The organism is Opacimonas viscosa (genome assembly GCF_024199005.1).
GTDB lineage: Bacteria > Pseudomonadota > Gammaproteobacteria > Enterobacterales > Alteromonadaceae > Opacimonas > Opacimonas viscosa.
In genome coordinates this window covers 1-57,671 of sequence record NZ_JANATA010000002.1, presented here as the reverse complement: position 1 = coordinate 57,671, position 57,671 = coordinate 1, and the positions used below count along the sequence as shown (strand labels likewise).

Sequence of the window (57,671 nt, the reverse complement as noted above, 5' to 3'; positions counted from 1 at the left end):
CATTTCAACCTTGAGTCCTTGCTAGTCTCTAATCCTTTAAACACTATTGCTTTGCAGCTTGTCCTTGATGTCTTCCTGACAGTCGTGTTCCTGAGTGACAAGATAGATAGTATAGGTTTTATACTGAGCTGCATTATAGAATATAAAATAATTGGAAATTTATCAGTGAATAAAAAAAATGTGATCCACTTTAACTGATATAAAACAATGAGTTATATGAATTGTGAGCAATCTGGGGATAAAAAAAACGCATTAGCTTACATCACTGTAGGAGATTTCTTACATAAGAAATCACAATTTACTCTGCCTCCCTCATGCTTTTGTACATAATTCGTCCAGTTATGCCTGAAGTCTGTAATTGTTTGATGTGTTTAAACCCACCATCGTCAAAAAATGACAAACATTTTTCTAAGGTCACATACACAGCAACACCAACGGATGAAGGATCCTGATGAATAATTTCATTGATACCTGCCAACAAAATATGACCGATCCCTTGGTCTTGATGCTGAGGATGCACGCCAATGAAAGAAATCATGTGACAATTTTGTGTCGGTAGATTTTCTCTAACATGCTTTTCTTTGGCGAGTAAATTTTGTGTACCCAAAAAACCAGCCGTCAACAACATACGCAAGCGCCAATGCCAATAACGTCCATGACCAAAATCAGGATTAGGACCAATTAGACAAGTAACGGCAACCAATGATGATGATCGATATACACCTAACATTGGTTGCTTTGCTTCCCAAAACACATGTAATTCTTCGCGGATCGCAGAACGCAACCGCATTTCATAACCTTCTTCGTCTACTTTAAAAATATCTTTAAATAGAGGATCCTGAAAATAAGCATTATAGAGAATAGAAGCCGCAATTTTCAGATCTCCAGAAGAAAGATACTTGACTTCAAAATCAATATCTTCTTGGTCATATTCGATTGCGTTTGAGGGCATACACTTCTCCATATTAAAATACGAAATTAACATTTATTTAACACTATACAACAGTTAATAACAAAAGCATAAATAATGTTGTTTAAGGCCATAGTAATGAACAAGACGCATCAATGCTAAAGAGCACCTAAATAGGAATTCCCCCAACCCACAACTTGTTGATCCAAGAATATAATAGGTGTACATTCATCTTTGGTTGTGATGCCATCTTTTTCTACTCGTTGCGTACGATAGTAAAGCACTTGATAGCTTTTTTCGCCAACTTTAATGACCTCATTAAAATCAGCTGACCCCATTTTCTCACTAACTGTTTGGAGTGTGTCATCCAATTTTAGCATTTGTAAATGTTTGCGATTATTCAGTACACGGTCTTCCCAAGCATCTGAGTACTCTCTAGCACCTTCCCTAAAATCATCGCCATCGACTGCGATTACACATCCACCAAGCATTACACTACTTGCCATTAATGCCACAACAGATGTGAGCTTTAGTCTTGAATTCATATTTTCTCCTTAAATTGTGCGCATTACACATCGTTGTGTATTTAGCGCCCCATTGTAAATAACTGGCTGGTCATAATGCACATCGCCATTGTCAGGTAAAACAATATGTCAGCCGGTGTTCCTCGACATATTGTAATATAGCTTTGCACTCACCATGCCAAATAATAAGTTATTGTTTTTAAATGCTTTATTTAAAAGGTGATTTTTAAATATGGTGTAATAACTTAAAAAGTGTAGAATTTCGCTAAATAATGGGAACAAATTAGTTCAGCGACTATGAAAAGGTATATATGACATCTTCGAATCAAACCAGCATCTTACAAATATGCGCTCAGATTGAAGCGAAAGGCCTCACTATTTCGAGTGGTTTAGTGAAAGCAAAACTCAGTGAAAAACTACCTTTACCACAAATTTTAGCTGGCATAGCGGCTTACAAAAGTGGTGCTCGTGCGACCAAAGGAAGCCTTCCAGTGACAGAATCCACGACGCCAAAAGTAGATAGTATCCCTACATCACCACAAGGATTATTGACTCTGATACAGCAGCAAAATGCTCAAATAGAACGTTTACTCGTCGATGTTGCCGAATTGAAATCTCAGGTGCAGGCCCTACAAAAAGAAAGGTAATGATTAGATCATTGTGCAGGAATGAGTTGGTCAATAAACGTTGGTAAATCTGGTGCTAACTCCACTTCCCATTCTTTGCCGAGTCGTTCAACGACCACCGCTTGGGAAGCAACATCCACAGCAATAATTTCTTCATCATCTTCGGTAAAACCAATAAAAATAGTATCGCGTTGACGCAAGCGTCTTTTCATTAACACATGGCCTATGATGTTTTCTTGTAATTGATGGAAATCTTCCTCATTCCAAATTTGTAATAATGTGAGATTTTTCCCTGCAAAATGCACCTCTAAATGATGCGCAAAACAGCTACAATAGAAGTCTGATAACGCTGGAGGTACTACTAACTCTAACGCTTCATTTAGATTTGCTAAACTAGCCGCCGTTCTTGGTTGCATTATCCATCTTAGTTGAGCTCCATTTTCTAGTGCATCTAATTGCACGCCCTTTTCAATTACTAAGCAAGGAGATACCCAATCTCTATCAAATTCAATAATGGGTGAGACGTTTTTCACGTATGTTTGGACAAATTGTTGCCACTGTTGTTGCATCATAGTGATCTCCTAGGTATTTGTACTGTATAATATTGCATATTGGTTATTTAACGAATCATGTATACAGCATCACATAGCGCGTAGTCACTACTTGCTGTGCTCGATTAAAGATATTTTATTGTACACCAGCGGCACATTCTTTGTTAGCAATGCTGTGCACCAATCCAACCATGAATAGAGTAATACATGCCTGAATATGCAAATAAACAAGCGATACAAGCACTGACTTTGGGTAAAACTGTTGAATACAAATCTACTTACGCCCCTGAGTTGTTGCAACCCGTACCTCGTCAATTAAATCGTGACGATTTAGCGCTTACAGGGAATGATTTACCCTTTCACGGGAATGATCTATGGAATGGCTATGAACTTTCTTGGTTACAACCTAATGGCCTGCCGCAGATTGCCATTTTGCGTTGTAGGATTGACGCATTCTCCAAAAACTTAGTTGAATCAAAGTCCTTCAAACTCTATCTTAACAGCTTTAATAACTCGGTTTTCACCTCAACACAGCAGGTAAAACAGACTTTGCAAAAAGATTTGAGCGAGTGTGCTCAAGGAGAGGTGCAGATTACCATCATTCTGCCAGAGGATTTTCACTTAAGTTCGTTTAGTACTTTACCAGGTCAGTGTATCGACCAACAAGATATAAGCATCTGTGAATATGCTTTAAATCCAAAACTGCTAAAAGTAGAAGAACCTGAGGTGATGGTCACAGAAACCTTGTATTCGAACTTACTCAAATCCAACTGCCTAGTAACCAATCAACCGGATTGGGCTTCAGTTGTCATAAAGTATAAGGGTCCAAAGATTGATCAAGCCGCCCTCCTGCGTTACATAATTTCATTTCGTGAGCATAATGAGTTTCATGAGCAGTGTGTTGAACGGATCTTTATGGATTTAACCCAATACTGCGCGTGTGAAAAACTCACTGTTTACGCCCGCTATACTAGAAGAGGTGGACTTGACATTAATCCGTTCAGGTCGAATTTTGAACAGCCCGTAGAGGATCTGCGAACGTTACGACAATAACGTGATGCGCTTGTAGCAACAAATAAAATAAGACTTATTATCAACTTTACTTTATGCTGTAAGTGTCGATATATAGATGTTGTCAAAAGGAATCATTCAACATGTCTGCTATCATCGATAAACCGACTATCAAAAAAATTGATGCTCAAGAAAGTGAGCTTAAACCAGCGCCACAAAACGATGTTTTTGTCCTCAAAGATAATATTATTACCCAACTTAGTGAGTTGTGTTTGGGTAAGTACCCGACTTTAGATAGTGTTTTTCAAGATCTGATTAGTTTAGTACACAAAGCGCCTAATGAATTGGCTTTACGCACTAAATTAAAAACCTCTATCAAACGAATTACGGCTTATCGAACAGGTAAAACCCCAAAACTACTCGATACCGAACAAGCTTATCTAGCAACCGTTGGGCAGGAATTTGGTGAATTTAAAACCAAATTAGACTCGTTGTCTGCAGTATCAGAGACGTCATCTGCTAACCGTGCTTTTCTCAATGAAGAAATTCAGCAGTCTGTCCAGAGTATTGATGAAACGTTAAGTTCGTCAGAATCACTCGAAACATTAAAGAAAGAGGTGTCAGAGTACATTGAATCGGTACAAACCAGTATGGACCAGCATAATCAAAAGGAACAAGTCGCGTCCAATAAACTGACCTTTTTACTCAAGGGTATGCAACATAAAATTGCGCAACTAGAAGAACAAACCCAAGCTTATTCGGAACAATTACGGATAGCAAACCTCCAAGCACAAACCGATAAATTAACCAATTTACCAAATCGGATGGCTTGTGATAAAGCCGTTGATTCTGAAATACTGACTGTTGGAAATAGGAAAAATGGTACGGCGTTGGCTGTTTTTGATATCGATTATTTTAAAAAAATAAATGATACCTATGGCCATATCGCAGGTGATAAAATCCTACAATCTGTGGCCCAGTTTTTACAACAACATGTTAAATCCCCTAATTTTGTTGGTCGCTGGGGTGGCGAGGAGTTCTTGTTGATGTTTGTGGATACCACACCTGAAGCTGCAGCGACAAAAGCAAATGACATTTTAGATAAATTACGCCAGTTATCTTTCAACTTCAATGATGAGAAGTTCAAAATCACGGGTTCACTAGGGATTGGACATACCTTTGCAACATGTCCAGTGGAAATGATATTTGCAAAAGCTGATATCGCTTTATACAAAGCTAAAATGAATGGTCGTGACCAAGTACAAATGGGCTAACGGCAAAGCCATTTCTGACATGATTAACTGAGGGAATCGTTTAATGCATAAAGTACAACTCAATCCAGTGGGCTGGATGAGTCAATTATCACAATCAGAAATGAAATCTGTGACCGCATCACATCACCCTGAACGTTATCAATTATTTCGCCGTTGCTGTCTAGCTGTGTTAAATAGCGGTGCAGAAACTGACGATATGCATAAATTAATGTCGGATAACGAGAACTTCCAAATCCATCTCATCAGAAAAGAGCGTGGCGTTAAAATCGAACTAGAAAACCCACCGTCACAAGCTTTTGTGGATGGCAAGTTAATTACAGGGGTGCATGAGCATCTATTTTCGGTGATGCGTGATTTATTGTACATGGAAGATAAATACCCCCAAGGCGTTTGTCAGCTCACCACTCCAGAAAAATCAAATAGTGGTACTCAGCTGGCGACTGGGCAATGCACTGATTTAGTCTTTGATATGCTACGCCACGCTAATGCAATTTCTACTAATGAAGACTTAAACACTATCGTCTGTTGGGGGGGGCATTCGATCCGTCCCCATGAATATCAATACACCAAGGAAGTTGGCTATCAACTCGGTTTAAGAGAATTTAATATTTGTACAGGATGTGGGCCAGGAGCAATGAAAGGTCCAATGAAAGGCGCGGCAATTGGACACGCTAAACAACGTGTTAGTAATGGACGTTATATAGGGATCACAGAACCGTCAATTATTGCAGCTGAACCACCTAATGCAATCGTCAATGAATTAATAATCATGCCTGACATTGAAAAACGTTTGGAAGCTTTTGTGCGTTTTGCGCATGGGATCATTGTTTTTCCTGGCGGTGCAGGAACAGCTGAAGAGTTGTTATACATTCTAGGCGTATTATTACAAGCTGAAAACCATCAGCAAAAAATCCCTCTAGTCTTAACCGGGCCTCAAGAAAGTGAAAGCTATTTTATTGAACTCGATAGTTTCATCAAAGCCACCCTAGGTTTTAAAGCAACTCAGCTATATACGATTATTATCGATGACCCCAAAGCTGTGGGACAGTTTTTTGCCAAACAACACCAAGATGTCAAACAAGCCAGACGTAATATTGGTGACTCTTATGGCTACAATTGGTCACTCCAAATTCCTAGTGCAATGCAACACCCTTTTGTTCCCTCTCATGAGAATATGGCTGGACTGGATTTACATTTAGAACAACCTATCGGTGATTTAGCAGCTACCTTGCGTTGTGCATTTTCGGGAATTGTTGCCGGTAATATTAAAGCAGAGGCCGTACAGGATATCGCCCAAAAGGGACCTTATCAACTCAACGGAGAGCCTAAACTCATGAATCTGCTTGATAAGTTATTACAAGCATTCGTTGCACAAGGACGCATGAAACTGCCAGGCACCCAATATGAACCTTGTTATATTATTGCGCAAACGCATAACGAATAACCAGCAAATAAATGGTCAAAACACGCCTTGCCACCTGAACCAATGCTAAACTTGAAGAATGGCGCAGACATATTTTAAATAGTGTAAATACGACCATTTGTGTACTACTTTCATCGTATTTATCCTGTTTATCTCTAGAGAATATCTTTAGCATAAGATAGAATGCGCGCGTTTAGCGGTTTAACATTTAAACCCACTTTATTTTACATTTTATTAAGCAAGGACATTTAATGACTCAGCAAAGAATTACTGTTATCAAAGGTGACGGTATTGGTCCAGATATTATTGATGCTGCCACTCAAATCCTAGATAAAGTCGGTTGTGACTTTGCCTATGATTATGCAGATGCAGGTCTGATGGCTTTAGAAAACCACGGCGAATTATTACCACAAGAAACCTTAGAACTTATCGCGAAAAACAAAGTTGCATTGAAAGGTCCCTTAACTACCCCAGTGGGTGAAGGTTTTACTTCAATCAACGTTAGTCTACGTAAACAGTTTAAATTATACGGTAACGTGCGCCCGGTTTTATCGTTTAAAGGGACTAAAGCGCGATATGAAGATATTGATATCATCACGGTACGTGAGAATACCCAAGGTATGTACTCAGGTTTAGGACAAGTTGTCTCAGAAGATGGTACAGAAGCGGAAGCAAAAAGTATCATCACCCGTGAAGGTGCTGAGAAAATCGTAGAATTTGCTTACGAACTTGCGCGTCGTGAAGGTCGTAAGAAAGTGACTGCCGTGCACAAAGCAAATATCTTAAAGTCAACTTCAGGCTTATTTTTAAAAGTCGCACGTGAAGTAGGTGAACGTTATCCTGATATTGAGTCGGCAGAGATGATTGTTGACAATACTTGTATGCAGTTAGTGATGAACCCTCACCAGTTTGATGTGATTGTGACTACGAATTTATTTGGTGATATTTTATCAGACCTTTGTGCAGGTTTAGTCGGTGGTTTAGGTATGGCTCCTGGCGCAAATATCGGTGAAGATTGTGCTATTTTTGAAGCGGTTCATGGTTCAGCTCCTGATATTGCAGGCATGAATTTAGCGAACCCTACCTCAGTTATTCTCGCATCTATCCAAATGTTAGAGTACTTAGAAATGGGTGACAAAGCAGAACGTATTCGCACGGCATTGAAAGATGTCATCGAATCAGGTGACCGCACTACTCGTGACCTTGGCGGTGAACACGGTACTACTGATTTTACTGCTGCAGTACTAGAGCGTTTGTAAAAATCAATATAAAACCTGATAAGTAAGGATTTATGATCACTGCTTATCAGGTTTTTTTATGCCTAAAAACAATTCTTAAACGCCCTACTTCGGTTTAGTTTTTCCTAAAACTGTCCTAATAAGTACTAATTTTTCCGACATAATCTACATACGTTTTACTTTTGAAACGTATTATTTGAGGAAAATATGATGCAAAAATATATCAAACTATTCAGTCTTTCAGCATTCCTGATGCTCAGTGTCCAAAGCTTCGCATGGGAAGAAATGGATAATGGCCTATCTGGAAAAGTACATGTAGTGACGGAAAACTTTGACCAAATTGATGTCAACAAAGCTGACGCAAAGACATTTGCTACGTTACCTGGTATCGGTCTGAAAAAAGCTCAAGCCATTGTCCATTATCGCGAAGCCCACGGTGAGTTCACCGACATTGAACAGCTAACAAAAGTCAAAGGGATTAGTGATAAATTACTCTTAAAAATTAAACAAAAGGTCGCCGTCTACTAGGCATTAACGAGGACTTAGAGCATTAACGTGTACTAAGCGCTAACGTTTACAAAGCGTTATTTGACCCATAAAAAAGCCCAAGTATAGTGATGGATATGCTAAAATAATTAGAATCGTCTACTATGGACTTGAGCATTTTTAGACGGTTAACTCAATCGGTAAATACGTATGAATTAACTATGCACGACTTAACCGTTCATATCTGCTAAATAACGTTTAAAATCTTCACCTAACTCTGGATGGCGCAAAGCAAACTCAACATTTGCCTTCATATAGCCCAGCTTTGAACCACAATCATGGCTTTTGCCTTTCATGTAATAAGCATCCACTTGTTCCAAATTCATCAACGTCGCAATAGCATCGGTAAGTTGTACTTCACCACCGGCGCCTGCAGGTGTGAACTCTAACAGTTCCCAGATTTTTTCTGATAATACATAACGACCGACCACGGCTAAATTCGAAGGCGCATCTTCTACATCAGGTTTTTCCACCATTCCGTGAATTTTGGCTGACTCACCTTGTGCTAAATTGGCACCATCGAGATCAACGACACCAAATTTATTCACTTCAGCTTCTGGCACTTCTTCTACCAGCACTTGTGATACTCGAGAGGTATTGAACTTAGAAACCATTTCAGCAAGGTTATCTTTGCGTAAATTACTGGCTACGTCATCCATAATCACATCAGGAAGAACAACAGCAAACGGTGCATCACCGACAACTGGATGAGCACACATTATCGCGTGACCTAAACCATTTGCAACACCTTGACGGACTTGCATGATGGTAACGCCTTTGGGCACAATCGCTTGCACTTCTTCCAATAATTGACGCTTAACACGTTTTTCTAAGGTAGCTTCTAACTCAAATGAAGTATCAAAATGGTTTTCAATACTGTTTTTCGATGCATGCGTAACCAGTACGATTTCTTTGATTCCAGCAGCTACACATTCGTTGACTACATATTGAATCAATGGCTTGTCTACTACTGGTAGCATTTCTTTAGGGATGGCTTTAGTAGCCGGTAACATACGTGTGCCTAATCCAGCAACAGGAATAACGGCTTTGGTAACTTGACCCATTAATGACGTCCTTTTATTGATAATCCACGACCAATTCCATAATACGCTAAACCGTAGTCGGCGACAAATTCTGGTTCAAACAAATTACGACCGTCAAAGACGACTTTGTGCGCTAACGTAGCTTCCAAATGGGTAAAATCTGGTGCCCGAAAAGACTGCCATTCGGTACAAATAGCTAACGCATCAGCACCGACAATGGCGGCTTCTTTTGTACCCACTAATTTCAAATCTTCCCTATGACCATAAATACGCTGTGCTTCTTCCATTGCTTCCGGGTCAAATGCCTGCACGATCGCACCCTGTTCCCATAAATTTTCCAACAAAACTCGACTTGAGGCTTCACGCATGTCATCCGTGTTAGGCTTAAAGGATAACCCCCATACTGCAATGGTTTTGCCTTGTAAATCACCAGCAAAGTGCGTCATCATATAAGCGAATAATTTCTCTTTTTGACGAGAATTGACATCTTCAACGGCTTTTAAAATCGATGCTTCGTAGCCAATTCCTGTTGCACTTCTGATTAAAGCTTGCACATCTTTAGGAAAACAAGAGCCACCATAACCACAACCAGGATAGATAAATTGATAACCAATACGTGGATCAGAACCAATACCTTTACGCACATTTTCAATATCTGCGCCAAAATATTCTGCTAGATTAGCCATTTCATTCATAAATGAAATTTTGGTGGCCAGCATACAATTAGCCGCGTATTTAGTTAGCTCAGCACTGCGAATATCCATTTTTATCACTCGGTCATTGTTGCGATTAAATGGATAATATAATTCACGTAATCGCTTTTCTGCGTAATCACAATCCGTACCCAAAATAATCCGGTCAGGGCGCATGCAATCATTAACAGCTGCACCTTCTTTTAAAAATTCAGGGTTGGAAACAACAGAAAAAGCGACGTCTTTTTGCAGGTCACGTAGACAGGTAGAGATTTGTTCTTTGACTTTGTCAGCTGTCCCCACAGGAACAGTAGATTTGTTAATAACGACTGTACGGCGAGTCATATGCGTTGCAATCGTCTCTGCCACTTTTAAAACATACTGTAGATCAGCTGAGCCATCTTCATCCGGCGGTGTACCAACTGCAATAAACACTACATCTCCATGTTCAATACCAGCTTTGGCATCAGTAGTGAAGTCTAAGCGTTTGGCTTCATAATTCGCTGTGACTAGCGGAGTCAGTCCTGGCTCATAAATGGGAATAATTCCCTGTTTAAGAGCATCGACCTTGTTTTGATCGATATCGATACACGCAACATCGTGGCCTACTTCAGCTAAAACGGCAGCTTGTACTAAACCCACATAACCAATCCCAAATACTGTTACTTTCATTTTAATCCCTTAAATGATTTGTGTTTAACTAGTTGTTATTTCTAATTGCAATTTATGCATATACTATCGGCAGCGTATTCATAATTTAAAGATAGTCGGGATTGAAAAAAGTGAGACATTTTTCACTAGATTTTGAGTAAAAAATCAACAATATCTAAAAACTATGTATCATTATTGTTAAATCAACTATGATATGACTCGTTTTCAAGCTGTCGACAGGTATAACAATGACAACAAAATCAATCGATACAGGCTTTTTTGGCCACCCGAAAGGGTTACAAACTTTATTCATGACTGAGATGTGGGAGCGCATGAGCTACTACGGTATGCGTGCATTACTAGTCTTATTCATGACGGCTTCTCTCCAAGAAGGTGGTTTAGGTATAACCGTAGCCACAGCGGGTGCTATTTATGGTTTATATACCGGCGCCGTCTATTTTATGGGCTTACCTGGGGGATGGTTAGCTGACCGTTTAATCGGTGGGCAAAATGCAGTTTGGTATGGTGGTATTATCATCATGCTGGGACATATTATTCTGGCTATCCCGACGGCTAGTTCCTTCTATATTGGGCTTATTTTTGTCGTTTTAGGTACTGGCTTGTTAAAGCCAAATATTGGTGCCATCGTGGGTCAGTTATATTCTGCAGAAGATCGTCGTCGGGACTCTGGGTATACTCTTTACTATATGGGGATTAACATCGGTGCCGTCATTGGTTACACCGTGTGTGGCTACCTCCAAGAAGAATGGGGCTATCACTATGCATTTGGTGCTGCAGCAGTGGGTATGGCGATTGGTTTAGTGCAATTCCGTTTAACCCGTCCTAACTTACAAGGTGTTGCGGATGGTCCTATTCAACCTCTTTCACCTGCCGCCCAAAAACGTACTTGGGGTATCGTTGCCTTATTCTTAGTCATTGTTGCTGTCGTGACTGGCGCCACGATGTCAGGCACATTGATTATTAACCCTGTACCCGTTGCGAAAAGCGTTGCTGTTATTTTTTGTAGTATTTTCTTAATTTACTTTGGTGCTATTTACTTCCGAGGCAACCTCAATACCAACGAAAAGAAAGGTATGGGAGCACTCTTTTTAATCTGTGTTGCATCCGCGTGTTTCTGGTCTGGTTTCGAACAAGCCGGTTCATCTCTCAACTTATTTGGTCGTGATTATACTGATCGTATGATTGGCACATTTGCCATAGCTACAGCCTGGTTCCAATCTGCTAACTCATTCTTTATTATTATCTTATCGCCATTCTTTGCAGCTTTGTGGATCAATCTTGCCAAACGCATGATCACCCCTAGTTATAGTGTTAAATGTGCTTTAGGTCTAATCATAATGGCCAGTGGTTTTATTGTGATGTTTTTCGCCTCACAATACGCAGCATCGGGTCTTAAAGTTGCACCATACTGGTTGGTTGCTACTTACTTCCTACACACTGTCGGAGAGCTTTGCTTAAGTCCAGTGGCCTTGAGTGCGGTAAGTAAGTTATCGCCACGTCGCTTTGCTGGTCAAATGATGGGGGTTTTTGTCTTAACTTATTCAATAGGCAACGTAGTTGCGGGATTATTATCAGGTAACTTTGATCCTAATAACGTTGAGCAAATGCCGAACTTATACTTGCAAATTAGTTTGTTTGGTATCGGTGTAGGGATTGTTTTAGTCTTGCTTTCTTTCAAAACAAAATTTTGGGAAGACGCTGCAGAAAAAAGTGCTATTGCAGAAGCAAAAGCCTAAGTAAGCAAAAAAGGCACATAGCTAATCATGTTGCAGTTAAGGTGTATTCATTCTTAGTTATGTACTAAATATATAGTTCCCCCGTATAATAAAGACCTACTTTATAAAAAAGTGGGTCTTTTTATGTCTGGTTTTACGTTTACGTCACTATTCACAGACACAACTCTTATTTATGATTATAGGTACTTCATGAAATTTTATTTTTCTACTCGCAATATTCCAGGCTTAGAAGACAAATCCTTGCTTGAGCGAATGACCTTATTAAATGAGGCAGCCAAAGCAATGACTATCCCTGAAAAAACTATTTTTAATGTATTAAAACTCATCGTTTTAGTTCCTGTATTTGTGCTTATATTACGAGTGGTTGAAGATTGGACCTCTCTTTTGTGGGCCGCTTTAGTGCTGCTACTCTACCCTCTTATTGTCAAACCAATTCAACATTCCTTATGTGCCAAATACATCAAAAAAGAATCATAAAATATAAGTCTGTTTTAGCATGATAAAATCATCAAAACAGACATACCGAAACCTTCATCCACAATGATGCTAAGTTAAAAATTCAATAACAGCGCCGATAAAACTACATACCCAAAAATCTTTACTATACTAAAAAGTGAGTAAACAATTAAAAGGATGTAGTTGTGACCAAAATACTTGTTACCGGAGGATCGGGTTATATCGGTTCTCATACTGTCTTACAGTTACTAGAAAGCGGCCAAGAAGTCGTTGTCATTGACAATCTATGTAACTCATCTCCAGAATCATTGAAACGGGTAAGCGAACTGACAGGCAAGGACATCACTTTTGTCAAAGGTGACATTCGTAACTATCATGATTTAGCAGAAATTTTCAGGAATCATAATATATCTCACGTTATTCATTTTGCCGGTCTTAAAGCAGTTGGAGAGTCTGTTTCAGCTCCTTTAAACTATTATGAAAATAATGTATTTGGGACCATTAATTTGTGTCACGTAATGCATAATTTTGGCGTAAAAAATATTGTTTTTTCTTCATCGGCGACTGTTTATGGTGATCCCCAAGCGCTGCCCCTAAAAGAAACCATGCCGACTGGGGTACCTACTAATCCCTACGGACATTCAAAGCTAATGGTAGAGCATGTCTTACGAGATTTGTATGCTTCTGATAATTCTTGGAATATCGCGTTATTACGTTATTTCAACCCTGTTGGTGCACATGCCTCTGGTCAAATCGGTGAGGACCCAAATGGGATCCCAAACAACCTTATGCCTTTTATTAGCCAAACAGCAACAGGTAAACGTGCTGAATTAGCTATCTTCGGTAACGACTATGATACCCATGATGGTACGGGTGTTCGAGATTATATCCATGTAGAAGATTTGGCTAACGGGCATTTGTTAGCTCTACAAGCACTTGATAAAAAGCCTGGTGTATTGACAGTAAACTTAGGTACCGGTACTGGCTATAGTGTTCTGGATATGGTCAAAGCCTTTGGTGCAGCCAGTGGCGTCACAATTCCTTATAAAATCGTAGCGAGACGCACTGGAGATGTAGCCGCGTGTTATGCAGATCCGAGTTATGCAAAAGAAACTCTCGACTGGGAAGCTCATAAAAACCTGGCAGATATGTGTCTTGATACATGGCGCTGGCAATCACAAAACCCGCACGGTTATGGGAGCTAAAATGGCAATTAATGGGGAATAAGCGATAAAAGTTGCATTATCGCTAGTTTAAGAGGAAACTTGACTATGCCAATAAGGATGTAGGAATACACAAGTTGCTATACCTAAAAAAGCAGCATTTTTATGACGGATTTTATCAGACTTGAGACATCTGATAATAGGGTATTTATGACCTATTAGGAATACTCTGATATTAAAATGCTTGCCTTTTTCTTGCAAAAAAATCACGCTAACTCTAGTTCAGCTAGCGTGACCTTAAAGGTTCTCATTTCATCAAATATCCATTAACTAACCTTCAGATTTTGACGATTTTAGTCATCCATGTTATTCGTCTAACAAGCCTTCGATATCATCAAATTCGTCCAATAAAGCTTCTTCATCTTCTTCGATAACACCATCATTGACTGCAAATTCAAGCTGTTGAAAATAAGCGTTCTTTACAAAGCCATAAGGATCTATCGCATTATTCAACGCAGCTTCTCTTTCCAAGAGATTCGCTCTAGCATCTAGCCCTTTGATAATAAAACTGAAAATAGTGACATTACTATTTAATACATTCATTGGAAAGACAAGGCCATCAACAATATCTCCTGTCGTTGAACGAATATCTGTAGGTCCTCTAGCAGGTAACATCAAATATGGACCAGTATCCAAGCCATACGTACCTAGTGTCTGTCCAAAATCTTCTTCTTTTACCGTCAAATCCATTGCAGAAGCAACATCAAAAATACCTAAGACTCCCACTGTAGAATTGACTAAAAAACGGGCCAAACTTGTCATCATGCCATCCACTTTACCTTGCAGGGCATTATTGAGTATATTCGCTGGCTCTTCAATGTTCTCAACGACGTTAATTAGCCCCGTACGTACCGGTTTTGGCGTGATCGCTAAGTATCCTTTGGTTGCCGGCTTAACTAAAAAGCGGTCAAGTACATCATAGTTAAAATCCCACATGACACGGTTCACACTCTCCAGTGGATCACGAGGATCTGAATATTGACTTTTGGTGTCCTCGGATGAATTGGTACTCGCACATCCAGATAAAAATAGCGTACTTAACAGTAATACGAAAAATGTATTTCTCACTTAATTTCCTTATCAACAATAATGGTATGTTCAGTAATTTGTCCAGCAATCACAGGTACGGAGATACTCCCCTCGTACTCGCCAATTTTCGATTGTACAACTTCATCAAAAGACAAGCGAACAACCAAGTCTACTGCCGCTACAGAAGACAGTGTATATGATGCTAACATGGCATCTGACTGGGTCAAAGTTACCTTTACTGGTAATTTATTTAAAGGTAATTTCTGTACCGCAACTGGCATTTTGTTTGCACTATTTGCTGCTCTTGCAAACACAAATAACGTTGTCGGATTTAGCTGGTTTTCAGCTTCTAACGAACTTAGGATCTGCTGCGTAGCCGATATAGTCACAGTAAAGCCTGTCACTAAGTCGGCTTCTCCACTTAGCGCTAAACGCTCCAACTCAGCAATCTTATTACGCAGTTGGACGATTGCCGGATTATCTTCAGGTAATAAACCTTCTATTTTTGCAAAATATGTTTTTGTCATAGCTAAATCATTTAGCTGAGAAGCTGTCAAACTCAACATTAAAGCAGCATTGTTATTATCCGGTTCGATAGTCAACCAACGCTGTAAAATCGTCACAGCCTGTCTCAGGTAACTGACTTGATTAGGTATCATGAGTGCTTGTGCATAGCTCGACAAGGTTTCCACTGAGTCAGGTTGTAATAGCAAGGCTTTATCAAAAGCCGCATAGGATTGCTCGTATTGTTCTAAAGATGAATAAATTCGGCCTAACAACATCCAACCAGTTGCGTCATCAGGCTCATCAGAAATTCTTGAGCGGATCGCTAATGCAAAATCAAACAAGTCTTGTTGGGTGACGTCAGTGCCGTTCCCGACAATAATTTTATCTGTCAAAGCTTGAATCCGCTCTTGGATACTTGCCAACTTTTGTACTTTTGGTAGCTCAGTGACGTGCCAATATAAGCCACCAGAAACGACGAACGTTGCTACTAACACACCCACATACAGCGTTTTATGCTTACGGGTATGTTCATCTTGAGCGTATTGCTCCTCTAGGAGAGCGAGTTTAAGTTCTTTTTGCGCCTGTTCCCGATGCTTCTCAGAGATCAAACCTTGACTAAATTCATCATCCAGCTCAGCTAAACGCTGTTTAATCAACCGCGTATTAGACAGAATAAATGCATCTTGATGACCTTTTGCAGACTGTCTTAACAAAGGAAATATGACAAAGAGTACAAACACGGCAGTCATCAAAATGGCTGCTATCCAAAACATACTCATTTACTTATCCTCTTCTAGTAACGCTTCAGCCTTAGCTAACGCTGCTGACTCATCTTGGGTAACAGGTGTACTAGGTTTACGAGTAAAAACAAGATACGCCCCAACAAATAATACAACAATTGGCAGCAACCAGAGCCAGATCGTCGTTTTAGTTACTGGCGGTTGATAATACACAAAGTCACCGTAGCGAGTTTTCATAAAATCAATCACTTGGTCTGACGTTTGTCCCTCAGTAATGAGTTGGTAAACTTTACGACGCATATCATGTGCAATCATCGCATCCGAATCTGCAATATTTTGATTTTGGCACATAGGACAACGCAAAGTCGCTGTTAACTTTTTAAAATCTTGACGTTGCTGTTCTGTCGCAAATTTATACTCATCTCGACTAGCATGAACTGCACTAGTGAAAAGCATACCCAAAAGACATAATGGAAGGATTATCAATAATACATTGCGTGAGGCCATTAATCCTTTACTCCATTTTGTGTGTTTGTCACTAATTCGTTATACAACTTTGCGAATTTTTGCTCCCAAACACGAGGATTAACATCCCCTATATGATGAACCCTGATAATACCATTTTGATCAATCAGCAAGGTTTCTGGTGCACCTGTTACGCCTAAATCTAGAGAAGTATCACGATATACATCGAATATATTAAAAACAAATGGATCGCCTAAACTGTCGGTGGTAGACAAGACTTCTTGTTGTACTCTTTGTAAAGTCTTGGTCCCAAAATCTGGATCTAAATCTTGGTCATAATACAAACCAACAATCCGTTTACCCTCTTTGCGTAAGGACGTGAGATAAGGTAATTCTACTTTACAAGTGACACACCACACTCCCCAAACATTTAACAGAGTTACCTCACCTAAAAAAACAGATTCAGTGTGTAAGGTGGTTGGGTCCATCAAATCAGGTAAAGAAAATGCCGGCATTGGTTTTTCGAGGGTTTGGGCATCTCGCTCTCGAGGATCAGAAAAAAGCCCTTGAAATAAAAAAAACGTCAACCCAAGAAAAAAGACCAATGGCAAAACAAAACGAATAGGTTTAGACATTAGCTAAGTCCTCATTTGCTGATTTGGGTGCCTTATTGTTATGACCCGTTTGCTTAAAGCGCTGTTTTAAACGTGCGATTTTTTGTAAACGGTAACGCGGATCAGCAATCGAGCATACACCACCAAGCGCCATGATCCCTGCGCCTAACCAGATCCATACAACGAAAGGTTTGTAATAAGCTCGCACTGACCATACACCTTCTTCAAGCGGTTCACCTAGTGCGACAAAGAGGTCTCGAGTCAAAGTTGAATGAATGCCAGCTTCAGTCATATTAGTTGACTGCACTGGATAAAAACGTTTTTCAGGCTCTAAATGAGCGACAAATTCACCCTTTTTATACACATCAAAAATACCTCTTTCAGCCGTATAATTTGGCCCTTGTACGACAATAACCTTATCAAACTGCACAGTGTACCCGGCCATCACAAACTCATCACCAAAATCCATCCGTACATTACGTTCTGTTTCAAAATTGGAAACGAGGGTAATCCCAATTAATGACACTGCAAATCCAACATGTCCTAAAATCATACCCCAATGAGAACGCGTAAGTTGTCTTAAGGCACTGCTAGTGGATAAGGTATTCGTTCCCGCGGCTCTGCGCTGGGCGTTGATGCGTTGTAAGACTTCTTGAATGGTGGAGATAAGTACCCAAACACTTAATAGCATCCCTAATATCGCTAAATAACTCATCGTATCAAAACTAAAGACTATTAAGATAGCCGCGCCAAGACCGAGCCCCAAGCCTTGTAATATCTGTGTCCGCAATGCCCAAATCTCTTGTTTTTTCCAGCGACTAATCGGCCCAATCGTCATAAAAACAACAAACGGTACAATCAGCAAAGTGAACATTTGATTAAAGAATGGCGCACCTATCGAAATACTCCCCAGGCCTAATTCTTTGTGGACCAGTGGAAACAAAGTCCCGAGAAGGACAACAACCGTCGCCGCACACAGGAGTATGTTGTTACCCAAGAGCATGTTTTCACGCGAACTCAACGCATAAGTACTTCTAGATTGTAATTTCGGTGCTCGAATAAAATACAACAGCAAAGAACCACCGATAACCAATACCAGTAATCCGAGAATAAACATACCTCGTGATGGGTCAGCAGCAAAGGAATGTACAGAAACCAAGATCCCTGAACGCACTAGGAAAGTGCCCAACAAACTCAAAGAAAACGCTGAAATGGCCAGTAAAACGGTCCAAGACTTAAATACTTTGCGTTTTTCGGTAACAGCAAGGCTATGCATCAATGCAGTACCAACTAACCACGGCATAAACGAAGCATTTTCAACAGGATCCCAAAACCACCAGCCCCCCCAACCGAGTTCGTAATAAGCCCACCAACTTCCTAAAGCAATACCCACCGTCAAAAAAGACCAAGCAGCTATGGTCCATGGACGTGACCAACGAGCCCATGTTGAATCAAGCTGACCAGAAATCAATGCTGCGATAGCGAAAGCAAATGCGACTGAAAATCCAACATACCCCATATACAACATAGGTGGATGAATAATCATCCCAAAATCTTGTAGGAGTGGGTTTAAGTCTGCTCCATCCACCGGGTAAAAAGGTAATACACTGACAAATGGGTTAGATGTCAGCAACATAAACAGGTAAAAACCGACTGAAACCAAGCCTAATATAGCCAAGACTCGAGCTACCATGACCTCTGGGATCCCTTTACTGAGCAAAGCTACCGCTACAATCCATACTGAAAAGATAAACACCCACAGTAAAAATGAGCCTTCATGGCCGCCCCATACGGCAGTCACTTTATAATACCAAGGCAATAAACTGTTTGAATGATTGGCAACATAAGCAATCGTAAAATCGTCATGTAAAAAACTGGCCGTCAAGCAGGCATATGCAATACCGGTAAACAAGAAAACCGCAAAAGCCAATGGTTTTGCACTGGAAATCATAAGTTGGTTCTGAGTGTAACTCCCCCAAAGCGGGTATATCGCTAACAATAGCGCACTCAACAGTGCAATGACACTCGCTAAATTTCCAATTTCTGCAATCACAACAATACTCTTTTCAATCTAAATCAATACAATATAAACAAAACTAGTAGCCAGCTTCGCTCGGTTTGACGTGCTTTATGCCTTTCAGCTGCTCAGCTAATTCTGGTGGCATATATTCTTCGTCGTGTTTAGCGAGTACCTCGTCAGCTACAATAACAAAACCTTCTTGTAACACTCCAGTTGCTACGATGCCTTGTCCTTCACGAAATAAGTCAGGCAAAATACCGTCATAAGTCACTGTAACTTTTGGTCCTGTATCCATTAAATCAAAAGCAACGGATAGGGTTTCTTTATTTCGGACGACAGAACCCTCTACTACTAAGCCACCAATTCTTAAGCGCTGACCAACCTGTGGAAACTGCCCCGATTTACCTTCATGTATTTCGGTGGGGGTATAAAACAAATCAATATTTTCATTTAGGGCATACAACATTAACCCGATGGCACTAGCCAACAATGCACCAATGATGAGCACCATAGTTAACCGTTGTTTTCTTCTCGGTGTCATAATTTTTCCTCAGCTTTTGCTTTTGCTATGCGAGCGTCTCGAGCTTGTTGGGCATAAAAATCTGTCATAATTTTTTTGTTTTGTACGCGAACAAACACAATATATAACACGACGGCTAATGCACTGATGCCATAAGACAACCACACAAAAAAGCCATAGCCACCCATGGCCCAAAATTCACTAAAACTAGAAAAGGCCATTTATCTCTCCCCTTTCGTGGATGACGTGAGCAATAATTTTTTTACCCAAGGACGATGAGCTTCACGTATTAAAATCACATTTTTTAACTGCAACAGCACCAACGTTCCTATCAATCCTATAAAACCGGCGATGCTCACTAATAAAGGCCATTTCATTTCTGGCGCTATACTTGGACGGCCTATTTTTGTGATCGTAGAGCCCTGATGTAAGGTATTCCACCACTCCACTGAGTAATGAATAATTGGAATATTAATAACGCCTACTAGTGCGATGATCGCTGCCGCTTTACCTGCTTGTTGCTTGTCGGAAAATGCCGCATACAACGCCATGACACCAAAATACAAAAATAATAATATCAACTGAGAGGTCAACCGAGCATCCCAAATCCACCAAGTCCCCCACATAGGTTTCCCCCAAGCAGCTCCGGTAAACAAAGAGATAAAAGTCATGAGCGCACCGACTGGTGCGATGGCGATCATACTCATATAAGCCGTTTTCCACTGCCAGACCAAACCCACCAATCCGGCAGTAGCCATTGCAACATAAGTACCCATCGCTAAAATGGCAGATGGCACATGAATGTATATGATTCTAAAAGAGTCACCTTGTTGGTAATCAGGTGGCGCAAACACCAATCCCCAAACTAAGCCAACGACCAGCCCTAATACGGCTGCAGAAAGAAAATACGGAAACAATGACTGGCATAACGCATAAGCGCGTTCAGTTTTTGCGTAAGGATGTAACCAAGTAAACATTAATGATGACTCACTCTAATTGCGTAGCTCATAGCAAATGGGGTTATTGCGATTGCACCACATAACATTGCAGCGATGATAGCAAGTTGTGGCCAGTAATTTAATCCAAAAACAGCGGAATCAACTACGGAAGTTGCAAAAATCAGTAAAGGAATAAATACAGGAATTAAAATAAGGGATAACAGGACTCCACCACGCTGTAAACCCACTGTTAATGCGACGGCAATACCACCAACAAAAGATAAGATGGGGGTGCCAAGTAATAACGTTGCCAGTAATGCCCAATACATGGCTGGGGTTAAATTCAAAAATAAAGCAAGCATGGGCGATACGACAATCAATGGTAAAATGAAAAGTAGCCAGTGACAGAATACTTTAATGAACATCGCTAACGATAAAGAGACGCCTGACAGTTGAATTTGTTCTAAAAACCCATCATTAAAGTCATCCCGAAATAGTTTTTCCATACCTAATAATGCTGAAAGAATCGCAGCAACCCAGATGACACCTGGGCCAATTTTTTGCAGTGTTGCTAAACCAGGACCTACGCCAATGGGAAACAACGTTATAACCAATACAAAAAACACCAGAGGTTGAATAAATTCTGATTTATTGCGCATAGCTAACTGCCAATCTCGTTTGAAGATACTCATTAATGGTGACATTAAATGTGATACTCCAAAGTAAACTCGGTGACTTTATGTTTGCTTTTTAACGCTTGGTGTGAAGTCATTAAAACCGCGCCTTGTTCAGTAACAAAGTCATCAATAACTGTTTGGATAAGGGTCACACCATTAGTGTCCAGTGAGGTATATGGCTCATCTAAGATCCACACCGACGCACAAACTAATTGGGTACGCGCCAGAGAGACGCGACGCTGTTGTCCTGCTGATAGTTGTCCAACCGGAATATCTTCCAGGCCGACTAATCTGAAACGAGCCAACACCGTGTAGAGGTATTCGGTAAGCGTACTGTTATCACGTAACTCAGGAATCGCATACTCACTATGTAAATACAGCCAATATTGCAAATTTTCCAATGCAGACAAATACTTATTCAAGGCTAATTTGTGACCTAAATAAAGAATCGGCAGTGGGTTGCAGCTATTTTGTACTGGTGACTCACCCAGAGTCACTTGACCGGTTTCAGGTTCAGACAAACCTACTAAAATCCTGAGTAAACTGGTTTTCCCTGCACCATTGGGACCGACAAGATGGATTAACTCACCAGAATTTAACGTCAAATCAAGCTCAGCAAACAAGGTTCTATCCTGTTTGATACAACTTATATTTTGGGCTGATAACACGTTCAATTTGGCTCCTAATCACCAAGAATTCTTTTTATGCACCATACTTACTGCACAGTCATTTTATATTCGTTTTTATCATCGTAGTATTAGCTACAAAGTTAACGGCATAATTTACATCAGGATTTTATCATAACAAGCATGCTAAATGATTATTTTTCATCATTTTTTAGTCGTAAAAAAATATAAATATCAACACGATTTGCTCACTAAAATATATTCTTTCATAAAGGCGATTTTTATCGCTTTTATAGGATAATTATCACTTTATACCAAAGTTTACATTACCTATTTTATACTAGAGTTTTCCGCGTAGGCTGTCGATAAGATGATATGACCCAATCGACCCTACATTCACCCTCAAAAACTGCTCATGCCTCACATGAGTCAGCCCCTGTGCCTAGCCACAAACGTGCAGTACAGCAAAGCGTATCTGGCATCGTATCAGATGCGAAAAACGCCAGTTATACTAGTCAAACCAATATCACGTTTGATCAAAAAACGATTCCCGGCGCATTATTTACCATCAACGATGAAACCATTATCAAAATCAAAGAGGCTAAGTTTGTTGTACCACTCACTCCAGAACAACAACGACAAGTAAAACAATGGCAAAACGACCAAAAAACGCTCAAGATTGATATTCGCTCAGCACCACCGGCGATAACATTATCCGCTGTTTCACCCAAAACACCTGATAGCATCAAAATAAATGCATTAGAAGCACAAGCAATCAATTTAACTGTATTACAAAATAAAACGGCTTTGGTCCAGCATGCGACACCTAAAATGCCAGACAGTGCCTTAAAACCAACCCCTGTTTTACTGCAACAGTCACCAGATATACAAAAATTACATTTGCATGTCCCCAAAGTGGATGCCGTTATTGAACTTCGTCTGCCTAAGTTACATCCAGAAATAGCAAACCTGTTAAGAAAGGTAGCACCAAATACTTTTGCATTGATAGACGTAACAACCTCACAAGCAAAAATAACGAGTACGTACTTACCTTTGCAAATTGCTATTGATGGACTAGATATGCCGATAACGACAAACGCGTCTAGCAGCGAAAAAGGCACGTCGTTGTTATTAAAATTGTTGCAGCAACAGCTTCCATCCCAGTTTCAAATTTCCAGTAAAGTCTTTACCCAATGGGTCAACAAATCTGACTTAGCTCAAGTACTGCCTACCGACAAAATGCACAGTTTAACTACTTTATTAAATAAAACAGATACTATTCACATAGCCAAAACCCCTCATGGTATGACGATGCAAGCCGGTCATAACGATAAAAATCTTGGTACCGCTAGCGTAAGGGTTATCCCAAACAAAGATCCTAGCTCTCATATAGGCCGGAATCCGAGTATGACTCCCATGACAAATACCGATTTACCGATTACCGTGCAGCTAAACAAAACACAATTATTAGAGATCGATCAGACTCAAATTCCTGTGAGTACACGTGGGGTATCTGAAGTAGCACAAGGACAGGATAACTTTCGCTTAAAGCACCTTTTCGGAACACTAAAAGAATTTTTGGGCACTAGTGTCCTGCCATCACCAAACACGAATAAAATTAGTCTCACGACCTCAAGTGCTACTTTATCGGAACCAAAAACAGAAAATGTGCCATCGGTGCAAGCTCAACCCACCAATAATAAACTGTTACTTAACAATTTATCCTTATTTAAAGATTTACAGTATGCTGCGGTTGAAACAAAGCTCCCGATGATTACCAAAGAGTTCAATAAGCTTTTGGCAACAGTTAAAGATATAGGTTTACAATCACCTCAATCAGGACTGCAACATGAACCTATCACCAACCGACCTTTATCTGAGCAAAGCCCATCATTATCACCAGATACCCCAGAGTCTGATATCAATCAACTACTTAGAGTGTTTGCCAATAATAGCCTCATAGCGGGTTTAGAAAATCAGTTCCGTGCTCCCCAGCAAACATCATCTTTACTTAATGGCTTAACGACCATGGTACAGATTGCACTGGTACAAAAGTTAAATGGGCAATTAGATACCCAAAGAGGATTATCGGATGTATTAAAACAGCAACTCAAACCATTTATTCCTGCAACCTCTATCGCGAGTAATGGCCGGATAAGTACAGACAATGTTGATAATAGAAATGCTTTAGTTAATGGTATTGCACAAGTCTTAAAAAATCATAGTCTAGCGAGAAAAATTAACGCAGAGGTAAATACCCAAACCATGGACACGCAGTATTTCATATTGCCCAATATTGCCAATCACAACAAAGATAATATTGAAGTATTGTTTAAACGTGAAAAAGAACACGCCGATACCCATAACCAAAGAGAGCAAGAACAAGGGTGGCATGTCAGTCTCCGCTTTGCTATTGGCGAATATGGTGTATTACTAACCAAAGCGTTCATTCAAAATAAAGTCATTCAATTAAATCTTTATGCATCTACAACCTCCTTATTAAACTTAGTGAACACGCACAAAGAATCCCTCGAAACTAGGCTTGTGGATTTAGGATTCGAGCTAAAAGGGTATCAAAGTTACCAAGGAAAAATCCCAGACAGCTTGGTAGAACAACAGCATGAAATATGGCAGACACAGGTTTAATTATGTCAAGTCACCACCTGCATTCTCATCACAATCTTTGTTTAGCAAATGATAGGATTTTTTATGACTAAGCCGACAGCCTCTGTTACCGATGCAAAAAAATTAGCCATTGCCTTGCAATACAATGACACAACACAATCTGCTCCAGAGATTGTAGCCAAGGGAAACGGAGATATTGCCTCTGAGATCATTGCGCTTGCTGCTGAAAACGGTATTCTCGTTCATGAAGATCCACAACTTCTTGCCGTTCTCAATCAATTTGATATTGGTGATCAAGTTCCTGAGGAACTCTATTTAGTCGTCGCTGAATTAATCGCCTTTTCGTTCGTCTTACAAGGGAAATACCCTAAAGATTGGCAAGGACATAAATCATTAAACACATTGGTGTAATGCTTTATGAACGAGAGTCTCTGGTGAACTTCCCATATACCAATCTGACACTCACATCACCGTACATTATATCTCGTTTACAGTCTGCGACTGAAATCACTCCATATAACGTAGCAGTAATGCTTTATGAACGAGAGTCTCTGGTGAACTTACCGTATACCAATCTGACACTCACATCACCGTACATTATATCTCGTTTACAGTCTGCGACTGAAATCACTCCATATAACGTAGCAGTGATGCTTTATGAACGAGAGTCTCTGAAGAGCTTTCTGTATACCAATCTGACCTTCCCATCACCGTAAATTATATCTCGTTTACAGCCTGCGACTGAAATCACTCCATATAACGTTCGGTGATATTTAGGGTTCATAAACAAAAAAACGCCCAGAACCTATAAAGTCATGGACGTTTTTTAAGTATTATTTATTATTTTTCTGCTGGCGCTTCGGCTTCTACTTCATCTGTAGGTTTAGCTTTACATAGTAATTCAGCACGGATCTTTTGTTCAATCTCATTGGCCATATCAACACGTTCTTTTAGGAACTTCACTACGTTCGCTTTACCCTGACCAATACGCTCACCGTTGTAGCTGTACCAAGCTCCGGCCTTTTCTACCAGCTTTTGCTTCACACCTAAATCAATAAGCTCTGCTTCTTTTGAAATCCCTTGACCATATAAAATCTGGAATTCAGCTTGTTTAAATGGTGGTGCTACTTTGTTTTTCACAACCTTGACTCGCGTCTCGTTGCCAACGACTTCATCACCATCTTTAATCGCACCGATACGACGGATATCTAAACGTACTGATGAATAGAATTTTAGTGCATTACCACCAGTAGTTGTTTCAGGGTTACCAAACATCACACCAATCTTCATACGAATTTGGTTGATGAAAATACATAAGGTATTTGAGCGTTTAATATTACCTGTCAGCTTACGTAGTGCTTGAGACATTAAGCGCGCTTGCAAACCAACGTGAGAATCACCCATATCGCCTTCAATTTCAGCTTTTGGCGTAAGAGCCGCTACCGAGTCAACAATCACCACGTCTACCGCACCAGAGCGCACCAACATATCACAGATTTCTAATGCTTGTTCACCCGTATCCGGTTGTGAGACTAATAACTCATCAATATTTACCCCTAACTTCTCAGCATAAACGGGATCTAAAGCATGTTCAGCATCTACGAATGCACAGGTTTTACCCACTTTTTGTGCTTCTGCAATGACTTGTAATGTTAACGTTGTCTTACCCGATGATTCTGGTCCGTAAATTTCAACCACACGACCACATGGCAAACCGCCTATACCTAATGCGATATCGATGGTTAAAGAACCTGTAGAAACAGACTCGATATCCATTGCTTGGTTATCACCCAACTTCATGATTGAGCCTTTACCAAATTGCTTTTCAATTTGACCAAGTGCTGCGGATAGTGCACGTGCTTTATTGTCGTCTGCCATAGTAGCCTCTGTGTTATTATTTATGTATTGTAGGAGAAAGAAATTGACTCAACTACAAACTTATTTAATATGAAGTGTGTATCAAAGTGATACTGATTATAATACTGTATAATTATACAGTGCAAGTATTTATTACAAATAAATTTATTTAAATCCGTGCGCATGGAAAGAATAGATAATACTAATACGCTTGTCTGCTGACTTTACGATCAGAATGTGTAGCGTTGGTTGGTGGATATATACCCAAATCCCGTCGTCATCGTCTTATTAGTTGTTGTGCCAGCTCAGTAATCGCAAAATCAATCGCCGCTTGTCTTACGGCTGTCCGATCACCTGGAAATATCTGTTTTGCTGTAACTACCTCACCAGCAACAGACCATGCAAACCAAACCGTACCCACCGGTTTTTCTTCGCTTCCTCCACCTGGACCGGCTATACCACTAACACTTATTCCGATATCTGCTGCAGCTCTCGCACAACAACCTTTAACCATCGCAACAACCGTCTGTTCAGATACCGCACCGTGTTTGTTGAGAATCTCTTCATCAACATACACCAAGTGCATTTTTGCTGAATTCGCATAAGTCACATAACTTTCTTTGAACCAAGAAGAAGCTCCTTCTATTTCGGTCAATGCATAAGCAATGCCTCCTGCAGTACAAGATTCTGCGCAAGAAACCGACAATTCTTTTTCTATACAAAATTGTGCAATCGACTCTAGGGCTGTTTTTGTATTTTCTTTTAGATACGTCATGATTTTTTTAGTATGCTTAAGGCCATGTCACTACCATAAGTATTAAATCACAGTGAGTCAATCCAAAGCCCAGCACACGCCAATGATGCAACAATATTTGAGCATCAAAGCCGAACACCCGAATGAATTGTTATTTTATCGGATGGGTGATTTTTATGAATTATTTTTTGCTGACGCTGTGCGAGCGGCTAAATTGATTGATTTAACGTTAACCGCTCGTGGCAAAGCAGGTGGTGAACCTATTCCTATGGCGGGTGTTCCTTATCACGCGGTAGATGGATATTTAGCAAAATTAGTCCAACTAGGTGAATCCGTCGCTATTGTTGAACAAATAGGTGACCCAGCCACCTCAAAAGGACCGGTAGAGCGAGCTGTGCAAAGGATTGTGACGCCAGGTACGGTTACTGATGAAGCTCTGCTAAGAGCCAATCAAGACATTTGTATTGTCGCAGTGACCTCATTCACCAAGGGCGATAATACCCAATATGGCCTAGCATCCTTGGCGCTCAGTACAGGACAGTTTATTGTGACGGAGCCTAGTTCCGAACAAGCTTTATTGGCCGATTTACAACGCCTAAACCCGGCAGAAGTGTTATACGATGAACAATTCATAAATACCGATGCACTCCAAAACTACAGTGGTCTGCGTCGTCGCCCAACATGGGAATTTGATATTGAGACGGCAGAACAACAATTAAATATGCAATTTGGTACTCAATCATTAAGCGGTTTTGGCATCCATACTGGATCGTTGTCTGTTGGTTGTGCTGGTTGTATTTTGCAGTACATCAAAGATACTCAAAAATGTGCTTTACCGCATATCAGCAGTTTGGTCCTACAAACTCAGCATGATTCTGTGCAAATGGATGCCGCAACCCGACGTAATCTCGAACTCACCCAGAATCTTTCTGGTGGCATTGAAAATACCGTTTTTGCTGTTCTTGATCGGACCCAAACACCCATGGGAGCTCGCTTACTGCAGCAATGGATCCACCGCCCAAGTACCCAACACGCTCTCCTGCAGCAACGCTACAGTGCTATCGGTGATTTTATTGAAAATGGGTTTAGTGAACTCCAAGATGCATTGCGACAGATTGGTGATATCCAACGTGTCCTATCTCGATTAGCCCTGCGTAGTGCAAGACCTAGAGATTTCGCTCGGCTCCAGAATGCCTTTAACACCCTACCACAAGTGCAAACATTATTAGCTGAACACTCAGCCCCTAAAATTAAAGCACTTGCCAACAGTGTCAGCTCCTTTCCTGAGCTAGCTGATTTATTGAATCGTGCCATTACTGAGAACCCACCAGTCGTTATTCGTGATGGCGGTGTGATTGCCGATGGTTATAATGCCGAATTAGACGAATTGAGAGCACTCTCTAAAGGGGCCACGGATTACTTGGCAGTATTAGAGGAAAGAGAAAAAGCAGCAACAGGTATTGCGACGTTAAAAGTGGGCTACAATCGAGTCCACGGATTTTTTATCGAGGTTTCAAAAGGTCAATCAGCTCTAGTACCTGAACATTATATTCGTCGCCAAACACTCAAAAATAACGAACGGTATATTATTGAAGAGCTCAAAGAGCACGAAGAAAAAGTCCTCAACAGTCAATCCAAAGCACTCGCCTTGGAGAAAGCGTTATATGAAGAATTATTTGATGCTCTACTCCCCCACCTCAATGCGCTGACAATTAGCGCCAACGCACTTGCTGAATGTGATGTGTTAGCGAACCTCGCGCAAGTAGCCGTGGATCTCTCTTTTTATCGACCCGAATTAACTGAGCAACCTGGTATTTCTTACCAAGATGGCCGCCATATTGTGGTTGAAAGTGTTTTAGATGCGCCATTTATTGCAAATCCAGTCCATCTGTCACCGGAACAACGTATGTTGATGATTACCGGTCCAAATATGGGCGGTAAATCAACCTATATGAGGCAAACCGCACTCATAGTGTTACTTGCTTATATAGGAAGCTATGTCCCTGCCCAAGACTGCGTTATTGGCCCTATCGATCGTATTTTCACCCGTATCGGTGCCGCTGATGATTTGGCATCTGGTCGCTCTACCTTTATGGTCGAAATGACCGAAACGGCGACTATTTTACACAATGCAACAGCCCATAGTTTAGTATTAATGGATGAAATCGGTCGCGGTACTAGTACTTATGATGGTTTATCTCTAGCCTGGGCATGTGCTGAATATCTGCATCGAAACATCCAAGCTTTTACGTTATTTGCCACACATTATTTCGAACTAACCTTGTTAGCGGATGAAACAAGTGGCATGAGTAATGTTCATTTGAGTGCTTTGGAGCATGAAGATAGTATAAAGTTTATGCACAACGTCAAACAAGGTGCTGCCAGTAAATCTTATGGCTTACAGGTCGCCGCATTAGCAGGTGTTCCCAAAAACGTCATTATGAGTGCGCGACATAAACTAGCAGAATTAGAACAACAATCTAAACATGTTGAAAACACAAGTCCACTTAACGTAACTCCTCCAGCGGAACAGCTCCCTGAAATAGATGCCGGCTCACAACTGTTGTTGGATAATTCTGACCAAGCTTTGTTCGATGCATTAGACCAAGTCGCTGCAGATGAATTAAGCCCGAAACAAGCACTCGATTTCGTATATCTATTAAAAAGTTTACGACAACGATAAAAGTGCTGATTTGCGCAGCCTATACACCCAATAATTTACCGCAAAATAGGATTAATCGTTTGTCATGATAATCGGTTTTGCGTATACTATTGCTCCATTCAATGGAGAGCTAAGTTGTATCCGCAAATACCCTCTTCATAAAATAAATATCGCTATTAGTGACCCATGGTTACACAGGCAAACTCAGATTAATCAACGCGTCTAGGTACAGTATGACCCATTATATTTTCGTCACCGGTGGAGTAATTTCATCATTGGGCAAAGGAATTGCAGCGGCTTCTTTGGCAGCCATCCTTGAGGCCCGCGGTCTTAAAGTTACCATGTTAAAACTTGACCCTTATATTAACGTTGACCCAGGTACTATGAGCCCGATTCAACACGGTGAAGTATTTGTTACCGACGATGGTGCAGAAACGGATTTGGATTTAGGCCACTACGAACGTTTTATTCGTACCCGTATGACAAAACGCAATAACTTCACCACCGGCAGAGTGTATGCTTCTGTCTTAGAGCGCGAACGCCGTGGGGACTATCTAGGTGCCACGATTCAGGTGATCCCTCACATTACCAACGAAATCAAACGTCGAGTTATTGATGGCGCTGAAGGAAATGATGTCGCAATTGTAGAAATCGGTGGTACGGTAGGTGATATTGAATCACAGCCATTCCTAGAGGCTATTCGTCAATTAGGGACTGAACTAGGTCGTGAAAAAGCGATGTATATGCACTTAACTTTAGTGCCATATATGGCGGCATCAGGTGAAGTGAAAACAAAACCGACCCAGCACTCTGTGAAAGAGTTACGTTCTATAGGTATCCAACCCGATATCTTAGTTTGTCGTTCTGAATCCGCATTACCCAACAATGAAAGAGCCAAAATAGCATTATTTACGAATGTTGCCGACAAAGCGGTAATATCTTTGCGCGATGTTGACAGTATTTATAAAATTCCTGCTGCACTAAAAGCCCAAGGTATGGACGAATTAGTGGTAGAGCGTTTTGGTATCGACTGCCCTGAAGCAGACTTAACTGAATGGGAACAGGTTTTATACGCAGAATCAAACCCAACCAAAGAAGTCGTGATTGGTATGATTGGCAAGTATGTTGAACTCGCTGATGCATACAAATCTGTGAACGAAGCATTAAAACATGCTGGACTCAAAAACCGTGTATCCGTCAAAATCGACTATATTGACTCATCTGATATCATTGCCAAGGGCGACCATATATTAGAACACCTGGATGCCATATTGGTCCCAGGCGGATTTGGTGAGCGCGGCGTCGAGGGCAAGATTGAAGCTGCGCGCTATGCCAGAGAAAACAACGTCCCGTATTTAGGCATTTGCTTAGGCATGCAAGTAGCTCTAATCGAATATGCTAGAAATGTTGCAGGCATGCCAGGAGCGAATAGTACTGAATTTGACCCGAATACGGCATACCCTGTAGTCGGTCTAATATCAGAATGGTTAGACGCTTCAGGCAATAAAGAACAACGTGATGAAGAATCGGACTTAGGGGGCACCATGCGCCTTGGTTCACAGCTTTGTCACTTATTAGAAGGCTCAAAAGCCCACCAGTGCTATGGTACTACTGAAATTTATGAGCGCCATAGACATCGTTACGAAGTTAACAATACCTTACGTGGAAAAATAGAAGAAGCTGGCTTAAAAGTAAGTGGACTCTCGACAGATAAAGAATTAGTTGAAGTTATCGAAATTCCGGAACATCCGTTCTTCGTAGCTGGACAATTCCACCCTGAGTTTAATTCAACACCACGTGACGGACACCCTTTATTTGAAGGATTTGTGGCCGCCGCAGGTGAATTTCAAAAAAAGAATCATTAATAAGGAAGTCTATCCATGGCAAATATTAGCCGTATTGTAGGTCGTGAAATTTTAGATTCACGCGGTAATCCAACCGTAGAAGCGGATGTATATTTAGAGTCTGGCGCAATGGGCCGTGCCGCGGCACCTTCAGGTGCATCTACCGGTTCACGTGAAGCGTTAGAATTAAGAGACGGTGATAAAACACGTTATTTAGGTAAAGGTGTTTTACAGGCAGTAGCAGCAATTAACGATAAGATTGCGCCTGCTTTATTAGGTAAAGATGCTGCCGATCAACGCAACATTGATACCATTATGATTGATTTAGATGGTACTGAAAATAAAGAAGTACTAGGTGCAAATGCGATCCTTGCAGTATCACTTGCTGTTGCCAAAGCACAAGCGATTGCTTCAGGTATTCCTCTTTATCAACACATTGCTGATATCAATGGAACACCAGGTCAGTACTCGATGCCCGTACCAATGATGAACATCATCAACGGTGGTGAACACGCAGACAACAATGTCGATATCCAAGAATTTATGGTGCAGCCTATCTCTGCGAAAAGCTTCACTGAAGCATTACGTATGGGTGCAGAAATATTCCATAGCTTGAAAAAAGTATTAAGCGCTAAAGGCCTAAATACTGCAGTAGGTGACGAAGGTGGTTTTGCTCCAAACCTAGCATCTAACGAAGAAGCGTTATCGGTCATTGCTACGGCAGTAGAAAATGCAGGATACAAGCTAAACGAAGACGTTACGTTGGCCTTAGATTGTGCTGCTTCAGAGTTCTACAAAGATGGTCAATATGTACTTTCTGGTGAAGATAAGTCGTTTGATTCAGAAGGGTTTGGCGATTATCTTGCAGAGCTTACAGAGCGTCACCCTATCGTTTCTATCGAAGATGGTCTCGATGAAAGTGATTGGGATGGCTGGGCGAGCTTAACTAAGAAAATTGGTGACAAGGTTCAGTTAGTCGGTGATGACTTATTTGTGACAAATACCAAGATCCTTTCTCGTGGTATCGAAAATAACATCGGCAACTCTATCCTAATTAAATTTAATCAAATCGGTTCACTGAGTGAAACTTTAGATGCGATTAAAATGGCAAAAGATGCAGGCTTTACTGTTGTCATCTCGCACCGTTCTGGTGAAACAGAAGATGCAACGATTGCTGACTTAGCGGTCGGTACTGCTGCAGGCCAAATCAAAACGGGTTCTCTATGCCGTTCTGATCGTGTTGCTAAGTACAACCAATTATTGCGCATCGAGCAAGAATTGGGTGCTGCAGCACCATATAATGGTTTATCAGAAATCAAAGGCCAATAAGGCTATTTTTTAGGCAGATAGTAGTTTACTATTATCTGCCTTTTAATTTACCGCCCTCATGACTACGTTGGAGTCATCGGCCCAAGAGAATATGGCTGAACAAAAAGATATTTTTTTTCAAGATGAACACGCTAGCTCGCTTGCCGAGTTAATGAATGCCTTGTACCAAAGAGAATGTCTCGCCTTGGCGGAATCTGGCCCCTCTCAAACAAGCCTTTTAAAACGCAAACTCAAACACCTACCTCATCATGTTTATTCTGCTGCTCAAGACTTATTAGCGTCCAACGCACCTATTGATGTGGATATTCACAACGCAAGTTACACTGCTAAACAAGCTGCCCACTGCCCTGGAATAAACCAAACCAACGAACAAATCCAAGATTTCTATACCAAATCTGGAAAGATTGGTGCGGTATTACCTGTTCTAGTAAAAACGATGCAAGGCATGCATATAGAAATAGATTCTCTCGACCGAATAGATGAACAATGCGATCATATCCATGCTAACAAACATGGCTGGTTTACGCGAAATGGTATATCTCAAGCAGAACAAACAAGCACACTAGCCTCCAATGAAGCTCAGTTTTTTGCTCTAAAATTACTTAAACCTAGCAAAGCTATTTGGACAGCTGCTTGTTGTGGACATCAATGGAAGCACAAAGGGCGAGCTATCCCTAGAGCATTGACGATGCGTGAGTTGAGGCTTTCATTTAATATAAAGTGGTAGTGCGAAAAAAAGGTAGTGTGAAAAAGTGGTTAACGACGATTAAGTGAGCATACTACGCCACAAATTTTAGGATAAATACCCTAAAAAACATCCAATATTAGTATTTTTATAAATCCTTAATTTTAATACCGTAGCACTTTAGTATATCCATCCTTTTATATCCGTTTTTTTCACTGGTTTGACTTGACCTCAAGCCTTGTAAAACGTACAGTGGAGGTATGAAAATATATGACATGACATTCAACTTACTAGGTTTGTTATTACTGCCAGCAAATAAGCACGGGTAGCGTCATAACACATTTATGAAAAACCCGTGCTCAGCACGGGTTTTTTGGTTTTATACTTGGTGTAAAAGGCCCCAATCTTCACCAGAAGGAACGACATATGAGTCAACATGTAAAAATATTCGATACAACACTACGCGATGGCGAACAAGCCCTACCCGCTAGTTTAACAGTGAAAGAAAAATTACAAATTGCCTTGGCGTTAGAAAAACTCGGTGTAGATATTATCGAAGCTGGTTTTCCGGTGTCATCACCAGGCGATTTTGAATCAGTTAAAACGATTGCCAAAGAAGTCAAAAACTCCATTGTATGCGGTTTATCGAGAGCGTTGCCTAAAGATATTGATGCCTGTGGTGAAGCGCTGAGAATTGCTGAAAGATTCCGGATCCATACTTTTATCGCAACATCAGATATACATGTGGGAACCAAACTCAAAAAATCGCAAGATGAAGTGGTCGAAATGGCCGTTGCTGCAGTGAAACATGCTCGTCAATATACTGATGATGTAGAGTTTTCTTGTGAAGATGCAGGACGTACACACATTGACTATTTATGCCGTATGGTTGAATCCGCTATTAAAGCAGGTGCTACTACGGTCAATATCCCAGATACAGTAGGTTACACGACCCCTACTGAGTTTGGCTCTATTATCCAGCAATTATTTAATCGCGTCCCCAATATCGACCAAGCCACTATCTCAGTACACTGTCACAACGATTTAGGGCTAGCCGTTGCGAACTCTTTAGCCGCGGTAGAACAAGGTGCACGACAAGTCGAATGTACGGTTAACGGTATCGGCGAGCGAGCTGGGAACTCTTCTTTAGAAGAGATCGCGATGATCTTGCAGACCCGTAATGAACGTTATGGTCTAACTACTAGCATTAATAGCCAAGAAATTCATCGTACTTCAAAACTCGTTTCACAACTTTGTAATATGCCAGTACAAGCTAACAAAGCGATCGTGGGTGCAAATGCCTTTGCCCATTCATCTGGTATCCACCAAGACGGAGTGTTAAAAGGGCAAAACACCTATGAAATCATGACACCTGAAAGTGTTGGCCTAAACAAAAATCAACTTAACTTAACTTCACGTTCTGGTCGCCACGTTATAAAGCATCGTTTGACCGAGTTGGGTTATGCTGAAAGTGATTATGATCTAGAAGAAGTTTACGCTTCATTCTTGCGTCTGGCTGATAAAAAAGGCCAAGTATTTGATTATGATCTAGAAGCGTTGTTGTTTTTCAATCAACAAAAGCACGAAGAAGCATACTACGAATTAGATTATATCCAAGCGACTTCAGGACGCGATATTATCCCAAGCGCTACGGTAACCTTAGTCATAGGTGGCAAACCTGTTACCCATAGTGCAATAGGTAATGGACCGGTAGATGCTGCATACAACGCAATCATGCAAATAATTAATGAAAATGAAATTGATATTATCGATTTCAAATTAGATTCAAAAGGCGAAGGCGCCGATGCATTGGCTCAAGTGAGTATCATTGCAAAATACAAAGAGCGCCGCTTTCATGGCATAGGCCTAGCTACAGATATCGTCGAATCAGGTGTTAAGGCTCTGATTTTCGTACTTAATAACATGCATCTTGCTGATCAAATCGATGAGCAAAAGCAACATATTGTTTCAGGAGAGTAAATGTCTACTTATCAACTTGCCGTTTTAGCTGGTGATGGTATTGGCCCAGAAGTCATGGCACAAGCACACAAAGTATTAGATGCCGTAGAGCAAAAGTTTGGCCTTAATTTCCAACGCACCGATTACCCAGTCGGTGGTTATGCAATCGACCTGCACGGTGAAGCTTTACCTGCTGCAACATTAAAAGGCTGTGAAGAAGCTGATGCCATTTTATTTGGTTCAATCGGTGGTCCAAAATGGGATACTTTACCGTTAGAACAGCGTCCTGAGCGCGCCGCTTTATTAACGCTACGTAGTCACTTTGATTTATTCAGTAACCTACGCCCTGCCAAAATTTATCCTGGCTTAGCAGACTTATCACCATTGCGCAAAGATATTGCCGAAAGTGGTTTTGATGTGTTGGTAGTGCGTGAGCTAACGAGTGGTATCTACTTTGGCCAACCAAAAGGTTTATCAGGTGAAGGCGAAGAAGAATACGCTTTTGATACCATGCGTTACAGCAAAAAAGAAATTCGTCGTATTGCGGTGAGTGCGTTTGAAGCTGCGCAAAAACGCAATAACAAAGTCACATCTGTCGATAAAGCAAACGTCCTTGTCTGTAGCCGTTTATGGCGTGAGATTACAGAAGAAGTTGCTAAAGATTATCCTGAAGTAGAACTTGAGCATATTTATATTGATAATGCGGCAATGCAATTATTAAAAGACCCAGCTCAGTTTGATGTGATGTTATGTTCCAACTTATTTGGTGACATTATTTCTGATGAGTGCGCAATGATTACAGGTTCAATGGGCCTACTCGCTTCTGCATCGATGAATAGCGATGGTTTTGGTTTATATGAACCAGCGGGTGGAAGTGCACCTGATATAGCCGGTCAAAATATTGCGAATCCTATTGCTCAGATTCTCTCCGCAGCTATGTTACTGCGTTACTCTCTTAATGAAACAGCGGCTGCCGATGCTATCGAAAATGCCGTAGTAGCAACGCTTGAAGCGGGTGTTCTAACCGGTGAGTTACTCAGTGCGGAAGAACGCCATAAAGCCGCTAGTACAGATACTGTAGGCGACTATGTCGTCCAACAACTACTAAAAGGATAATTGAACATGGCACAGACCTTATACGATAAAATTTGGCAGGCACATATTGTGCGTCAAGTTGGTGAAGATACATTACTGTATATCGATCGTCACTTGATCCATGAAGTCACTTCTCCACAGGCTTTCGCAGGGTTAAATGAGAAAGGCCGCAAAGTACTTGCACCCAATCGTGTTGTAGCAACAATGGATCACAGTATTTCAACGCGTTCTTTAGCGTTAGATGCTTGTGGCCCAGATAATCAACTACAGCTACAAACACTGGTCAATAACTGTGCTGACCACGGTATTGAATTATTCCCAGTAGGGCACCAAAAACAGGGTATTATTCATGTAATGGCACCAGAATTAGGCGCTATCTTGCCGGGTAATACGGTTGTTTGTGGTGATTCACACACAGCAACCCATGGCGCGTTTGGCGCGTTAGCGTTTGGTATCGGTACTTCTGAAGTTGAACATGTACTCGCTACTCAGACATTAAAACAAAGTCAGGCAAAAAACCTAAAAGTTGAAGTCACTGGTACATTACCAATTGGGGTAACCGCCAAAGATATTATCTTGGCGATCATCGGTGAGTTAGGTCACGCGGGAGCGACCGGTTATGTCATTGAATATTGTGGTGACACGATTGCTGCATTATCCATGGAAGAACGCATGACCATCTGTAATATGAGTATAGAAGCAGGTGCAAAAGCAGGCCTAGTGGCACCAGATCAAACTACCTTTGACTACATTAAAGGCCGTGAAAAAGCCCCTACTGGAGCGGATTGGGATGAGGCTTTGACATACTGGAAAACGCTGTATACCGACCCTGGTGCGCATTTTGACAAAGCTATCCACTTGGCTGCCAAAGACATCAAACCACAGGTCACTTGGGGAACGAATCCAGGTCAAGTTATCGGTGTGAATGACACGATCCCTGCACCAGAAGAGTTTGCTGATCCTGTGACTCGCGAATCCGCTAGCAAAGCATTGCAATACATGGGGCTAGAAGCAGGTAAAAAATTATCTGATTTCCCTGTTTCTCACGTGTTTATTGGTTCTTGTACAAATTCTCGGATCGAGGATCTCCGTGCAGCAGCGACAATCGCCCAACAAGGTAAAGTCGCCGAATCAGTCACTGCAATCATCGTCCCTGGCTCTGCAGCTGTAAAACAACAAGCTGAAGCAGAAGGTCTTCATGACATATTCACAAACGCTGGATTCGAGTGGCGTTTACCAGGATGTTCTATGTGCTTAGGGATGAACGATGATCTCCTCGAAGATGGCGATCGCTGTGCGTCGACCAGTAACCGTAACTTTGAAGGTCGTCAAGGCCGTGGGGCACGTACCCACCTAGTCAGTCCAGCAATGGCTGTGGCAGCTGCACTTACTGGCAAATTTACCGACGTGCGTGAACTACAAGGATAATTATTATGAGTGGCATTAATTTACATACTGGTACCGCAGTCCCCTTAGATATCGCGAACATTGATACCGATCAAATCATTCCGAAACAGTTTCTTACTGGCGTGACCCGTTCTGGGTATGGTAAGCATTTATTTCATGATTGGCGGTACAATGACTTACACGAACAAGAGCTAAATACGGATTTTAATTTAAATAAGACAATTTACTCTAATGCATCTATACTTATCACTAGAGAAAACTTTGGTTGTGGATCTAGCCGAGAACATGCTCCTTGGGCGTTGTTAGATTTTGGCTTGCACGTTATTATTGCACCGAGCTTTGCAGATATTTTTTATGGTAACGCGATAAATAATAATATGCTGCCGATTAACTTGGAGGATGCAATTATTGATACCCTTATGGACATTGTGTGTAAAGAACCATCTACACCAATCCAGGTAAACTTAACTGAAAAGACCGTCTCTATTTTAGAGCATGTATTTACGTTTGAGATTGCTGAGCATCACCAGTACAACTTAATAAATGGTTTGGACGCGATTGGCCAAACACTCGAATTTGCTGAAGAAATTCAAAAATTTGAGGAGAAACGCCCTACTTGGATGTAAGGATTGAGACCCTTTCACATCTAAATTAGTGGTAAATTGAGATAAAACACAAGGAAACACCATGTCTAGAATAATGTCGATTGATAAAGTGCTACCTGGGATGTTTGTCGAGGCTATCGTAGCCCAAGACCAACATTTTGAGGTAGCGTTTAAAGGTTTGATTAAGAGCTTTGCAGATGTGAATACGTTACGAGCACAAGGTATTCTGTCAGTAAAAGTTAACTTTGCAAAAAGTCACGTTGATGTCTTTTCAATTCCTAGTTTAATTACTGTTCCTGCCAAAGCATCTTCAAGCTCCCACCTTAGATACCCTGTCGGTTCTGTGGTTCGCCTCAATGACGCTAAACTCGCTATCGTCAGTAGTAACCCTGAATCTGACGGATTGCCGTTAGGCCTAATGGTATTTTATGATGTAGAAGACCAACGACATTGTGAACTACAGCGGATTGAGATAGATAATCCTGCTGTGGATATTATCGAAAGCCTTAATCCTAACGAGTTTAAAAACGAACTCAACTCATTTTTAAACAACGTTTTCACGTCTCACTAGAATATATATTTTGGATTGACCGAGTAAAATATCTCAACTTTACTCGGTTATCTTTCTCTGTGTATTCATAGATTATCAAGGTTTGGTAGCTCTGCTCAAGACACTAATTTTTCTAATAATGAATTCAAATAGCGTCGCCCTAGTGGAGTCACTTGCCATACAGAATCACTCAACGTTAGTAAGCCTTGGCTAGCAGCGTCCTCAAGCAGTTTAAACTGAGCTTTGGGCAATGTATATCCAGTCCGTTGTTCATATTCAGCAAAAGCACAAGGTTCAACTAAGCGTAAGCGATTCATAAAGTACTCAAAAGGATAATCACTTAGGTCTACTGGCCATTGTTTATACATATAAGGCTTGTGTAAGTCCATGTAACCACGAGGATGTTTGACTTTTTCGGTGCGTAGTATCTGGTCAGGTAAAGAAATCTTGCCATGTGCGCCACACCCAATCCCCAGATAGTCACCAAAACGCCAGTAGTTGAGGTTGTGTTGGCATTGTTGTCCAGGCTTAGCGTATGCAGATATTTCATATTGTTCATAACCTGCTTGTGCTAACAGCTGTTCACCTTGCTCTTGTATCTCCCAGAGAATTTCATCATCCGGTAGTTCGGGCGGTTGTGAATAAAAAGATGTGTTTGGTTCAATGGTAAGTTGATACCAAGAAATATGGGGAGGTTGATGTGTGATTGCGCGCTGTACATCACGTAAGCCCTCGGCTAAATCTTGTTCTGGCAAGCCGTGCATAATGTCGGTGTTAAAAGTACGCAAAGGGATCTGGCTAGCTTGTTGTATCGCAAAATCAGCCTGTTGGGGATCATGGATCCGTCCTAAGCGCTTAAGTTTATCTTCAGAAAAGCTTTGTACACCTATAGAAATACGATTGATGCCTGCCTTTAAGAAATCGGCAAAACGACCTGTTTCGACTGTACCAGGGTTCGCTTCTAATGTGATCTCTGCCCCCTCGACCACAGGAATAATATCTTTTATACCTGTAAGGAGACGTTGCACGGCCTCTGAAGATAATAAACTGGGTGTTCCTCCACCGATAAATATCGTCGAAATCGGTCTGCCCTGTGCTAAATGTGCATCAGCACGCAGATCATCCAGTAGATGAGCGATATATTCTTGTTCAGGGATCCCGCCCTTCAAAGTATGTGAGTTAAAATCACAATATGGACATTTTTGAATACACCACGGGACATGAATATACAAGGACAGAGGAATAGCTTGGATGGCTGACAAAGTTAAGTTGGCCAACGTGATTAACCTAACAGCTCTGACATTTCATGCACCAATAAACTGAGCGCCTTGGCGCGATGACTCACTGTGGCTTTTTCAGCTTTTACACACTCTGCAGCATGTTTACCTAAAGTTGGACAGTAAAATACAGGATCATAGCCAAAACCTTCATTTCCTGCAGGCTGTGTTGCTATGGAGCCGTGCCAATGACCTTGGCAAATTATGGGGGTAGGATCATCAGCATGGCGCATAAACACTAAAACACAAATAAAATGGGCCGTGCGCTCTGAGGTATCACCGAGGGCCAACAGTAACTTTTCAATATTTTTTACGTCGGTTGCATCGGTGCCAAAGCGCGTATCCAGTTCAGTAGTGTCTAACTTATTTCCCAGTGCATCTAAAGATAAGCTAGTGAGTGCAGGAGATGCTGAATATCGTGATGAGTAGATACCTGGTGCGCCACCTAAAGCAGAAACGACTAAGCCTGAATCATCAGACAAAGCCGGTAAACCAGTAACCTGAGCCGCATGGCGAGCCTTGATAATGGCATTTTCAACAAAGGTTGTGCCCGTTTCTGGCACATCTGTCACTCCCAACTCACCTTGTGCCACAATATTTATCTGATAACTCTCAAACAAATTAGAAAACTCAGCTAACTTACCAGCATTACCACTGGCAAGAACAATTTTTTCGATTTTTTGGCTTACTTGTGTCACTCGGTCATCCTGTATTGAACGTTTGGATATCTCGCTTTTCAGCTATCTATTTTTTACCAGCAGGGCCATTTTTAGGTCCGCGCCCTACTCTTTTCTTGCCTTTCTTGGCGGAGTTTTTCGCTTTTGTTTTCGCTTTTACTTTTGATTTTTTAGGTTTTTTAATCACAGGTGCTTTGTTAAAAGGACGCAAACCATCAATAAAACGCGCCTTAAGTGGTTCTTTGATGTATCTCTCTATCTTTGGTAAAACCCAGTAATCATGAGCCTCTACAAGTGATATTGCAGTACCTTTAGCACCCGCTCTAGCTGTACGACCAATTCTGTGTAAATACACATCTGCACGACGAGGCATATCAAAGTTAATAACGTGAGATACATCTTCTACATCAATACCGCGAGCAGCCACGTCTGTGGCAACCAAAATATTCACTTGTTTGGATTTAAACCGCGCCATAGCGTCCATACGTTTGTCCTGAGGCATTTCTCCTTGCAACCAGCAGACCTCAATCCCATCAGATGCTAATTTATCTTTGAGTTGTTGGAGACGCTCTCTGCTTTTCACAAAGACAATGGCCGTCTCAACTTGGGCGGTTAGTAGGTGTTTCAATAGAGCATATTTGTGATGGATATCATCGCACAGATGATACCACTGCAAGACTTTGTTTTTTTCTGCTCGTGATGGAACAGCTTCAACGCTAACGGGTTCTTGCAGAATATCTTTGGCAAATTTATCAATACCGCCACCTTCTAATGTGGCAGAAAATAACATACTTTGTTTGCGCCAGCGTGCCTCAGAGGAGATTTGATTAACCACATCACTAAATCCCATGTCGAGCATGCGGTCGGCTTCATCTAAGATCAACATCTCAATGTCCCGGCAATCGAAACTTTCTTTTTCGATATGTTCAAACAAACGACCTGGAGTAGCGACTAAAATATCAAGGTTTTGCTCTAAGGTTTCTCTATCCGTGCCATAGTTAATGCCGCCAGTGATCAAACCACAAACAATATCGGTATGTGCTGTTATAGCTTGTGCTTGCTCATAGATCTGCAATGCCAATTCACGTGTCGGAGATAAAATTAAGATACGTGTAGCACCGTGTTGCTGGCGCGGGAAGTCCAAAATAAATTGCGCAGCAGGTAGTAAAAAAGCAGCGGTTTTCCCCGTACCTGTTGGCGATGAGGCAAGAATATCTTGGCCTTCCATCGCTAATGGAATGACTTCCTGTTGGATAGTGGTTGGCTTGGTGTAACCCATATCGGCAATGGCATTACATAAAGCTTCGTGAAGTTCTAACTGAGCAAACATAAGGAGATTCTTTGACTAATAACTTAATGTCTAAGTCTACCACACATCCATTTAAACACAGAAAATATGTTTTAAAGCAGTGAGTTGCTCAGCGCGTAATTGTGCTTTGATCGCAACACCTTGATAACCTTGCGCAATGATACTTTGGACATCGACTTGTTTTACCGCTGCTTGCAAACGCATAAATAACGCAAAGAAATCAGTGGCAGAAAAATCAGGATTTACGGTTGAACAATACCATGCATGTATCGCTAAACAACGTTCCAGACGTTCTGGACGTCGTGCTACATCAAATTTTTCAAAAACACGCAAAACTGTTTCGACATGTTGATCTAACGCTAGAGAGCTATCAGTATGCACTCTTAATAGTGTATGGCTTGTTAGGTATATCTTAGTTAACGTTGATTGGTGCTGTTGCACCAAGGCCAATATATCTTTATCTGCATTACTTAGCGGCAGCCTTGCTAACCAAGACGCTAATGCAGAATCGTTCAAATAATAACCCCATAGCGCTAACTCTGCTTGTTCTGGACGAGCCTTAAAATCTGCACCTGCATGTTTTGGCCTACCCATTAAGAGCCGTTCGATTTCTACAGCATGGGTGGGTTCGTTAAGTATCGCTTTAAACTCACCAAACCAATCATCTAGGCCACCGATATCCAACAGGGTCTGCCAATAAACCCAAGGCTGGTTTTCCGTCATTGCCGTTAAGGTTTCTTGGAGTACACGTGGGGCTGCCAGCGCTTTGAGTTCGCCTGAGGCACACATACGTTTTAACAGTGTGAGGGTTTCAGGCGCTATTGCAAATCCGTACTCGTGATAACGCGCGAAAAATCGTGCGACACGCAGGACACGCAAAGGGTCTTCCTCGAACGCTGGCGAAACATGACGAAATATCCGCGCTTCCAGATCTGCTTGGCCACCATAGGGATCAATTACTTGTCCATCATCCCCAAGTGCCATTGCATTTATCGTTAAATCTCGACGTTGTAGATCTTGTGCCAAGGTCACATCAGGATCGGCTGAAAAACTAAAACCGCCATAGCCAGTTCCGGTTTTTCGTTCCGTTCTCGCCAAGGCATATTCGGCCTGAGTTTTGGGGTGTAAAAAAACCGGGAAGTCTTTACCCACTGGGGTAAAACCTTGCGCAAGCATATCCTCGACGGTCGCACCAACAACGACATAATCTCGATCTTTGACGGGACGCTGCAACAGCATATCGCGTACGGCGCCACCGACCAAATAGACTTGCATAACCTGACCTTGTTATCATTTTATAGTTATTGTTTTACCATTATGCCTAATAACGAACAGATTTTTAATCTTTTTTATCGGAGAAACTTTGACATCATCGTCTGGTATGTTTAGCTTATAGGCTAATAATAACATCGTGTGGATGGAGCGTCCCAAACGTGTATCTTTCTTATTTTGGTTTATCTGATAATCCCTTTTCTATAGCACCAAACCCTGCCTACTTATATATGAGTCCTCGGCATAAAGAAGCATTGGCGCACCTGACTTTTGGGTTAAGAGAAAGCGGTGGGTTTGTGATGCTCACTGGCGAGGTGGGAACTGGAAAAACGACGGTCTCCAGAAAATTATTACAGCAACTCCCCAGCAATACCCAAGTGGCAATGATTCTAAACCCTACTTTATCTGCATTAGAATTACTTGCAACGGTATGTGATGAACTAGGTATTGACTATGATCCTGCTCTGGCGAGTTTAAAATACTTCACTGATTTACTCTTGCAGAAACTCGCAAGTAACCATGAAAATCAGCTCAATACGGTACTGATTATCGATGAAGCACAGCACTTATTACCTGAAGTGTTAGAACAGTTACGTTTATTAACTAACCTAGAAACACATCGGGAAAAACTCTTAAAAGTGGTGTTGATTGGGCAACCAGAACTCCAAGAATTATTACAACGCAATGAACTCAGGCAATTAGCCCAACGCATTACTGCTCGTTATCACCTGCTGCCTTTGAATAATGAAGAAGTCAAACACTACATCGCCCATCGCTTAAATGTCGCCGATGGTGATATTAGTATGTTTAGCCCAGCCACAATCAAGACGGTCTTTCAGATTACCGGAGGGATCCCAAGGGTGATTAACTTATTGTGTGACCGAGCATTGACGCTTAGTTTTACGAAGCAAACTGCCGTCGTTCCCAAACATCTATTCATTGCAGCTGCCCAGCAAATTTTAGGCGATGATGTGGTTGCTCAACGTCAAACTCAGTACCAAAGGTGGTATCTAGCGGCATGTTTTGTGGGTGCACTACTGGTAGGATTTGGTTTAGGAGGTGGTTATGTCCTCATCTAAGATTATCCCAATCAGCGAACTCAAACCTGGGATGATGGTACTTCAGATTACTGTCCAAAATGGTCCTGTTCGCATCAAAAAATCAGGGATCATCCCCTCTTATGACATGGTTAAAGGCCTCACCGAGATGGGAGTGCAGGAGCTTGAAATTGATTTAAATAACAGTATAGGTTTAGCTGTGACCGATGCCGAGGAACCTGCTGTAGGTGTACCAAAGACGCAAACTCAACAATTATTTATGCAAGACCAACAGCGAAATGTTGATTCAAGTATGTCCGAGCAGTTTAACCGCAGTTTATTTTTACCTTCCTTACAAGCTTTGCCGTCACGTTGGGAAGTATTAGGCAAACAAGTAGGAATCTTTACCTTGGTGATTGTTTTAGGTGGTGCGTTAGGTTTTGCCGCAGCAAATAAACTGACGCAGCCTGATACTGCAACAACACTACAAACTACATCAGAGACTCTTCGCACCGAGGCACAAACAAAAGACGATAGCAAAACAATTGTCAATGAGTCTCCTTTATTAACAGAAAACAATGCCAATATTGGGCTGCCTTTGGATGCTGTTGAGACCCCACTAGCTGAGCAAAATCAAACATCAGAGCTAGCAGACAATATAGAATTAACGACAAAAGCTGAAGCCTTAGCCAAAGATACCGAAGCATTAGAAAAACCCCCAGCAGAAGGCATTGTTTTAAATGCCAGAACAGCTAATAACGTCACGGTATCTCCAGAGGTTGCTGCTAGATTGAATAAAGTGTTAGAAGACCTCGGAGAACCCTTAATTGCAGAAACGCAGACGGTGGAAGTACCAGCGGATCCTGGTACGTCAACCAATGTATCTAATGAGGTACAAGCACAGCAAGCCAACGGCTATCGTCCCCCATCATCAACAGGATCAAATTCGCTTCAAGATACTCCCAAAATAACGTTGCGTGACAACATTCCGCGGATTGACCAATTACCTGCGAGTACGCTTTCTCGTCTGCCTCCAATGATATTTGCCGCACATATGTATTCGTCCAATGATGCTGAACGTTGGGTGAGAGTAAACAATCGACGTCTATCTGAGGGAGATAATATAGACAGTAATGTACGGATTTTAAAAATCGAACCGCAACATGTTGTCTTGGCGTTTCAAGGAACAGAGTTCAGAATGAACGCACTATCTGACTGGTAGTGCGTTTTCGGTCATATGAACTTGTAATGCCTCTAGTTGTTTTTTGGCAATGGCTTTGTCTGTTGTGTCATAAATCATAACAGAAATATAATCGACTGCACCGGTTGCGGAAGTCAGTGCTGAAATGACGACATTTTGATACATAAAGTCTTCGGTACCTGTAATCGGACGGTAATTTGGGAATTTAAACAAATAAGGACGCTGTTCCCAAGTAATAAAGGTTCTCACTTTTAAATCAAATACGGGCTTTGTCTTTTGGATAAACCACTCTTTGTCAATATCATTATTCACAGCAAACAAAGTCTGGTTTTTGACTGTATTTGCTAGCAGCCCAGAATGCGACTCCATGAAGTCGTTCCACACGTGGATCTTGCATTCTCTATCGAGTACCACAATGCCAACATCAACGCTTTGCACCATATCCATTAGCCAGTGCATTTGTAACATTTCACTGTTTTGACTCATAAGTCGTCCTCCAATAAATGCGCAAGCTTCATGTTCATGGTATTCATAGATTCTTCCGTAAACAGTAACACCAGATCACATTGGACATCATACCCCTCAATGCCATAGCTGAGCTCAATCGCGAGTGTTTTACGCCATTTACGAAGGTTACTATCAATCAATTCTGATACATTGCGGTGCTGCCCTAAAATCATTGGTAAGCGTTGTCTAAAAGAAATGTCCAATTGCTGGCCAATGCCCGATAAGCATGTACCAATCAAGACAGAAGCCGCATCCATTAATACTTCTAGTTGTAGTTGATCGTCTACCGATGATTGGATATTGAGAATCTTGGCAATATCACCAAAGGAAGAATCCGATAACATACATACCGCCTCACCAGTTACACCACCACCTATAAAGCCTTGGCATACTGCTGATACTCGCTCATGAGACTCAATGTCTTTAAGCATCATATGAATTTCTGAAACTTCAATCAGATTCACATTTGGAATGGGTAGTTTTACAAACACATTCATGATCCGGGCTAGGTGTTCACCCGCCTGCCCCATCGCAACATTCGTCATTTCCTGATAAATATCTTGTAAAGCAAGCGGTAAAGCAGGGTTTTCTTTGGTAGGTTCCTGCATTTCTAACAGGTGATGTTGTCGTAAAACATCTTGTAATTCCCCTGGATTGACAGGCTTTTCAATAAAATCGACGGCTCCCAAAGCGGTGACTCGATGATGCGCTTCGGGTTGAATATCTCCTGAAATGACGATCGTTTTCGTCGTAAACTGACCCGATTGAATCGCATCTAATGTTTGGTAGCCATCCATCACTGGCATGTTCAGATCGAGTAATAAAATTTGGCCTTTTCCGGCCTGGATTTGCTCAATGGCTTCTTTGCCATGTTTGGCAAAATGAATATCGACGTCCCAGTCTTGGGGGAGGCATTTAGCGACTTGTTTTCGAGCGACTAGAGAGTCATCACAAATCAACACTGACAAAGGCATAGGAAAAATCAAACTGGTGTATTTAGATATCCTTTTATCGGAAAAACACCCTGTTTCTTGAGCGATATTTTGGGAATAAACGGAACTCGACAAGGCTATGAATGGCCGGTTTTTCGTTAGTTGCAACCCGTTCTCTGCTAACTATTAGCCAACTGTTAGCCAAGTACAGCACTCATTATAATGGCTGTAGCGATGCCGTTTACACATAGTGCTAATGTTGCAAAAGCTCCTGCTTGCTCTGAGATTTGTAATGCTTTAGCCGTACCAATGGCATGCGCTATCGTACCCAAACTCAACCCCGATATACGGTCGTCTTTGATGTGTAACTGAGTGAGCAATGGGCCAATGATAATGGCTGAAAAAATCCCTGTTATCATCAAAAACAATACTGATAACTCTGGGATCCCACCGATAATTTTCGCAGTATCCATCGCTAGTGGTGTCGTGATGGATTTGGTCAGGATAGTGAGTTGCAGTACCTCTTCTAAGCCACTTAACCAAAACACCAACCATGCAGTCAAAGGGGCTAAAGTCCCACCTAACAAAATAGGTAAAAGAATTCGTCCACCTAATTTTTTTATCACGGAGATTTGGCTATAGACGGGTAAGGCAAGCGCTACCGTTACAGGACCTAACAACCAATAAAGAATACTGATATGTTCCACAACTTCTGTTACTGGTGTGGTAAGTCCTAAAGCAAACAACAAAACTAACATCGAACTCAACAACAAAGGATGCAGTAACACATTATGCTTCGTCCACACTGCAACTCTTAAAGCAAAGGCATAACTAAGAACAACAACCGCTGTCCACAGAGCGACGTCTGATATAGAGGTTGGCAAAGTGTCTAGCAAAGATTCCCAAGCTAACATTAGCAGCGCTCCGAATTTTTTGCGTCATGGTCCGTTTTCGGTAACAAAGCTTTGGCTAACCCCAAAGTCAACAGCAAACTCAGTGCGGTCGTCCCTAAAATAGCAATGAAAATTGGCCAAAAATTCGCAACAACAATGTCTTTGAATAACCAGCCACCGACAATCGCTGGAATAAAAAATACTGACATAAACCGCAAGTATAGAGGTGTCGTCTGGGCTAAAAAATCGGGCACTCGTCCTAATAACAATAACAGTATTAACAACACAAGCAAGCCAAGTAAAGCGGCAGGCAGAGCAATAAAAATAGTTAATTTTTGGCCCAGTAAAAATATCCCAATCAATGTAAAAATGGCCAAGATGTGCTGAGCAAATGATTTAAATAAAGTAAATATATACATTCTCCTAAAATCACTTTGGTACGAGATAGTTTGGGATCCCACAACGGGTGCCAAGATTACCTCATTTCAGGGCGAGTTACTTGGCTAAAAACTTAGGTAAATCCCGACTATGGGCACATTTGAGCTGGCTCAAAACCTGGATATATTGTTTTAGCAACATATTGATCGCATGCTCGCCACCGTTTTCTCCAAGCGCAGCAACCGCGTAGACAAACGTCCGTCCAAGAAAAGTAAAGTCTGCCCCACTCGCCATAGCGGCTGCGACGTCAGTTCCACTGCGGACACCACTATCAAACAATAACTTGATCTTATCTTTGTATTGACCTTGGAGCTGTTGCAGGCCTGCAATACTGGATTCGCCACAATCGAGTTGACGAGCACCGTGATTAGATAACACAACACCATCAGCACCTATAGCAACAGCTTTGGCGACATCTTCAGCATTGACAACGCCCTTAATAATTAAGTTACCGTCCCATTTATCACGCAGGACTTGCAATGCCTCCGCATCCACTGGCCCCATCACAGTAGTGTTCATAAATGAAGCCAGTTGATCAGCTGGCATACCTGGCGGCATATATGGTTTAAGCGTTTCCATTTGAGGCTCACCTGCTTTTGCTGTCGCGAGTAACCAAGCAGGATTCTTGAGCATTTCAATAATATTTTTAAGATTCATTTTGGGCGGCATCGATAAGCCATTTTTGATGTCATTAACGCGATACCCAAAGGTAGGAACATCGACTGTCACCATAATGTTTTTATAGCCAGCGGCTTTGATTCGCTTGAGGAGATCGGCACGGGTATCATCATTGGTAGGATTGTATAGTTGAAACCAAGCTTTACCTTCCGAGACTTCAGCAATACGCTCTAAACTGGATGAGGATACCGTACTTAAGACATAAGGAATATTTTGTTTAGCTGCTGCTTTGGCTAAAATTTCTGGCGCATTCGGCCACATTAACCCTTGTAAACCAACAGGGGCAACACCGAAGGGAGCGGCATACGTATCACCAAATAACTCCACGGATGTATCTGGTGTCACTGACGGTGTTAGAAGTTGACTACGTAGTCGTACATCTTGTAACTCGTTGGCATTGCGATGCAAACCAATCTCATCAATACACCCTCCTTCTAAATACTCAAATGCAAACGCAGGCATACGTTTTTTAGCTTGGGTACGAAGGCTATTTGAATCGGGGAATTTGGGGTGAAAAAAGTCTGACATAAAAAGGTCCATTTCGTATAATGATAATCATTATAAGTGGACCTTGTGTGGCTGTAAAGCCCGCTATTAGTCTTATGAAACACTTAGAAAATGCTTGCTTGATGCATTTTCATAAAATGTTCTGTGCCGATTTTGGAGTAATCGATTTTGTATTCTTTGCCATTAATAGTTTGCACAAATAACAAGGTTTTTTCATCGCCAAAAACTTCAGCTGAACTGATATCCACCATTTCCATATCTTGCATTTTGGCATCGCGTTTGGTCTCAGGAACTCTGCCTGAAAATTCCGTGATACCTCTGTGAGTCACTAACAATGCAGGGTGTTCCATACCATTGATGATGAGCAAATCGTATTTTCTAACTTTGTGAATAATGGTATTGCGGCCACTGAGTAAATAAGGTCTTTCTATCATGACATTTGTCCTCTTTCTGTTCTTCCTAAACGAGAAATTTCCTAATAATGAATCGTATCGGCCTACATTCGAAAATACTTATGTGTTTGTGCATTATTTTGTACAAAAATAGGTTATTCAAGTATAGGCTAAAACTCGATATCGAGGCTGACTAAATAAAAAGGCAAATGATAGCACTATCAAACTTACCAATTTGACCTCCAAAAGCGCACAATTGGTTTGATGAAATGGTTTACCTAATGTAGTATTTGGTAACATTTTAAACATTTTATCAACACGATAAAATGCGTGTGAAATTGACATTTTATAAGGAATGACATGAAAGAATCTTGGCGCTGGTTTGGTCCAAATGATCCGGTAACGATTAATGATATTAGACAAACAGGGGCAACTGATATAGTCACCGCCTTACATCATGTGCCAGCGGGTGTCACTTGGCCCATCGCAGATATCAAACAGCACCAAGCCTTAATTGAAGATACGCCCAAAGGACTCTCCGATCTAAAATGGACAGTAGTTGAAAGTATTCCTGTGCATGAAGATATCAAGTTAGGTAAACCGACTGCACAGCAGTATATTGATGCCTGGATAGAATCTATGCAGAATCTAGCGCAGTGTGGTATCAAGGTTATTTGTTATAACTTTATGCCCGTCATTGACTGGACCAGAACCGATCTAAACTTTCAATTACCAAGTGGTGCTTATGCACTGAAGTTTGACCAAGAACGCTTTGCTGTATTCGATTTACATATCTTGCAACGCACGAATGCTGAACTAGATTATTCAGAAGAGGAACTAGCTGCAGCAAAAGCATTGTTTGCAGAAATGAATGCAGCGGAAATTACGCAACTCACCAATAATATTATTGCGGGCCTTCCTGGTAAAATGACTGATGCTTATGGCTTGGATACATTTAGAGCTAGACTGGCAGAGTATCAAGGCATGACCAAAGACACCTTGCGCCAAAACTTGCACTATTTTTTGAGTCAAGTTTTGCCTGTTGCTGAACAATTAGGAGTGAAATTAGCCATTCACCCTGATGATCCCCCTCGCGATATGCTAGGTCTGCCACGCATTGTTTGTACTGCTGATGATTTGGATACTTTATTTACAGCCCTGCCAAGTGTTGCCAATGGTATTACCTTATGCGTTGGCACATACAGTAGTCGTCCAGACAATAACTTACCCCAAATGGCCCATGATTTTGCTGAGCGAATCCATTTTACTCATTTACGTGGTGTGTCCAGAGATCCCAATGAACAACGTACGTTTTATGAGGACACGCATTTAGGTTCAGATGTAGACATGGTCGCAGTTATTAAAAATTTACTGGCTGCTGAAGCACGTTTTCCAGACAAAACAATTTACATGAGACCTGACCATGGGCACCAAATGATGGATGATATTAACAAACAAGTGAACCCTGGGTATTCTGGTATTGGTCGCTTGAAAGGGCTTGCTGAGATAAGAGGTGTGATTAAAGCGTTCACCCATAGCGATACTCATCATGCATAAATTACTCAAATTCACAGATAACCGTGTTTGGCGAACTTACCAAGGCGGTAAAATTCTTGACCAAATAGAAAATAAAAGTACTCCTAAGGACACGCACTTTCCTGAAAATTGGATAGGTTCTTTAGTAGAAGCTCGTAACATTGGCCGAGAAGACATTTCTGAAGGTCAGGCCAAAGTATTCATCGAGGGTGCCCAACCCGAATTGTTTCGAGATGTCCTTTTAGCAAACCAAGCGTTTTATCTCGGACAGAAAAATGGTGAAATCCGCCCATTAGATGATATGCCACTCGTGAAGTATTTGGATAGTGCCACTCGTTTACACTTTCAGGTACACCCCACCAAAGCATTTGCTAAAGCTCGGTTAAATTCAGACAAAGGAAAGACCGAAGCCTACGTTATTTTAGCGATCCGGGATGAAGTCACCGAACCTTATATCTATGCGGGATTTCAGCGTTCTCCCTCTCGGGAAACATTACAAACATGGATTGAAGAACAAAATATTCCGGCAATTGAAGCTTGTTTTGACAAAATTCCGGTACAACCAGGCGATGTTGTCTTACTCCCTGGCGGTAGACCGCATGCTTTGGGTGAAGGCATACTAATGCTAGAAATTATGGAGCCGTCCGACTGGGCTGTCAGATTTGAGTTTGAACGCTGTGGTTATGTGATCCCAGAAGCCGCAAGGTTTATGGGCAAAGATATTGATACTGCATTAGACGTATTTAACTTCTCTCCTGTGGTTGAAGCAGACATAGATAAAGAATTTCGTTGTGTACCAATTCAGCTGCACGCAGATAATGCAGATAATGAATTGTCTTGTTTAATCGGACCAGAATTGACAGATTGCTTCACCGTCAAACGTGCAACAGTTAAAACAAAGTTGCCTCGTGAAGAAGATAGTTTTTTTATCGGGATTGTTGCAGAAGGCAATGGCGCTATTGTGATTGATGGAGAAACCATCCCACTGCACCAATGGGAAACTTTCTTTTTACCTGCTGCTATCCAAGAATTTACTTATATTTCAGATAATCATCTGAGTATTTTGGAGTGCTATCCAGGACAAACTCCGACTCACTCGGTGGTACCAGAGAAATGAAGCATTTATCTGCAGCAACATTAGATAGCTTACCTACAACAGTCACCGTTCCCAATTATCAGTTAGCGGAAGTAACAGCCAGTATATTACATTTTGGTGTAGGTAATTTTCATCGCGCTCACCAAGCTGTTTATGCCGATAACCTCTTGCGTAAAGGGATTAAAAACTCTGGAATTGTTGGTGTTTCTTTACGTTCCTCAAAGATGCGTGATGAGCTGATCCAACAAGATTTTTTGTATACTGTGGCGACATTAGATACACCAACCACTTATCGGGTTATTGGCGCAATTAAGAATATCCTTGTCGCTCCAGAAGATCCTCAGCGGGTTATTGACCAAGTCGCTGATGAAAACATTACTTTGATTACCACCACGATCACCGAGAAAGCCTATTTACTCAAAGATGGTGATGTAGACTTCACCGCAGATGCTGTTTCATGTGATCTCGCTAACCCTACATCCCCCAAAACCATTTATGGATTTATAGCTGCAGGTATTCAAGCTCGTTATCACACTTCAGCAACACCTATTACCATTTTATGCTGTGATAACATCCAAGATGGTGGTGCAAAATTGCGAGCTGGAGTCAGTCATTTACTGAAACAATTTGCACCGCTTGCTCATGCATGGATGCAAGAAAACGTCAGTTTCATTTCATCTATGGTGGATCGTATTACACCGGCCACCACTCCCGAGATCATAGCGGAAACACAGGATGCGTTAACCCTCACAGATGCGTCTCCGGTCCCTGCAGAGACATATACACAATGGGTGATTGAGGATAACTTTGTTAGCCCAGCACCTCCTTTTGCAGAAGCTGGGGCTATTTTAGTCCCAAGTATTACCGAGTATGAAACGATAAAATTACGCTTTTTAAATGCAGCCCACTCCATACTCGCTACCATTGGTTACCTCTGCCAAGATGAATACATTCATGAGACCATGCAGCGCAAAGCTGTAAAGGACTTCACTGAGCGTCTTTTACGCGAAGAGTTAATCAGTATTACCGATGCACCAGCTGGTATTGATTTAGATGCTTATATTAGTCAAACACTGGCGCGTTTTGCTCAGCCCAAAATTCCCTATCGGGTACTGCAGGTAGGTTCTGACACCTCGCTAAAAATTCAGCAGCGCTGGTTTCCTGCCTTGGACAAACTGATACAAAATAAACAGCAGTCCTCAAGGTTCGCATTTATCCTAGCAGCATGGGTCGTTTTTATTGAACGAACAATGGCTGACGAAACAATGAATGATCCAGCCAAAAATACTTTTTTAGCGCTACAAAATTCGCCAACTTCAGACCCTATTATGGATGTTTTAGCTGTAGCTAATGCCAATCACTTTAGCTTCTCTACGGACGCTAAATTTATGCACGAAGTTGCCAGCCATTATCATGAAATTGGACAATCATCCATCTTAACCCTTATCAATAAACTCAACGCAAAGGCTGATTAATCATGATAAAACAAAAAATCTCCTATTGGCTCAGTTTAATCTTACCAGGATTATTCTTACTTGGGTTTAATATTGGCACGGGCAGTGTCACCGCCATGGCAAAAGCCGGTGCAGAACACGGTATGAGTTTGCTTTGGACTATTGTTGCATCCTGTTTATGTACCTTTTTCATGATCAACCTTTATGGTAAATACACAGTTGTAACTGGAGAAACGGCATTACAAGCGTTCAAAAAACATATTCATCCTGGCGTCGCAATCTTCTTTATTGTTGCTTTGACCACCGGGGTATGCGGCAGTGTCATGGGAGTCATGGGCATTGTTGCTGACGTGAGCTACGAGTGGTCCAAACAATTCATCACCAACGGCATAGCACCAATATATTTCGCGATGTTTTATGTCAGTTTAGTGTATTTCATCTTTTGGCAAGGTCAAAAAGCGTTTGTGGAGCGCAGCTTAGCTGTCATTGTTGCGATTATGGCGGGTGCGTTTGTGCTAAATTTCTTTATTCTGACACCTCCGGCCCTAGATATTTTCTCAGGGCTCGTTCCTAACCTATCAGTACTGGCACAAAATACTGCACAGCCAACGCATATTATTATTGCAGCCATGGTTGGCACGACGGTATTTTCTGGGCTATTTATTATCAGAACAACATTGGTTAAAGCCGCTGGCTGGCAAGTGGCTGATCTGAAAAAACAAAGAAACGATGCTGCATTCTCGGTGTTTCTCATGTTTATTATCAGTGCCGCTATCATGGCATCGACAGCAGGGACACTGTATGTCAGTGGGATATCATTGGAGAAATCTTCACAAATGATGGCGTTGCTAGAGCCGCTAGCCGGTGCTTTTGCAGCGTCTATATTTGCTATAGGGATCATCGCAGCTGGAGTGTCCTCGCAACTACCGAATGTATTGATGCTACCGTGGTTACTTAACGATTATGCTGCAACACCAAAACCTATGACCTTAACTCGCTATCGAATAGTGGTATTTTTAATTTCGTTGTTGGGGTTAGTTGTCCCTATTTTTGAGGCTAGACCTTTATTTGTCATGGTGTTATCACAAACGTTTAATGCTTTTATCTTACCAGCCACCGTATTGTGTATCTTTTATTTGAGTAATAAAACGGCACTCATGGGGCAATACAAGAATACACTTGTGAGTAATGTCATATTAAGCCTGATTTTAGTTTTTTCTTTATTCACGTCTTGGTTGAGTGTAGAAGGTCTATTTATCACACTTGGTATTTCTGACTAATAACCACTAGATTTGTCAGAATTCTATTTGGGTGCATGGAATTTTGACAAAAAATAATCAACTAGTACAAAAACTAAAAAAAATAGAGGTGTATGGACAAAGTAGTGATGACATTCTTCTAAAAACTGCTTATACTGCGCACCGCAACTTTTGGTTGCAAGCAAGAAAACCTCATGTAGGAATGGCCCTTTAGCTCAGTTGGTTAGAGCACACGACTCATAATCGTTAGGTCCCCAGTTCGAGTCTGGGAGGGGCCACCATTTTTTCTTACTCAACATCTATGCTAACCACTTACTTTTCTTGAATTATTCCTCTGAGCATTCCCAAACTATCAGATTCAAATCCTCTGCTGCTGCAACGTTTTTTTTGGATTTAATGATACAAATATCTGAGAAAATCGATTGAACTAGCTATTTCCTAAAAAATCACAGTGCTTTTAGTTGCCAATTTAGCTTTTAAGCTAAGAATTTGTCTTATATATAATTTTAGATAACTAATTTAAAATTAATACTTTATAAGGAAATTCTTGTGCTATTAAAATATTTATTAACAATTCTTTTATTCATGATTGCCGGATGTGGCTCAGAATCTCAAAAATCCACACCTTTATCTCCTAACACAGCTCCTTCAATTACAATATTACAATCAGAAGATTATTTTGAAGGTGAATATGTGCGTGTGAATTTCAATGTTTCTGATAAAAAACAAACCGAAATAACCAAAAAGGTATTAGTATGAAAAGCCTCTCATTGTTATCTGTAATTTTAATTTCGTTATTGGTCTCAACAGAATCTAAATCCGAGACATCTGTAATAACAATAGATGGAGTTAATCAAAATGGTACAAACTCATCAGATTATTTTGTTATTCAATCAGGAGTTAACTTGGACATTGATGCGTTACAAGGTATTGATTTTATTGAGGCTTTAATACTAGGCTCAGCTCAAACAACATTAGCATATAGTAGTTCTACGGACACAATTTCGATATATGGAGATGACTTGTCTGTTACGGGAAATTTTAGCTCTTTTGAGGATATCCAATTTAGTTTTGATGAAACTAATAACGATATTAAAATTTCTGGGAGATCTTGGCGGCCTACTTTTATTGATGCTAGAGAAGGTGAAGATAAGATAACCACTCCATACACAGGGGTTGTTGGTGGAAGAGTTTATGTTTCTAGTCTTAGTGACGGAGTATTTAAAGTCAAAGCTAGCAACGGACATCTTGCTGATTTCACCTTTAAAAATTTCGAGATACTGTCTACTACAAATGGAGAATCAAATTTATACATTAGCTCAGATGATTTAGTACAATTTAAAGAAGTACATGGAGGCGAATCCAGTACTCTAGATACACTTTATATTGAACAAGGCTCTGAGACTGTATTTATTTGGGATGAAAATGGTATTTGGTATTTTAGTACCTTGGGCTCAGAAACAGTAACTCAAATACATTCATTCGAGTTTTTAGATATTAATGCATCCACGATATATACCACTAATAAAGAATTATTTTCAACGTCTTTTGGTGGAAATACGTTATATGGCATTGATAGTTTACAATTTTACTCAAACTCAACAGATATCCGTGCAATAGATAACTTAAACACGGCTACTTTTTTTGATGTTACTAGTGAAAATATTGAAAGCATTGAAGTTGCTCGGCCTGAAGTGGGAAGCGGTGCAAAAATAATCATAGATGGAGTTAATCAAAATGGTACAAACTCATCAGATTATTTTGTTATTCAAT

General features: G+C 41.1%; 56 protein-coding genes and 1 tRNA gene. 30 read left to right on the top strand and 27 right to left on the bottom strand.

What is annotated here, in order from left to right; genetic code table 11:
• Positions 1–298 precede the first annotated feature (298 nt).
• Positions 299–952, bottom strand: a complete 654-nt coding sequence (locus tag NLF92_RS02255; RefSeq protein ID WP_254098436.1) for a GNAT family N-acetyltransferase — start codon at positions 950–952, stop codon at positions 299–301.
• Between the two features lie 116 nt (positions 953–1,068).
• Positions 1,069–1,455 (bottom strand): DUF3192 domain-containing protein, encoded by a 387-nt coding sequence (locus tag NLF92_RS02250; protein ID WP_254098434.1) that lies wholly within the window; start codon positions 1,453–1,455, stop codon positions 1,069–1,071.
• Between the two features lie 290 nt (positions 1,456–1,745).
• Between NLF92_RS02250 and NLF92_RS02245 the strand changes: the two genes are divergently transcribed.
• Positions 1,746–2,081: a hypothetical protein gene (locus tag NLF92_RS02245; RefSeq protein WP_254098432.1), complete on the top strand. Its 336-nt coding sequence runs from the start codon at positions 1,746–1,748 to the stop codon at positions 2,079–2,081.
• Between the two features lie 8 nt (positions 2,082–2,089).
• Here the strand turns inward: NLF92_RS02245 and syd are convergent, their stop codons facing one another.
• Positions 2,090–2,632, bottom strand: a complete 543-nt coding sequence (gene syd, locus NLF92_RS02240; RefSeq protein ID WP_254098430.1) for a SecY-interacting protein — start codon at positions 2,630–2,632, stop codon at positions 2,090–2,092.
• A 186-nt stretch (positions 2,633–2,818) separates the two neighbouring features.
• Here syd and queF point away from each other — a divergent pair, with 186 nt between their 5' ends.
• The 5 genes from queF to NLF92_RS02215 all read left to right on the top strand — a co-directional run bounded on the left by queF (position 2,819) and on the right by NLF92_RS02215 (position 8,085).
• Positions 2,819–3,664, top strand: coding sequence for an NADPH-dependent 7-cyano-7-deazaguanine reductase QueF (gene queF / locus NLF92_RS02235; protein ID WP_254098428.1), 846 nt, complete (start codon positions 2,819–2,821; stop codon positions 3,662–3,664).
• 101 nt (positions 3,665–3,765) lie between these two features.
• The gene (locus NLF92_RS02230) at positions 3,766–4,896 is read left to right on the top strand and encodes a GGDEF domain-containing protein (RefSeq protein ID WP_254098426.1); all 1,131 of its coding nucleotides are present in this window, start codon (positions 3,766–3,768) and stop codon (positions 4,894–4,896) included.
• 43 nt (positions 4,897–4,939) lie between these two features.
• A complete protein-coding gene (gene ppnN, locus NLF92_RS02225) occupies positions 4,940–6,340 on the top strand; it encodes a nucleotide 5'-monophosphate nucleosidase PpnN (protein WP_254098424.1) in 1,401 nt (466 codons plus the stop codon).
• 230 nt (positions 6,341–6,570) lie between these two features.
• Positions 6,571–7,578, top strand: coding sequence for an isocitrate dehydrogenase (locus tag NLF92_RS02220; RefSeq protein ID WP_254098422.1), 1,008 nt, complete (start codon positions 6,571–6,573; stop codon positions 7,576–7,578).
• Between the two features lie 189 nt (positions 7,579–7,767).
• Entirely contained in the window at positions 7,768–8,085 is a 318-nt protein-coding gene (locus NLF92_RS02215) for a ComEA family DNA-binding protein (RefSeq protein WP_254098420.1), read from the top strand.
• A gap of 188 nt (positions 8,086–8,273) precedes the next feature.
• On the opposite strand, the gene galU is transcribed toward NLF92_RS02215, so the two are convergent.
• Both galU and NLF92_RS02205 read right to left on the bottom strand, forming a co-directional pair.
• Complete coding sequence (gene galU, locus NLF92_RS02210) at positions 8,274–9,167, bottom strand: UTP--glucose-1-phosphate uridylyltransferase GalU (RefSeq protein ID WP_254098418.1); 894 nt, start codon at positions 9,165–9,167, stop codon at positions 8,274–8,276.
• A complete protein-coding gene (locus tag NLF92_RS02205; protein ID WP_254098416.1) occupies positions 9,167–10,510 on the bottom strand; it encodes a UDP-glucose dehydrogenase family protein in 1,344 nt (447 codons plus the stop codon). The genes galU and NLF92_RS02205 overlap by 1 nt, the downstream gene beginning before the upstream one ends.
• A 227-nt stretch (positions 10,511–10,737) precedes the next feature.
• Here NLF92_RS02205 and NLF92_RS02200 point away from each other — a divergent pair, with 227 nt between their 5' ends.
• From NLF92_RS02200 to galE, 3 genes are all read left to right on the top strand, one after another.
• Positions 10,738–12,246: a peptide MFS transporter gene (locus NLF92_RS02200; protein ID WP_254098414.1), complete on the top strand. Its 1,509-nt coding sequence runs from the start codon at positions 10,738–10,740 to the stop codon at positions 12,244–12,246.
• Between the two features lie 189 nt (positions 12,247–12,435).
• Positions 12,436–12,723: a DUF6170 family protein gene (locus tag NLF92_RS02195; RefSeq protein WP_254098412.1), complete on the top strand. Its 288-nt coding sequence runs from the start codon at positions 12,436–12,438 to the stop codon at positions 12,721–12,723.
• A 164-nt stretch (positions 12,724–12,887) separates the two neighbouring features.
• Positions 12,888–13,907, top strand: coding sequence for a UDP-glucose 4-epimerase GalE (gene galE / locus NLF92_RS02190; protein ID WP_254098410.1), 1,020 nt, complete (start codon positions 12,888–12,890; stop codon positions 13,905–13,907).
• A 324-nt stretch (positions 13,908–14,231) separates the two neighbouring features.
• On the opposite strand, the gene NLF92_RS02185 is transcribed toward galE, so the two are convergent.
• The 10 genes from NLF92_RS02185 to ccmA are packed head-to-tail and all read right to left on the bottom strand — an operon-like array spanning position 14,232 to position 22,103.
• On the bottom strand, positions 14,232–14,993 hold the full coding sequence (locus tag NLF92_RS02185; protein ID WP_254098408.1) for an MlaA family lipoprotein: 762 nt from the start codon (positions 14,991–14,993) through the stop codon (positions 14,232–14,234).
• Positions 14,990–16,240: a c-type cytochrome biogenesis protein CcmI gene (gene ccmI, locus NLF92_RS02180; RefSeq protein ID WP_254098406.1), complete on the bottom strand. Its 1,251-nt coding sequence runs from the start codon at positions 16,238–16,240 to the stop codon at positions 14,990–14,992. Before ccmI ends, NLF92_RS02185 begins: the two co-directional genes overlap by 4 nt.
• Positions 16,241–16,708 (bottom strand): cytochrome c-type biogenesis protein, encoded by a 468-nt coding sequence (locus NLF92_RS02175; protein WP_254098404.1) that lies wholly within the window; start codon positions 16,706–16,708, stop codon positions 16,241–16,243. It abuts the gene before it with no gap.
• Entirely contained in the window at positions 16,708–17,301 is a 594-nt protein-coding gene (locus NLF92_RS02170; RefSeq protein WP_254098402.1) for a redoxin family protein, read from the bottom strand. The genes NLF92_RS02175 and NLF92_RS02170 overlap by 1 nt, the downstream gene beginning before the upstream one ends.
• Positions 17,294–19,333 carry a heme lyase CcmF/NrfE family subunit gene (locus NLF92_RS02165; RefSeq protein WP_254098400.1) on the bottom strand — a complete coding sequence of 680 codons (2,040 nt, stop codon included), beginning with the start codon at positions 19,331–19,333 and terminating at the stop codon, positions 17,294–17,296. The genes NLF92_RS02170 and NLF92_RS02165 overlap by 8 nt, the downstream gene beginning before the upstream one ends.
• A gap of 43 nt (positions 19,334–19,376) precedes the next feature.
• On the bottom strand, positions 19,377–19,841 hold the full coding sequence (ccmE, locus tag NLF92_RS02160; RefSeq protein WP_254098398.1) for a cytochrome c maturation protein CcmE: 465 nt from the start codon (positions 19,839–19,841) through the stop codon (positions 19,377–19,379).
• A complete protein-coding gene (gene ccmD, locus NLF92_RS02155) occupies positions 19,838–20,041 on the bottom strand; it encodes a heme exporter protein CcmD (RefSeq protein ID WP_254098393.1) in 204 nt (67 codons plus the stop codon). Before ccmD ends, ccmE begins: the two co-directional genes overlap by 4 nt.
• Positions 20,042–20,797: a heme ABC transporter permease gene (locus tag NLF92_RS02150; RefSeq protein ID WP_254098391.1), complete on the bottom strand. Its 756-nt coding sequence runs from the start codon at positions 20,795–20,797 to the stop codon at positions 20,042–20,044. It abuts the gene before it with no gap.
• Positions 20,797–21,462, bottom strand: coding sequence for a heme exporter protein CcmB (gene ccmB / locus NLF92_RS02145; RefSeq protein WP_254098389.1), 666 nt, complete (start codon positions 21,460–21,462; stop codon positions 20,797–20,799). The genes NLF92_RS02150 and ccmB overlap by 1 nt, the downstream gene beginning before the upstream one ends.
• On the bottom strand, positions 21,462–22,103 hold the full coding sequence (ccmA, locus tag NLF92_RS02140; RefSeq protein WP_254098634.1) for a cytochrome c biogenesis heme-transporting ATPase CcmA: 642 nt from the start codon (positions 22,101–22,103) through the stop codon (positions 21,462–21,464). Before ccmA ends, ccmB begins: the two co-directional genes overlap by 1 nt.
• Positions 22,104–22,436: 333 nt before the next feature.
• Here ccmA and NLF92_RS02135 point away from each other — a divergent pair, with 333 nt between their 5' ends.
• From NLF92_RS02135 to NLF92_RS02125, 3 genes are all read left to right on the top strand, one after another.
• Entirely contained in the window at positions 22,437–24,707 is a 2,271-nt protein-coding gene (locus NLF92_RS02135; RefSeq protein ID WP_254098387.1) for a hypothetical protein, read from the top strand.
• A 63-nt stretch (positions 24,708–24,770) separates the two neighbouring features.
• Complete coding sequence (locus NLF92_RS02130; protein WP_254098385.1) at positions 24,771–25,097, top strand: EscU/YscU/HrcU family type III secretion system export apparatus switch protein; 327 nt, start codon at positions 24,771–24,773, stop codon at positions 25,095–25,097.
• Positions 25,097–25,402 carry a hypothetical protein gene (locus NLF92_RS02125; RefSeq protein ID WP_254098383.1) on the top strand — a complete coding sequence of 102 codons (306 nt, stop codon included), beginning with the start codon at positions 25,097–25,099 and terminating at the stop codon, positions 25,400–25,402. Before NLF92_RS02130 ends, NLF92_RS02125 begins: the two co-directional genes overlap by 1 nt.
• A 124-nt stretch (positions 25,403–25,526) precedes the next feature.
• On the opposite strand, the gene recA is transcribed toward NLF92_RS02125, so the two are convergent.
• A complete protein-coding gene (gene recA / locus NLF92_RS02120) occupies positions 25,527–26,564 on the bottom strand; it encodes a recombinase RecA (protein WP_254098381.1) in 1,038 nt (345 codons plus the stop codon).
• Between the two features lie 256 nt (positions 26,565–26,820).
• Positions 26,821–27,318 (bottom strand): CinA family protein, encoded by a 498-nt coding sequence (locus NLF92_RS02115; RefSeq protein WP_254098379.1) that lies wholly within the window; start codon positions 27,316–27,318, stop codon positions 26,821–26,823.
• Positions 27,319–27,400: 82 nt separating this feature from the next.
• Between NLF92_RS02115 and mutS the strand changes: the two genes are divergently transcribed.
• From mutS to NLF92_RS02070, 9 genes are all read left to right on the top strand, one after another.
• The gene (gene mutS / locus NLF92_RS02110) at positions 27,401–29,980 is read left to right on the top strand and encodes a DNA mismatch repair protein MutS (RefSeq protein ID WP_254098632.1); all 2,580 of its coding nucleotides are present in this window, start codon (positions 27,401–27,403) and stop codon (positions 29,978–29,980) included.
• A 212-nt stretch (positions 29,981–30,192) separates the two neighbouring features.
• Complete coding sequence (pyrG, locus tag NLF92_RS02105) at positions 30,193–31,824, top strand: CTP synthase (RefSeq protein WP_254098377.1); 1,632 nt, start codon at positions 30,193–30,195, stop codon at positions 31,822–31,824.
• 15 nt (positions 31,825–31,839) lie between these two features.
• Positions 31,840–33,132, top strand: a complete 1,293-nt coding sequence (gene eno / locus NLF92_RS02100; protein ID WP_254098375.1) for a phosphopyruvate hydratase — start codon at positions 31,840–31,842, stop codon at positions 33,130–33,132.
• A 58-nt stretch (positions 33,133–33,190) separates the two neighbouring features.
• Positions 33,191–33,859 (top strand): hypothetical protein, encoded by a 669-nt coding sequence (locus NLF92_RS02095; protein ID WP_254098373.1) that lies wholly within the window; start codon positions 33,191–33,193, stop codon positions 33,857–33,859.
• A 384-nt stretch (positions 33,860–34,243) separates the two neighbouring features.
• A complete protein-coding gene (leuA, locus tag NLF92_RS02090; protein ID WP_254098371.1) occupies positions 34,244–35,797 on the top strand; it encodes a 2-isopropylmalate synthase in 1,554 nt (517 codons plus the stop codon).
• On the top strand, positions 35,798–36,892 hold the full coding sequence (gene leuB, locus NLF92_RS02085; RefSeq protein ID WP_254098369.1) for a 3-isopropylmalate dehydrogenase: 1,095 nt from the start codon (positions 35,798–35,800) through the stop codon (positions 36,890–36,892).
• A gap of 6 nt (positions 36,893–36,898) precedes the next feature.
• Positions 36,899–38,299 carry a 3-isopropylmalate dehydratase large subunit gene (gene leuC / locus NLF92_RS02080; RefSeq protein ID WP_254098367.1) on the top strand — a complete coding sequence of 467 codons (1,401 nt, stop codon included), beginning with the start codon at positions 36,899–36,901 and terminating at the stop codon, positions 38,297–38,299.
• Between the two features lie 5 nt (positions 38,300–38,304).
• A complete protein-coding gene (gene leuD, locus NLF92_RS02075) occupies positions 38,305–38,904 on the top strand; it encodes a 3-isopropylmalate dehydratase small subunit (RefSeq protein WP_254098365.1) in 600 nt (199 codons plus the stop codon).
• Positions 38,905–38,965: 61 nt separating this feature from the next.
• The gene (locus NLF92_RS02070) at positions 38,966–39,454 is read left to right on the top strand and encodes a DUF3391 domain-containing protein (RefSeq protein WP_254098363.1); all 489 of its coding nucleotides are present in this window, start codon (positions 38,966–38,968) and stop codon (positions 39,452–39,454) included.
• A gap of 95 nt (positions 39,455–39,549) precedes the next feature.
• On the opposite strand, the gene hemW is transcribed toward NLF92_RS02070, so the two are convergent.
• From hemW to NLF92_RS14175, 4 genes are all read right to left on the bottom strand, one after another.
• Positions 39,550–40,686, bottom strand: a complete 1,137-nt coding sequence (gene hemW, locus NLF92_RS02065; protein WP_254098630.1) for a radical SAM family heme chaperone HemW — start codon at positions 40,684–40,686, stop codon at positions 39,550–39,552.
• Between the two features lie 29 nt (positions 40,687–40,715).
• The gene (gene rdgB, locus NLF92_RS02060; protein ID WP_254098628.1) at positions 40,716–41,387 is read right to left on the bottom strand and encodes an RdgB/HAM1 family non-canonical purine NTP pyrophosphatase; all 672 of its coding nucleotides are present in this window, start codon (positions 41,385–41,387) and stop codon (positions 40,716–40,718) included.
• A gap of 67 nt (positions 41,388–41,454) precedes the next feature.
• A complete protein-coding gene (srmB, locus tag NLF92_RS02055; protein WP_254098361.1) occupies positions 41,455–42,717 on the bottom strand; it encodes an ATP-dependent RNA helicase SrmB in 1,263 nt (420 codons plus the stop codon).
• A 51-nt stretch (positions 42,718–42,768) separates the two neighbouring features.
• Positions 42,769–43,971, bottom strand: a complete 1,203-nt coding sequence (locus NLF92_RS14175) for a tRNA nucleotidyltransferase/poly(A) polymerase-related protein (RefSeq protein WP_284700343.1) — start codon at positions 43,969–43,971, stop codon at positions 42,769–42,771.
• Positions 43,972–44,129: 158 nt separating this feature from the next.
• On the opposite strand from NLF92_RS14175, the gene NLF92_RS02045 reads away from it, so the two are divergent.
• Positions 44,130–45,047, top strand: coding sequence for an ExeA family protein (locus NLF92_RS02045; protein WP_254098359.1), 918 nt, complete (start codon positions 44,130–44,132; stop codon positions 45,045–45,047).
• Positions 45,034–46,227: a general secretion pathway protein GspB gene (locus NLF92_RS02040; RefSeq protein ID WP_254098357.1), complete on the top strand. Its 1,194-nt coding sequence runs from the start codon at positions 45,034–45,036 to the stop codon at positions 46,225–46,227. Before NLF92_RS02045 ends, NLF92_RS02040 begins: the two co-directional genes overlap by 14 nt.
• On the opposite strand, the gene NLF92_RS02035 is transcribed toward NLF92_RS02040, so the two are convergent.
• The 6 genes from NLF92_RS02035 to NLF92_RS02010 form a co-directional block, all read right to left on the bottom strand.
• A complete protein-coding gene (locus NLF92_RS02035; RefSeq protein ID WP_254098355.1) occupies positions 46,213–46,692 on the bottom strand; it encodes a PAS domain-containing protein in 480 nt (159 codons plus the stop codon). The two genes, NLF92_RS02040 and NLF92_RS02035, sit on opposite strands and share 15 nt — an antisense overlap.
• On the bottom strand, positions 46,689–47,687 hold the full coding sequence (locus tag NLF92_RS02030; RefSeq protein WP_254098353.1) for a response regulator: 999 nt from the start codon (positions 47,685–47,687) through the stop codon (positions 46,689–46,691). Before NLF92_RS02030 ends, NLF92_RS02035 begins: the two co-directional genes overlap by 4 nt.
• Positions 47,688–47,842: 155 nt before the next feature.
• Positions 47,843–48,559 carry an LrgB family protein gene (locus NLF92_RS02025; protein WP_254098351.1) on the bottom strand — a complete coding sequence of 239 codons (717 nt, stop codon included), beginning with the start codon at positions 48,557–48,559 and terminating at the stop codon, positions 47,843–47,845.
• A complete protein-coding gene (locus NLF92_RS02020; RefSeq protein ID WP_254098349.1) occupies positions 48,559–48,957 on the bottom strand; it encodes a CidA/LrgA family protein in 399 nt (132 codons plus the stop codon). The genes NLF92_RS02025 and NLF92_RS02020 overlap by 1 nt, the downstream gene beginning before the upstream one ends.
• A 76-nt stretch (positions 48,958–49,033) precedes the next feature.
• Positions 49,034–50,182: an alpha-hydroxy acid oxidase gene (locus NLF92_RS02015; RefSeq protein ID WP_254098347.1), complete on the bottom strand. Its 1,149-nt coding sequence runs from the start codon at positions 50,180–50,182 to the stop codon at positions 49,034–49,036.
• 83 nt (positions 50,183–50,265) lie between these two features.
• Complete coding sequence (locus tag NLF92_RS02010) at positions 50,266–50,595, bottom strand: hypothetical protein (protein ID WP_254098345.1); 330 nt, start codon at positions 50,593–50,595, stop codon at positions 50,266–50,268.
• 318 nt (positions 50,596–50,913) lie between these two features.
• Here NLF92_RS02010 and uxuA point away from each other — a divergent pair, with 318 nt between their 5' ends.
• The 7 genes from uxuA to NLF92_RS01975 all read left to right on the top strand — a co-directional run.
• Positions 50,914–52,110, top strand: a complete 1,197-nt coding sequence (uxuA, locus tag NLF92_RS02005) for a mannonate dehydratase (protein ID WP_254098343.1) — start codon at positions 50,914–50,916, stop codon at positions 52,108–52,110.
• Positions 52,103–53,206 carry a class I mannose-6-phosphate isomerase gene (locus NLF92_RS02000; protein ID WP_254098341.1) on the top strand — a complete coding sequence of 368 codons (1,104 nt, stop codon included), beginning with the start codon at positions 52,103–52,105 and terminating at the stop codon, positions 53,204–53,206. Before uxuA ends, NLF92_RS02000 begins: the two co-directional genes overlap by 8 nt.
• The gene (locus tag NLF92_RS01995) at positions 53,203–54,660 is read left to right on the top strand and encodes a mannitol dehydrogenase family protein (RefSeq protein ID WP_254098339.1); all 1,458 of its coding nucleotides are present in this window, start codon (positions 53,203–53,205) and stop codon (positions 54,658–54,660) included. The genes NLF92_RS02000 and NLF92_RS01995 overlap by 4 nt, the downstream gene beginning before the upstream one ends.
• A 2-nt stretch (positions 54,661–54,662) precedes the next feature.
• Positions 54,663–55,919, top strand: a complete 1,257-nt coding sequence (locus NLF92_RS01990) for an NRAMP family divalent metal transporter (protein WP_254098337.1) — start codon at positions 54,663–54,665, stop codon at positions 55,917–55,919.
• 183 nt (positions 55,920–56,102) lie between these two features.
• A tRNA-Ile gene (locus tag NLF92_RS01985) sits at positions 56,103–56,179 on the top strand.
• Between the two features lie 268 nt (positions 56,180–56,447).
• Entirely contained in the window at positions 56,448–56,657 is a 210-nt protein-coding gene (locus tag NLF92_RS01980) for a hypothetical protein (RefSeq protein WP_254098335.1), read from the top strand.
• Positions 56,654–57,671: hypothetical protein (locus NLF92_RS01975; protein WP_254098333.1), on the top strand; the 1,018-nt coding region annotated here is incomplete at its 3' end. The genes NLF92_RS01980 and NLF92_RS01975, both read left to right, overlap by 4 nt.

What these genes read in the sequence shown, in the direction of transcription:
- NLF92_RS02255 (WP_254098436.1), bottom strand. Translation starts at nt 952, where the DNA reads ATGCCCTCAAACGCAATCGAATATGACCAAGAAGATATTGATTTTGAA.
- NLF92_RS02250 (WP_254098434.1), bottom strand. Translation starts at nt 1,455, where the DNA reads ATGAATTCAAGACTAAAGCTCACATCTGTTGTGGCATTAATGGCAAGT.
- NLF92_RS02245 (WP_254098432.1), top strand. Translation starts at nt 1,746, where the DNA reads ATGACATCTTCGAATCAAACCAGCATCTTACAAATATGCGCTCAGATT.
- syd (WP_254098430.1), bottom strand. Translation starts at nt 2,632, where the DNA reads ATGATGCAACAACAGTGGCAACAATTTGTCCAAACATACGTGAAAAAC.
- queF (WP_254098428.1), top strand. Translation starts at nt 2,819, where the DNA reads ATGCCTGAATATGCAAATAAACAAGCGATACAAGCACTGACTTTGGGT.
- NLF92_RS02230 (WP_254098426.1), top strand. Translation starts at nt 3,766, where the DNA reads ATGTCTGCTATCATCGATAAACCGACTATCAAAAAAATTGATGCTCAA.
- ppnN (WP_254098424.1), top strand. Translation starts at nt 4,940, where the DNA reads ATGCATAAAGTACAACTCAATCCAGTGGGCTGGATGAGTCAATTATCA.
- NLF92_RS02220 (WP_254098422.1), top strand. Translation starts at nt 6,571, where the DNA reads ATGACTCAGCAAAGAATTACTGTTATCAAAGGTGACGGTATTGGTCCA.
- NLF92_RS02215 (WP_254098420.1), top strand. Translation starts at nt 7,768, where the DNA reads ATGCAAAAATATATCAAACTATTCAGTCTTTCAGCATTCCTGATGCTC.
- galU (WP_254098418.1), bottom strand. Translation starts at nt 9,167, where the DNA reads ATGGGTCAAGTTACCAAAGCCGTTATTCCTGTTGCTGGATTAGGCACA.
- NLF92_RS02205 (WP_254098416.1), bottom strand. Translation starts at nt 10,510, where the DNA reads ATGAAAGTAACAGTATTTGGGATTGGTTATGTGGGTTTAGTACAAGCT.
- NLF92_RS02200 (WP_254098414.1), top strand. Translation starts at nt 10,738, where the DNA reads ATGACAACAAAATCAATCGATACAGGCTTTTTTGGCCACCCGAAAGGG.
- NLF92_RS02195 (WP_254098412.1), top strand. Translation starts at nt 12,436, where the DNA reads ATGAAATTTTATTTTTCTACTCGCAATATTCCAGGCTTAGAAGACAAA.
- ccmI (WP_254098406.1), bottom strand. Translation starts at nt 16,240, where the DNA reads ATGAGTATGTTTTGGATAGCAGCCATTTTGATGACTGCCGTGTTTGTA.
- NLF92_RS02175 (WP_254098404.1), bottom strand. Translation starts at nt 16,708, where the DNA reads ATGGCCTCACGCAATGTATTATTGATAATCCTTCCATTATGTCTTTTG.
- NLF92_RS02170 (WP_254098402.1), bottom strand. Translation starts at nt 17,301, where the DNA reads ATGTCTAAACCTATTCGTTTTGTTTTGCCATTGGTCTTTTTTCTTGGG.
- ccmE (WP_254098398.1), bottom strand. Translation starts at nt 19,841, where the DNA reads ATGACACCGAGAAGAAAACAACGGTTAACTATGGTGCTCATCATTGGT.
- ccmD (WP_254098393.1), bottom strand. Translation starts at nt 20,041, where the DNA reads ATGGCCTTTTCTAGTTTTAGTGAATTTTGGGCCATGGGTGGCTATGGC.
- NLF92_RS02150 (WP_254098391.1), bottom strand. Translation starts at nt 20,797, where the DNA reads ATGTTTACTTGGTTACATCCTTACGCAAAAACTGAACGCGCTTATGCG.
- ccmB (WP_254098389.1), bottom strand. Translation starts at nt 21,462, where the DNA reads ATGTCACCATTAATGAGTATCTTCAAACGAGATTGGCAGTTAGCTATG.
- NLF92_RS02135 (WP_254098387.1), top strand. Translation starts at nt 22,437, where the DNA reads ATGACCCAATCGACCCTACATTCACCCTCAAAAACTGCTCATGCCTCA.
- NLF92_RS02130 (WP_254098385.1), top strand. Translation starts at nt 24,771, where the DNA reads ATGACTAAGCCGACAGCCTCTGTTACCGATGCAAAAAAATTAGCCATT.
- NLF92_RS02125 (WP_254098383.1), top strand. Translation starts at nt 25,097, where the DNA reads ATGCTTTATGAACGAGAGTCTCTGGTGAACTTCCCATATACCAATCTG.
- recA (WP_254098381.1), bottom strand. Translation starts at nt 26,564, where the DNA reads ATGGCAGACGACAATAAAGCACGTGCACTATCCGCAGCACTTGGTCAA.
- NLF92_RS02115 (WP_254098379.1), bottom strand. Translation starts at nt 27,318, where the DNA reads ATGACGTATCTAAAAGAAAATACAAAAACAGCCCTAGAGTCGATTGCA.
- mutS (WP_254098632.1), top strand. Translation starts at nt 27,401, where the DNA reads ATGATGCAACAATATTTGAGCATCAAAGCCGAACACCCGAATGAATTG.
- pyrG (WP_254098377.1), top strand. Translation starts at nt 30,193, where the DNA reads ATGACCCATTATATTTTCGTCACCGGTGGAGTAATTTCATCATTGGGC.
- eno (WP_254098375.1), top strand. Translation starts at nt 31,840, where the DNA reads ATGGCAAATATTAGCCGTATTGTAGGTCGTGAAATTTTAGATTCACGC.
- NLF92_RS02095 (WP_254098373.1), top strand. Translation starts at nt 33,191, where the DNA reads ATGACTACGTTGGAGTCATCGGCCCAAGAGAATATGGCTGAACAAAAA.
- leuA (WP_254098371.1), top strand. Translation starts at nt 34,244, where the DNA reads ATGAGTCAACATGTAAAAATATTCGATACAACACTACGCGATGGCGAA.
- leuB (WP_254098369.1), top strand. Translation starts at nt 35,798, where the DNA reads ATGTCTACTTATCAACTTGCCGTTTTAGCTGGTGATGGTATTGGCCCA.
- leuC (WP_254098367.1), top strand. Translation starts at nt 36,899, where the DNA reads ATGGCACAGACCTTATACGATAAAATTTGGCAGGCACATATTGTGCGT.
- leuD (WP_254098365.1), top strand. Translation starts at nt 38,305, where the DNA reads ATGAGTGGCATTAATTTACATACTGGTACCGCAGTCCCCTTAGATATC.
- NLF92_RS02070 (WP_254098363.1), top strand. Translation starts at nt 38,966, where the DNA reads ATGTCTAGAATAATGTCGATTGATAAAGTGCTACCTGGGATGTTTGTC.
- srmB (WP_254098361.1), bottom strand. Translation starts at nt 42,717, where the DNA reads ATGTTTGCTCAGTTAGAACTTCACGAAGCTTTATGTAATGCCATTGCC.
- NLF92_RS14175 (WP_284700343.1), bottom strand. Translation starts at nt 43,971, where the DNA reads ATGCAAGTCTATTTGGTCGGTGGCGCCGTACGCGATATGCTGTTGCAG.
- NLF92_RS02040 (WP_254098357.1), top strand. Translation starts at nt 45,034, where the DNA reads ATGTCCTCATCTAAGATTATCCCAATCAGCGAACTCAAACCTGGGATG.
- NLF92_RS02035 (WP_254098355.1), bottom strand. Translation starts at nt 46,692, where the DNA reads ATGAGTCAAAACAGTGAAATGTTACAAATGCACTGGCTAATGGATATG.
- NLF92_RS02030 (WP_254098353.1), bottom strand. Translation starts at nt 47,687, where the DNA reads ATGCCTTTGTCAGTGTTGATTTGTGATGACTCTCTAGTCGCTCGAAAA.
- NLF92_RS02025 (WP_254098351.1), bottom strand. Translation starts at nt 48,559, where the DNA reads ATGTTAGCTTGGGAATCTTTGCTAGACACTTTGCCAACCTCTATATCA.
- NLF92_RS02020 (WP_254098349.1), bottom strand. Translation starts at nt 48,957, where the DNA reads ATGTATATATTTACTTTATTTAAATCATTTGCTCAGCACATCTTGGCC.
- NLF92_RS02015 (WP_254098347.1), bottom strand. Translation starts at nt 50,182, where the DNA reads ATGTCAGACTTTTTTCACCCCAAATTCCCCGATTCAAATAGCCTTCGT.
- NLF92_RS02010 (WP_254098345.1), bottom strand. Translation starts at nt 50,595, where the DNA reads ATGATAGAAAGACCTTATTTACTCAGTGGCCGCAATACCATTATTCAC.
- uxuA (WP_254098343.1), top strand. Translation starts at nt 50,914, where the DNA reads ATGAAAGAATCTTGGCGCTGGTTTGGTCCAAATGATCCGGTAACGATT.
- NLF92_RS02000 (WP_254098341.1), top strand. Translation starts at nt 52,103, where the DNA reads ATGCATAAATTACTCAAATTCACAGATAACCGTGTTTGGCGAACTTAC.
- NLF92_RS01995 (WP_254098339.1), top strand. Translation starts at nt 53,203, where the DNA reads ATGAAGCATTTATCTGCAGCAACATTAGATAGCTTACCTACAACAGTC.
- NLF92_RS01990 (WP_254098337.1), top strand. Translation starts at nt 54,663, where the DNA reads ATGATAAAACAAAAAATCTCCTATTGGCTCAGTTTAATCTTACCAGGA.